This is a genomic window from Aliagarivorans taiwanensis DSM 22990, assembly GCF_000429505.1.
Taxonomy (GTDB): domain Bacteria; phylum Pseudomonadota; class Gammaproteobacteria; order Enterobacterales; family Celerinatantimonadaceae; genus Aliagarivorans; species Aliagarivorans taiwanensis.
This window is the reverse complement of record NZ_AUBZ01000024.1, coordinates 1-57195: the sequence shown is the minus strand read 5'-3', so window position 1 is coordinate 57195 and position 57195 is coordinate 1. Positions and strand designations below refer to the sequence as shown.

55 protein-coding genes and 1 other RNA gene (1 of these 56 only partly in view) are annotated in these 57195 nt (G+C 53.5%); 24 read left to right on the top strand and 32 right to left on the bottom strand.

The genetic code is table 11. From position 1 onward, the window contains the following. Together G462_RS0112665 and G462_RS0112660 are read right to left on the bottom strand one after the other, a co-directional pair. Window positions 1–195, bottom strand: partial view of an OmpA/MotB family protein gene (locus G462_RS0112665; protein WP_026959316.1) — the start only. It extends 513 nt beyond the left edge of the window; 195 of the gene's 708 nt are visible here — the first part of the coding sequence; the start codon lies at window positions 193–195; its stop codon lies beyond the left edge, outside the window. A 10-nt stretch (window positions 196–205) separates the two neighbouring features. Beyond that, window positions 206–1822 (bottom strand): hypothetical protein, encoded by a 1617-nt coding sequence (locus G462_RS0112660; protein WP_157378618.1) that lies wholly within the window; start codon window positions 1820–1822, stop codon window positions 206–208. A 384-nt stretch (window positions 1823–2206) separates the two neighbouring features. Between G462_RS0112660 and G462_RS0112655 the strand changes: the two genes are divergently transcribed. The 3 genes from G462_RS0112655 to G462_RS22735 are packed head-to-tail and all read left to right on the top strand — an operon-like array spanning window position 2207 to window position 5920. Continuing rightward, entirely contained in the window at window positions 2207–3778 is a 1572-nt protein-coding gene (locus tag G462_RS0112655; RefSeq protein ID WP_026959314.1) for a class I SAM-dependent DNA methyltransferase, read from the top strand. Next, complete coding sequence (locus G462_RS24785) at window positions 3768–5240, top strand: restriction endonuclease subunit S (protein ID WP_157378617.1); 1473 nt, start codon at window positions 3768–3770, stop codon at window positions 5238–5240. The genes G462_RS0112655 and G462_RS24785 overlap by 11 nt, the downstream gene beginning before the upstream one ends. Then, window positions 5237–5920, top strand: a complete 684-nt coding sequence (locus tag G462_RS22735) for a DUF6933 domain-containing protein (protein WP_051326726.1) — start codon at window positions 5237–5239, stop codon at window positions 5918–5920. The genes G462_RS24785 and G462_RS22735 overlap by 4 nt, the downstream gene beginning before the upstream one ends. 23 nt (window positions 5921–5943) lie before the next feature. On the opposite strand, the gene G462_RS0112640 is transcribed toward G462_RS22735, so the two are convergent. Both G462_RS0112640 and G462_RS22730 read right to left on the bottom strand, forming a co-directional pair. Beyond that, window positions 5944–6234 carry a hypothetical protein gene (locus G462_RS0112640; RefSeq protein WP_026959313.1) on the bottom strand — a complete coding sequence of 97 codons (291 nt, stop codon included), beginning with the start codon at window positions 6232–6234 and terminating at the stop codon, window positions 5944–5946. Between the two features lie 143 nt (window positions 6235–6377). Then, window positions 6378–6731, bottom strand: a complete 354-nt coding sequence (locus G462_RS22730; RefSeq protein WP_051326725.1) for a DUF4870 family protein — start codon at window positions 6729–6731, stop codon at window positions 6378–6380. 292 nt (window positions 6732–7023) lie between these two features. On the opposite strand from G462_RS22730, the gene G462_RS0112630 reads away from it, so the two are divergent. The 3 genes from G462_RS0112630 (at window position 7024) to G462_RS0112620 (ending at window position 13223) form a co-directional block, all read left to right on the top strand. Next, entirely contained in the window at window positions 7024–7968 is a 945-nt protein-coding gene (locus G462_RS0112630) for a COG2958 family protein (protein ID WP_026959312.1), read from the top strand. A gap of 240 nt (window positions 7969–8208) precedes the next feature. Next, complete coding sequence (locus G462_RS0112625) at window positions 8209–11427, top strand: type I restriction endonuclease subunit R (protein WP_026959311.1); 3219 nt, start codon at window positions 8209–8211, stop codon at window positions 11425–11427. Window positions 11428–11510: 83 nt separating this feature from the next. Then, a complete protein-coding gene (locus G462_RS0112620; protein ID WP_026959310.1) occupies window positions 11511–13223 on the top strand; it encodes a class I SAM-dependent methyltransferase in 1713 nt (570 codons plus the stop codon). 155 nt (window positions 13224–13378) lie between these two features. Here the strand turns inward: G462_RS0112620 and G462_RS0112615 are convergent, their stop codons facing one another. The 10 genes from G462_RS0112615 to smpB all read right to left on the bottom strand — a co-directional run bounded on the left by G462_RS0112615 (window position 13379) and on the right by smpB (window position 19987). Then, window positions 13379–13576: a hypothetical protein gene (locus tag G462_RS0112615; protein WP_026959309.1), complete on the bottom strand. Its 198-nt coding sequence runs from the start codon at window positions 13574–13576 to the stop codon at window positions 13379–13381. After that, complete coding sequence (locus tag G462_RS0112610; protein ID WP_026959308.1) at window positions 13569–13961, bottom strand: hypothetical protein; 393 nt, start codon at window positions 13959–13961, stop codon at window positions 13569–13571. The genes G462_RS0112615 and G462_RS0112610 overlap by 8 nt, the downstream gene beginning before the upstream one ends. 148 nt (window positions 13962–14109) lie before the next feature. Then, window positions 14110–14922 (bottom strand): YagK/YfjJ domain-containing protein, encoded by an 813-nt coding sequence (locus tag G462_RS24300; RefSeq protein WP_084405058.1) that lies wholly within the window; start codon window positions 14920–14922, stop codon window positions 14110–14112. Between the two features lie 64 nt (window positions 14923–14986). Beyond that, the gene (locus G462_RS0112600) at window positions 14987–15193 is read right to left on the bottom strand and encodes a hypothetical protein (RefSeq protein ID WP_026959306.1); all 207 of its coding nucleotides are present in this window, start codon (window positions 15191–15193) and stop codon (window positions 14987–14989) included. Between the two features lie 10 nt (window positions 15194–15203). Then, complete coding sequence (locus tag G462_RS0112595) at window positions 15204–15407, bottom strand: helix-turn-helix transcriptional regulator (protein ID WP_026959305.1); 204 nt, start codon at window positions 15405–15407, stop codon at window positions 15204–15206. After that, window positions 15397–16710: a tyrosine-type recombinase/integrase gene (locus tag G462_RS22725; protein ID WP_084405057.1), complete on the bottom strand. Its 1314-nt coding sequence runs from the start codon at window positions 16708–16710 to the stop codon at window positions 15397–15399. The genes G462_RS0112595 and G462_RS22725 overlap by 11 nt, the downstream gene beginning before the upstream one ends. Window positions 16711–16906: 196 nt before the next feature. Continuing rightward, window positions 16907–17641, bottom strand: a complete 735-nt coding sequence (locus G462_RS0112585) for a hypothetical protein (protein WP_026959304.1) — start codon at window positions 17639–17641, stop codon at window positions 16907–16909. Then, window positions 17634–18842 (bottom strand): integrase domain-containing protein, encoded by a 1209-nt coding sequence (locus G462_RS0112580; RefSeq protein WP_026959303.1) that lies wholly within the window; start codon window positions 18840–18842, stop codon window positions 17634–17636. Before G462_RS0112580 ends, G462_RS0112585 begins: the two co-directional genes overlap by 8 nt. Before the next feature lie 216 nt (window positions 18843–19058). Then, window positions 19059–19427, bottom strand: a transfer-messenger RNA (tmRNA) gene (gene ssrA, locus G462_RS24295). 80 nt (window positions 19428–19507) lie between these two features. Further along, window positions 19508–19987, bottom strand: coding sequence for an SsrA-binding protein SmpB (smpB, locus tag G462_RS0112575; RefSeq protein ID WP_026959302.1), 480 nt, complete (start codon window positions 19985–19987; stop codon window positions 19508–19510). Window positions 19988–20089: 102 nt separating this feature from the next. Here smpB and G462_RS0112570 point away from each other — a divergent pair, with 102 nt between their 5' ends. Both G462_RS0112570 and G462_RS0112565 read left to right on the top strand, forming a co-directional pair. Further along, window positions 20090–20518, top strand: a complete 429-nt coding sequence (locus tag G462_RS0112570) for a type II toxin-antitoxin system RatA family toxin (RefSeq protein ID WP_026959301.1) — start codon at window positions 20090–20092, stop codon at window positions 20516–20518. 2 nt (window positions 20519–20520) lie between these two features. Next, a complete protein-coding gene (locus G462_RS0112565; RefSeq protein WP_035477651.1) occupies window positions 20521–20865 on the top strand; it encodes an RnfH family protein in 345 nt (114 codons plus the stop codon). A gap of 52 nt (window positions 20866–20917) precedes the next feature. Here G462_RS0112565 and G462_RS0112560 read toward each other — a convergent pair whose 3' ends face one another. From G462_RS0112560 to recN, 3 genes are all read right to left on the bottom strand, one after another. After that, window positions 20918–21364, bottom strand: coding sequence for a hypothetical protein (locus G462_RS0112560; protein ID WP_026959299.1), 447 nt, complete (start codon window positions 21362–21364; stop codon window positions 20918–20920). Window positions 21365–21498: 134 nt separating this feature from the next. After that, window positions 21499–21858: an outer membrane protein assembly factor BamE gene (locus G462_RS0112555; RefSeq protein ID WP_026959298.1), complete on the bottom strand. Its 360-nt coding sequence runs from the start codon at window positions 21856–21858 to the stop codon at window positions 21499–21501. Between the two features lie 131 nt (window positions 21859–21989). Next, on the bottom strand, window positions 21990–23654 hold the full coding sequence (recN, locus tag G462_RS0112550) for a DNA repair protein RecN (protein WP_026959297.1): 1665 nt from the start codon (window positions 23652–23654) through the stop codon (window positions 21990–21992). Window positions 23655–23844: 190 nt separating this feature from the next. Here recN and G462_RS0112545 point away from each other — a divergent pair, with 190 nt between their 5' ends. Continuing rightward, a complete protein-coding gene (locus tag G462_RS0112545; RefSeq protein WP_026959296.1) occupies window positions 23845–25062 on the top strand; it encodes a multidrug effflux MFS transporter in 1218 nt (405 codons plus the stop codon). On the opposite strand, the gene G462_RS22720 is transcribed toward G462_RS0112545, so the two are convergent. Then, on the bottom strand, window positions 25059–26525 hold the full coding sequence (locus G462_RS22720) for a DUF2867 domain-containing protein (RefSeq protein WP_035477650.1): 1467 nt from the start codon (window positions 26523–26525) through the stop codon (window positions 25059–25061). The two genes, G462_RS0112545 and G462_RS22720, sit on opposite strands and share 4 nt — an antisense overlap. 382 nt (window positions 26526–26907) lie before the next feature. Between G462_RS22720 and G462_RS0112535 the strand changes: the two genes are divergently transcribed. Continuing rightward, the gene (locus G462_RS0112535; protein ID WP_035477649.1) at window positions 26908–27543 is read left to right on the top strand and encodes a 2OG-Fe dioxygenase family protein; all 636 of its coding nucleotides are present in this window, start codon (window positions 26908–26910) and stop codon (window positions 27541–27543) included. A gap of 14 nt (window positions 27544–27557) precedes the next feature. Then, window positions 27558–28793, top strand: a complete 1236-nt coding sequence (locus G462_RS0112530; protein ID WP_026959294.1) for a cysteine desulfurase-like protein — start codon at window positions 27558–27560, stop codon at window positions 28791–28793. Here G462_RS0112530 and G462_RS0112525 read toward each other — a convergent pair. Next, window positions 28770–29495: a flagellar brake domain-containing protein gene (locus G462_RS0112525; RefSeq protein WP_026959293.1), complete on the bottom strand. Its 726-nt coding sequence runs from the start codon at window positions 29493–29495 to the stop codon at window positions 28770–28772. The two genes, G462_RS0112530 and G462_RS0112525, sit on opposite strands and share 24 nt — an antisense overlap. A gap of 85 nt (window positions 29496–29580) precedes the next feature. After that, complete coding sequence (nadK, locus tag G462_RS0112520; RefSeq protein ID WP_026959292.1) at window positions 29581–30462, bottom strand: NAD(+) kinase; 882 nt, start codon at window positions 30460–30462, stop codon at window positions 29581–29583. A 155-nt stretch (window positions 30463–30617) separates the two neighbouring features. On the opposite strand from nadK, the gene grpE reads away from it, so the two are divergent. Beyond that, a complete protein-coding gene (gene grpE, locus G462_RS0112515; protein ID WP_026959291.1) occupies window positions 30618–31271 on the top strand; it encodes a nucleotide exchange factor GrpE in 654 nt (217 codons plus the stop codon). 64 nt (window positions 31272–31335) lie between these two features. Here grpE and G462_RS0112510 read toward each other — a convergent pair whose 3' ends face one another. Genes G462_RS0112510 through G462_RS24495 form a run of 6 tightly spaced genes read right to left on the bottom strand, consistent with a single transcriptional unit; the run spans window position 31336 to window position 35885 of the window. Further along, complete coding sequence (locus tag G462_RS0112510; RefSeq protein ID WP_026959290.1) at window positions 31336–32109, bottom strand: heme ABC transporter ATP-binding protein; 774 nt, start codon at window positions 32107–32109, stop codon at window positions 31336–31338. Continuing rightward, on the bottom strand, window positions 32106–33116 hold the full coding sequence (locus G462_RS0112505; RefSeq protein ID WP_425393731.1) for a FecCD family ABC transporter permease: 1011 nt from the start codon (window positions 33114–33116) through the stop codon (window positions 32106–32108). Before G462_RS0112505 ends, G462_RS0112510 begins: the two co-directional genes overlap by 4 nt. Before the next feature lie 49 nt (window positions 33117–33165). Beyond that, the gene (locus G462_RS0112500) at window positions 33166–34056 is read right to left on the bottom strand and encodes a heme/hemin ABC transporter substrate-binding protein (RefSeq protein WP_035477648.1); all 891 of its coding nucleotides are present in this window, start codon (window positions 34054–34056) and stop codon (window positions 33166–33168) included. Beyond that, window positions 34053–34469 carry an ExbD/TolR family protein gene (locus G462_RS0112495; protein WP_026959287.1) on the bottom strand — a complete coding sequence of 139 codons (417 nt, stop codon included), beginning with the start codon at window positions 34467–34469 and terminating at the stop codon, window positions 34053–34055. Before G462_RS0112495 ends, G462_RS0112500 begins: the two co-directional genes overlap by 4 nt. After that, window positions 34466–35206 carry a MotA/TolQ/ExbB proton channel family protein gene (locus tag G462_RS22715; protein ID WP_084405056.1) on the bottom strand — a complete coding sequence of 247 codons (741 nt, stop codon included), beginning with the start codon at window positions 35204–35206 and terminating at the stop codon, window positions 34466–34468. The genes G462_RS0112495 and G462_RS22715 overlap by 4 nt, the downstream gene beginning before the upstream one ends. Before the next feature lie 4 nt (window positions 35207–35210). Then, complete coding sequence (locus G462_RS24495) at window positions 35211–35885, bottom strand: energy transducer TonB (RefSeq protein WP_051326723.1); 675 nt, start codon at window positions 35883–35885, stop codon at window positions 35211–35213. Window positions 35886–36028: 143 nt separating this feature from the next. Between G462_RS24495 and hutW the strand changes: the two genes are divergently transcribed. From hutW to can, 7 genes are all read left to right on the top strand, one after another. Continuing rightward, window positions 36029–37390: a heme anaerobic degradation radical SAM methyltransferase ChuW/HutW gene (gene hutW, locus G462_RS0112480; protein WP_035477647.1), complete on the top strand. Its 1362-nt coding sequence runs from the start codon at window positions 36029–36031 to the stop codon at window positions 37388–37390. 11 nt (window positions 37391–37401) lie between these two features. After that, window positions 37402–37920 (top strand): heme utilization cystosolic carrier protein HutX, encoded by a 519-nt coding sequence (gene hutX, locus G462_RS0112475; RefSeq protein WP_026959285.1) that lies wholly within the window; start codon window positions 37402–37404, stop codon window positions 37918–37920. After that, window positions 37921–38463: a heme utilization protein HutZ gene (gene hutZ / locus G462_RS0112470; protein ID WP_026959284.1), complete on the top strand. Its 543-nt coding sequence runs from the start codon at window positions 37921–37923 to the stop codon at window positions 38461–38463. It abuts the gene before it with no gap. 107 nt (window positions 38464–38570) lie between these two features. Further along, the gene (locus G462_RS0112465) at window positions 38571–40718 is read left to right on the top strand and encodes a TonB-dependent hemoglobin/transferrin/lactoferrin family receptor (protein WP_425393730.1); all 2148 of its coding nucleotides are present in this window, start codon (window positions 38571–38573) and stop codon (window positions 40716–40718) included. A 92-nt stretch (window positions 40719–40810) separates the two neighbouring features. Further along, entirely contained in the window at window positions 40811–42604 is a 1794-nt protein-coding gene (locus G462_RS0112460; protein WP_026959282.1) for an ABC transporter ATP-binding protein, read from the top strand. Between the two features lie 73 nt (window positions 42605–42677). After that, complete coding sequence (locus G462_RS0112455; RefSeq protein WP_026959281.1) at window positions 42678–42950, top strand: DUF1289 domain-containing protein; 273 nt, start codon at window positions 42678–42680, stop codon at window positions 42948–42950. Window positions 42951–42978: 28 nt separating this feature from the next. Then, window positions 42979–43581 (top strand): carbonate dehydratase, encoded by a 603-nt coding sequence (gene can / locus G462_RS0112450; RefSeq protein ID WP_026959280.1) that lies wholly within the window; start codon window positions 42979–42981, stop codon window positions 43579–43581. A gap of 66 nt (window positions 43582–43647) precedes the next feature. Here can and G462_RS23965 read toward each other — a convergent pair whose 3' ends face one another. Both G462_RS23965 and G462_RS0112440 read right to left on the bottom strand, forming a co-directional pair. Further along, window positions 43648–47403 carry a PKD domain-containing protein gene (locus tag G462_RS23965; protein WP_051326722.1) on the bottom strand — a complete coding sequence of 1252 codons (3756 nt, stop codon included), beginning with the start codon at window positions 47401–47403 and terminating at the stop codon, window positions 43648–43650. Between the two features lie 649 nt (window positions 47404–48052). Continuing rightward, window positions 48053–49360, bottom strand: coding sequence for a dicarboxylate/amino acid:cation symporter (locus tag G462_RS0112440; protein WP_026959279.1), 1308 nt, complete (start codon window positions 49358–49360; stop codon window positions 48053–48055). Window positions 49361–49657: 297 nt separating this feature from the next. On the opposite strand from G462_RS0112440, the gene dnaK reads away from it, so the two are divergent. Both dnaK and dnaJ read left to right on the top strand, forming a co-directional pair. Continuing rightward, a complete protein-coding gene (dnaK, locus tag G462_RS0112435) occupies window positions 49658–51580 on the top strand; it encodes a molecular chaperone DnaK (protein WP_026959278.1) in 1923 nt (640 codons plus the stop codon). An 80-nt stretch (window positions 51581–51660) separates the two neighbouring features. Beyond that, window positions 51661–52803, top strand: a complete 1143-nt coding sequence (gene dnaJ / locus G462_RS0112430) for a molecular chaperone DnaJ (RefSeq protein ID WP_026959277.1) — start codon at window positions 51661–51663, stop codon at window positions 52801–52803. A 28-nt stretch (window positions 52804–52831) separates the two neighbouring features. Here the strand turns inward: dnaJ and G462_RS0112425 are convergent, their stop codons facing one another. Together G462_RS0112425 and G462_RS25115 are read right to left on the bottom strand one after the other, a co-directional pair. Then, window positions 52832–53233, bottom strand: coding sequence for a hypothetical protein (locus G462_RS0112425; protein ID WP_157378616.1), 402 nt, complete (start codon window positions 53231–53233; stop codon window positions 52832–52834). 273 nt (window positions 53234–53506) lie between these two features. Beyond that, window positions 53507–53659: a prepilin-type N-terminal cleavage/methylation domain-containing protein gene (locus G462_RS25115; RefSeq protein ID WP_084405053.1), complete on the bottom strand. Its 153-nt coding sequence runs from the start codon at window positions 53657–53659 to the stop codon at window positions 53507–53509. Between the two features lie 155 nt (window positions 53660–53814). On the opposite strand from G462_RS25115, the gene G462_RS0112415 reads away from it, so the two are divergent. From G462_RS0112415 to bamJ, 3 genes are read left to right on the top strand one after another with little or no spacing between them, the layout of a single operon-like run. Next, window positions 53815–54630 (top strand): M48 family metallopeptidase, encoded by an 816-nt coding sequence (locus G462_RS0112415; RefSeq protein WP_026959275.1) that lies wholly within the window; start codon window positions 53815–53817, stop codon window positions 54628–54630. Between the two features lie 18 nt (window positions 54631–54648). Then, window positions 54649–55173 carry a GNAT family N-acetyltransferase gene (locus G462_RS23960; protein ID WP_051326721.1) on the top strand — a complete coding sequence of 175 codons (525 nt, stop codon included), beginning with the start codon at window positions 54649–54651 and terminating at the stop codon, window positions 55171–55173. A gap of 37 nt (window positions 55174–55210) precedes the next feature. Then, a complete protein-coding gene (bamJ, locus tag G462_RS0112405) occupies window positions 55211–55828 on the top strand; it encodes a BamJ family beta-barrel-assembly machinery protein (protein WP_026959274.1) in 618 nt (205 codons plus the stop codon). A 63-nt stretch (window positions 55829–55891) separates the two neighbouring features. On the opposite strand, the gene G462_RS0112400 is transcribed toward bamJ, so the two are convergent. Continuing rightward, a complete protein-coding gene (locus G462_RS0112400) occupies window positions 55892–56845 on the bottom strand; it encodes a hypothetical protein (RefSeq protein ID WP_026959273.1) in 954 nt (317 codons plus the stop codon). A gap of 108 nt (window positions 56846–56953) precedes the next feature. Then, window positions 56954–57195 (bottom strand): IS3 family transposase (locus G462_RS22695; protein ID WP_035477644.1); only part of this gene is annotated, 242 nt, incomplete at its 5' end.

Genomic DNA, 57195 nt, shown 5'->3' with positions numbered 1-57195 from the left:
ATCGTAGATAGCGACTTGTTTTTCTTGATAAGCGACTGCGATATTTTTGATTTGGTCACGCTCGATGAACGCGCTCCTCATTAGGGCAATAGCGATAAAAAGAAACACCATCATCAGTCCTGCCATAAGGTCAGACACCGACAACCAGTGGGATTCTTCCTGCTCACTTTGTTTTTGGGTGAAAATTGCACTCATTGCTTAAGCCCTACACCTGTTGTCTTACAACATCAGACATACGGTTTACTAGGCGGCTGTAATCCTCAGTGAACTTGCCGCTTATCGAAGCCAATGCACTGCCCATCGACTGCATGACTTTCTGAATCTCCTCGCCCATAGTCTGATCAATCATGGTGACTTGTTTCTGTACCGACTCACCGGTTTGAGACAAGGCTTCTTCGATACTGCGCTCTAGGCCCGCAAACACGCGATCAGCCTGCTTGCGATGTTCACTGGCTTGCTCTTCGATGGTAGAAGCCAATGAGCGCTTCATATCGTCTACGCTGCGCGTGAAGGCCGCTTTGACTTCACTTGTTTCAGATATAAGGGCGGAACTGGCTTCTCTATAGTTGTCATTAAGCGACTTGCTACCTTGCTGCAGCTCAGTGACAAGGTCACGCATATGGGCGTTGATGTCCTCAAGTGCGTCAGAGAACTGTTTCTTGATTTCCTCACTGGAGTTCGCGGTTGCCTGAGCAGACTCAGTTAGCGCTGCTCTTGTTTGGTCGACTGTTGAACGGTAGTTGTCGGCACTTTCGGTAATAACGGTCTTGATATGATCGCTGCTTTCCACGATACCTGAAGCTAACAGGTCGTTAGCTTGCTTAGCGCCAGCTATGGCCAGCTCAATTTGGTCTTTGATTTCCGGCACCGCTTCAACAGCTTTATCACGTACCGCTTGGAAGGCATCTAAATGCCGGTCAAGCTCAGTAATCTGGTGTTGGTTCACTTCCATTACCGCTTTCAGATTACTCATCGCCTCAGGTATTACCTTAGCTTCATTGCTTATGCTTGCGACTGACTCACCTGTCTGAGTGATTGCCTGCACGCCATGGTCATACTGGTGCTTCATCTCTTGAAGCTGGTCTTTGTAGTTGGCTTGCCAAGTTACGAGTTCGTGCACGGCCTCATTCAGTGCTTTGAAGTTGTCACCAAATTGTTCAATTAAGTTGTTGTTAAAGTCTTGAATCACCTGCTTCAAGGCTTCAATGACCTGTTCGGTGGCGGATTTCGAGAGCATATCGGCGAAGTCTTGCAGCTTAATCCAAAGTCGTTCTTCAAACTCCTTGAACTCACTTCTCTGGGTTTGCGCGACTTGTAACAGAAGCTCAATATGCGAAGCCATTTCGGCAGTAAGCTTGTTGTTAGTTTTGTGGCTTTCGTTGGTATCTGCGCGCAACAATTTGAACTGCCCAAGCAGGCTACCCTCATCGTTATCACTAATCGATGCCTTTAGTTCTTCGATGCCGGTTACTTGCTGCTTCATAACGGCATACAAGTCCTTAATATCAATATCTTCATCGTTAACTTGATTACTGTCTGTCGCACTCAATACGCCCGTTGCAAGAATGGACTTATAAAGAATTGAGAACAACATACCAGCAAGGCTAGTTGTGAAGGCTGTTTTCAACCCGCCAAGCAGTGGCCCGATGCTTTCGTCAATCAAGTTGGTATCGAAGTCTAATAACCCGGTGATGATCCCGGTAAATGTACCCAGAATACCTAACGAGGTTAGTAAGGTCGGAGTGTAAGCCGTAAAAGCTGCGTGTTTGTCCTGCTTTTTCCAATACAGCGACACCACAAAGCAAGCAATAATAATGTACAAAAATAGCTCGGTGATATGGCTGGCATTGGCATTTTTAAGCGTTGATTCGACTAACGATGAGATCATTGCGTATCCGTATTGTTCTAGAGGTGGTTAGTAATTAGTAATGTGACGCCGAGGTTTAGTTTTCTTTCGACAGTAATCTTACAGATTATTGATTTAACTGTTAACGTTCATGGTTGAATAGCTTGAACTACAACGCGAACATTGGCGAAAGGCGGTTGCCATGGGCAATGCGCCAAGTTTGATCTCTTGCCATAGAGCGATACCTCTCCCCCCTGTTACAATGCCCAAAACCAGATTAAATCAATAACATAGCTGGGTGTTTTTTGTACGGGTTGGCAAGATCAGGCCAGCTGCGAAAGCGCCCTGGAGGCAATGTCGATGGCCAAAGCAGCCAAAACAGTTAAAGCCAGCAAGGGCTTTGAAGAAACCCTATGGGAAAGTGCCAACAAGCTGCGCGGTAGCGTGGAGTCGGCCGAGTACAAGCATGTGGTGCTCAGCCTGATTTTCTTGAAGTTTATTTCCGATAAGTTCGAGCAGCGCAAGCTGGCGGTTATCGAGCAGTACGGCGGTGATTTTGTCGATATGGTCGACTTCTACACCATGGAGAACGTGTTCTACCTGCCAGAAGAAGCTCGTTGGAGCCATGTGCTGAAACATGCCAAGCAAGACGGACTAGCGCTGATTATCGACACCGCTATGAGCACGGTAGAGAAGAACAACGCCTCCTTGGTGGGCGCACTGCCCGATAACTACTTCTCGCGCCTCGACCTCGACGCCAGCAAGCTGGCATCGCTTATCGACACCATCAACAACATCGACACCATCGCCAACGAATGCCATATGTCGGAAGAAGACGTGGTAGGGCGGGTGTATGAGTACTTCTTGGGTAAGTTTGCCGCTAGTGAAGGTCAGCGCGGCGGCGAGTTCTACACGCCCAAGTGTGTGGTATCGCTGATTGCCGAAATGCTAGAGCCCTACAAGGGCAAAATCTACGACCCTTGCTGTGGCTCGGGCGGTATGTTTGTGCAATCGCTTCAGTTTATCGAGGCCCACCAAGGCAGCCAGAAAGACGTATCCATCTACGGGCAGGAATACGCTAACACCACCCGCAAACTAGCCAAGATGAACCTGGCCATTCGCGGTATGGCGGGCAACCTTGGCGATGTAGCTGGCGATACCTTCTTTAAAGACCAACACCCCGATCTTAAAGCCGACTTTATTATGGCTAACCCGCCGTTTAACCAAAGCAAATGGCGGCAAGACAGCGAGCTGACCGACGACCCGCGCTGGGCAGCCTACAGCGTACCGCCGGTGGGTAACGCCAACTACGGCTGGATTATGCATATGGTATCCAAGCTGAGTGAGCAGGGCACCGCAGGCTTTGTACTGGCCAATGGCTCGATGAGTTCAAATACCAACTCCGAGGGCACCATACGCCAGCAGATCATCGAAGACGACCTAGTGGAATGTATGATTGCCCTGCCGGGCCAGCTGTTCTACACCACTCAAATCCCGGTCTGTCTGTGGTTCCTCACCAAAGACAAGGGCGAGAACACTGATAAGGGCTACCGCAAGCGTAATGGTGAAACCCTGTTTATCGACGCCCGCAATATGGGCAGTATGATCTCGCGTAAACAAAAAGAACTGACCCTTGATGATATCGCTGAGATCGCCCGCACTTACCACGCTTGGCGGGGTGAAGCGAAGGACGGGGTTTATGAGGATGTTGCGGGTTACAGCAAATCCGCCAGCTTCGATGAGATCAAAGCTAACGACTTTGTTCTCACCCCTGGCCGTTATGTGGGGGCGGCTGAGTTGGAAGACGATGGGATTCCGTTTGAGGTTAAGATGGCGGAGCTGACTAGCAAGCTGGGTGAGCAGTTTGCTGAATCGGCTAAGCTGGAGGGGCAGATCAAGGTCAATTTGAAGGGGCTGGGTTATGAGTTTTGAGACTCCTTTGGGGTTGCCTAGCCTGCCTCTCGGTTGGTCTTGGGAGCGCTTAGAGCATCTATGTGAGCGGGTTTCAGTAGGCCACGTTGGGGAAACAAGTTCTCACTTCACGGATGAAAATGGCATTCCTTTTTTGAGGTCACAGAATGTGCGCCCTGGACGGATCGAGTTTGGCGATGTTAAATACATCACTAAGGCGTTCCATGATAAATCTACGAAGAGTCAGCTCAAGCCGGGAGATATTGCTATTGTCCGTGTTGGGCAAAATAGGGGTGACTGCGCTGTTATTCCTGAGGGGGGCGGTGAAGTAAACTGTGCAAATATTGTTTTCGCTAGATTGAACGATAATAGATATTCTCAGTTTGTTGGGGCTTTTTTTAATACAGAGCTAGGGCGAAGTGCTTTGATGTCTGTAAGCACAGGGAGTGCTCAAGGAGTCTTGAACACTAAGTCTATTGCCAAGGTGCTCGTCCCTGTGCCTCCCGCTGATGTTGCTTTTATGATTGGTAACATGAGAAAGGTGATGGATAGCAAAATCACCCTCAACACCCAAACCAACCAAACCCTAGAGCAAATGGCGCAGGCGCTATTTAAAAGCTGGTTTGTCGACTTTGACCCGGTAATTGATAACGCCTTAGCAGCAAACGGTGGCGACCTAAACGCCATCCCCGAGCCACTACGCGCGCGTGCCAGCGCCCGTCAGGCCCTGTTTGCCACCAGCACCACCGATAACAATAGCACAGAGAGCAGGGCGGCAACCGCGAGCCCAGCAACGCATAGCTTAGCAACGAAAAACAGCGCGCCAAGCGCCGCCCCCGCATCCTTGCCAGCACTAAGCCCTGCTCTTAGCTCCGAGCTGTGCGCCCTATTCCCCGCCAGCTTTGAACAGCACGACGAGCTGGGTTGGATACCAGAGGGTTGGGCGGCCTCTAGGTTAGATAGTGTGCTTGAACTTGCATATGGTAAGGCACTAAAAAAAACAGATCGCATTGAAGGTCAAGTCCCTGTTTATGGCTCTGGTGGAGTAGGTGGTTTTCACAATCAACGGCTGGTTGAGGGGCCTGGTGTAATTGTTGGTCGTAAAGGTACGGTCGGCTCTTTGTTTTGGGAAGATCGTGATTTCTTTCCGATTGATACCGTGTTTTATGTGAAGCCTTTTGAAGGCATTCCTCTGGGTTACTGCTTCGAGTTGCTAAAAACATTTGGTTTGGAGCATATGAACACTGACGCGGCAGTGCCCGGTTTGAACCGAAACAACGCCTATCGATTGCTATTCCCTAAGCCAAGCGGTGACGTTATGGATGCTTTTGCTCGCACTATTAATGTAATAAAAGCGCTGCAGAATGCTAAGAGTGACGAGTCTAGTAGTTTGATGCAGCTCCGCGACACCCTCCTACCCAAGCTCCTATCCGGCGAACTCACCCTATCCGAGGCTGCCGCCGGCACCGAGACACAGCCGTGATCTCGGTGCATGTCACCAAAAAGCTGTTGGCCAAGCTGCCTGCGGGCTGTGCGCACTCAGCTAAGCAAAAGCCAGCCAAACCACAGCCGCTTGAGCGGGTTGCCCCAGGCCTGCCAAGCGACGCTGCGCAGAGCGCCCCAACGCGGCCTGAACAGGATGAGCGCTTAGGTGAGGGGCAAGGACTCTCGCTGGTAGCGGCTAATGCCCCTGAGGCGGCCCCTTCTGCGGGCTACAACCCACTGGATAACTGGCATGCCAACCTGCTCACCATCCAGCGGCGCAACTGTGTTTTGCTGGTGCACGACGCCACCCGCTTTCCGTTGTTTATCCCGGCGCTCACCAAGCCCGACTTCGCCAAGCTGGAGTGGCATTTTCAAGACTGCCTGATCAACACCCTGCTCAAAAGTGGCTTTAGCGCTGAGCAAATCAACCGCGCCACCGAGCTGCTTGCTCCGCTGCGCATCGACAGCGATTGCAACCGCTCGGTACAAGGCACCTTAAACCAGATGAAAGGCGATATTGAACACCTGATTTGGCATGACCAGGTCAACGTGGCCGACTGCGCTCATTACCGCCTCAGCGCCTGGCTGGCTAATCGCCCCTGCAAGGTACAAGGCCACAAAGATTACATTAAGCCGCAACAGGCCATGGCCGAGTTGTTGACCAAAGAGATAGGTTGAGCTGAACTTTTAAAGCTATGGCGTTAACTCTGGCAACTGAGCATACTCTTCGTTGCAACGATAGTTCCTTTACGGCAATACTTTTGAGCCAAAGCGTGGGCAGGTAGCTCGTTAATAGATAACTTGAATGCCATTGCATCGCTTTTGCAGTCGTCCATGTTGGTGCGATACTCGGCATCAATACCTTTCTCGGCAGCCTGCTTGGTGAAATGTTCAATTCGATGGCTTTCACTCTCTTCAACATAAACACAGATCTCGCTGGCTATTGCGGTGTTAGCTAGAGCGAGAGTCAAAGCGATACAGAGCTTTTTCATGGCTATTGCTTCCTAATAAAAAGTAAATGTTTGCTCTATAAATGAGCCCAAGGCCTTCTCAGTATGATTAGGCCCTTAGGCGAGGGCACAATTGGAGCTGTTCGGCTTGGTGCGCAGAGATGGTGGCGCACCACATCAGATAGTCAGTCGTTAAATGGTTTGCCATCTAATGCTCTGGTTATTCCTTTTACATAGCGATAGAGACACCAAAAAAACGTGCCTAAGAAGACCAAGTAGCCAACAGCTACAAACAAAAGAACAAAGCCGATAATCACTAGCATTAGGCTTGTCCAAAATGTCGTAATCACATTTTGAAAGTGGCTTTCATAGATCGTGCCTTCAGCATCACTTCGGCGAATGTAGGCCCACACCAACGCTACCAAACAGGTAATGATGGATACAAAGCCGACTAGGCATAACACATAGGCAATGATGGCATCTCGGCGATTAGCTGTAGTGGGGGTGGCTTGGAGTGTTACAGGGGCAGTGTCAGGCATCGTTGTAAGTCCTTTTATCAATACGCAAATGACATGTGTATTGTTAATTGAATAGTCATTAGCAGGCAATGGACGACACTTAACAGATTGAGTAAATCTGATTTATGTCAAATATTTACCGGTGATTCGTGGGGCGGGGGGATAGGTAAGTGCGTTGCCTTTTGATCTAGGTGCGCCACAAAAACAAGCTACAAGCCTATTCACTTTTCTATCATCGCGGTAGCATAGTGCTGTTACCCAAAATCGCCATATCAATCAGTACGATATAGTACTGGGTCGAGCAAGGATGTTTATGCGCAGTACCACCCGAGTTCAAATGATTATTGAAACGCTGCGGGCGCACCCCGAGCAGCGCTTTACCGCCCGTGAGTTAGCAAAACTGTTTATTGAGCGCTACCCGCAGGAGATCGCCGAAAAGCGCCTAAATCCGCGCTACGATACCGAAGAGAAGTTGATCGCGCAGCTGGCGGCTGAAATTGGCGGAGGACGAACCGCTTCAGCAAAAATCACATGTCGAAATATAGCGACTAAAGACAAACCTCGGCCACGTTTGTACTACTGGGAGCCCAACCCTGAACAGGCCAGTGATGCCGACCCAGCGGTTATGCAGCTAACTGAAGTGGCCAGTAATACAGCTGCGAGTAGCGAGGCCGCTGCATTAAGCGAGCATGAGCTTTACCCCCTGCTGATTGAATACCTCAGTGAAGATCAAGGCTTGCAGTGCCTGCGCATCGACGAGCGCAAATCCCGAAACAGCAAAGGTAAGGGCGGTAACCACTGGCTACACCCCGACATTGTCGCCATGCAGCCGCTAGACCAAGGCTGGAACAGCGCAGTGCGCACCAGCGCCCAATACAGCAACCAAAGCTCAGTTCGCCTATGGTCGTTCGAGGTTAAGAAGACGCTAAGCAAAAGCAATGTGCGTGAGTGCTTCTTCCAAGCGGTATCCAACTCCAGCTGGGCCAACTTTGGCTACTTGGTCGCCACCGATATCGGTAACGACGTAGAGGGCGAGCTACAGATGCTCTGCGGCCTGCACGGCATAGGCGTATTGCTACTCAACACCGACTCGCTGTTCGACAGTCAGATAATGATACCCGCGCAAGAAAAGCCCTCGGTAGACTGGCAATCGGTGAACCGTATTGTTCAAGAAAACAGTGACTTCCATGATTTTGTAGAGCAGGTAGGGCACTATCAGCAAACGGGAAGATTGATTGCCGTTGAATGGAACAAGTAAAGAAAGTGTCTCGAACAGAAAAGAAGCTAGAAAAAATAATGCGCAGAGAACCTCATTTGACCAGAGCTGAGGCCATCCGAGCATTGTCTGCTTACTCAACTAAGCCTAAGCATGCTGCGCAAAAAAACAAACCGTCTAAAAAACGGAAAGCCCAAGTGTATACCGTATCAGGTGGTGCTGTGTCTCCACGTTAAGTAGATAGTGCTTGGTTTAACTGATATTGATTGGAAGTGTAGTTTAGTGAAATTTACTGAAGCCCAACTTGAAGCCGCCATCATTCAACTGTTAGGCAAGCAAGGCTACCCCCACGTCGGCGGCAGTGCGATTGAGCGCCGCTCAGAGCAAGTGCTGATTCACGATGACCTGCGGGCTTATCTCGCCAAGCGCTATGGCGACAGTGGCATTACCGAGGCTGAGATTGAGCGTATTGTGCGCCAGCTGGAATCCTTGCCTGCCAGTGACCTGTACGACAGCAATAAGCAGTTTTGCCAATGGCTATCCGACGGCTTTGTGTTTAAACGCGATGACCCCAAGCATAAAGACCTATACATCCAACTGCTCGACTACGCTGGGGTTCAGCAGCTGGGTATGCCTGCACCTGAGCAAGATGCGCCGTTGGCCGCTGAGCGGTCGGCGGGCTTTGATACCAACATCTACAAGCTGGTGAATCAGCTTGAGATTGAGGGCAAGGAGACTAAGCGCATCCCCGATGGCATTTTGTATATCAATGGTCTGCCGCTGGTGGTGTTCGAGTTTAAGAGCGCGATTGAAGAGAACGCCACTATTCACAAGGCTTATGAGCAGCTTAACGTTCGCTATCAGCGCGATATTCCTCAGTTGTTTGTGTTTAACGCCTTTTGCGTGATTAGCGATGGGGTGAACAACAAGATGGGCAGTTTGTTTGCCCCTTATGAGTTTTATTACGCCTGGCGCAAGGTGACCGGCGATGAGTCGGTGGAAAAAGACGGCATCGATAGCCTGTTTACCATGCTTAGCGGCCTGTTCGATAAAACGCGACTGCGCTTGGTGATGCGCGATTTTATCTTCTTCCCCGATACCTCCAAGCGCGAGGATAAGATTGTGTGCCGTTACCCGCAGTTCTATGCGGTGAATAAGCTCTACCACAGCATTAAGGCGGCACTGCGCCCTGAAGGTGATGGTAAGGGCGGCACCTACTTTGGGGCCACCGGCTGCGGCAAGAGCTTTACCATGCAGTTTTTGGCGCGGCGGCTGATGAAAAGTCTGGCCTTTGAAAGCCCGACCATCATTTTGATTACCGACCGTACCGACTTAGACGACCAGCTTTCTAAACAGCTGACCAACGCCAAGCAGTATGTGGGTGACCAAACTATTCAAACGGTGCAAAGCCGAGATGACCTGCGTGCCCAGCTTAAAGGGCGGCAAAGTGGTGGAGTGTTCCTGACCACTATTCACAAGTTTACCGAAGACACCGAGCTGCTGACCGAGCGCAGCAACGTGATCTGTATTTCTGATGAAGCGCACCGCAGCCAAGTTAACCTTGACCAAAAGGTGGTGGTTACCGAGAAGGGCGTGCGCAAGACCTACGGCTTTGCCCATTACCTGCATCGCTCGCTGCCGAACGCAACGTTTGTTGGCTTTACTGGCACGCCGATTGACGCCACCTTGGATGTATTCGGCCAAGTCGTCGACAGCTACACCATGAGCGAGTCGGTGAACGATGAGATCACTGTGCGTATCGTTTACGAAGGGCGCGCTGCTAAGGTGTTGCTCGATGACGCCAAGCTGCAAGAGATTGAAAAGTACTACCAAGACTGCGCCGAGGCGGGGGCCAACGAGCACCAGATCGAGCAGAGCAAAAAGACCATGGCCTCGATGAATTCGATTCTGGGCGATCCAGACCGCATTCGTATTCTGGCTAAGGATTTTGTTCAGCACTACGAACAGCGCCTGACTGAGGGTTCCACCGTTAAGGGCAAGGCGATGTTTGTGTCTAGCTCGCGTGAGATTGCGTGGCAGCTGTATCAGGAGTTGCGTGAGCTGCGCCCCGACTGGTTTGTGGTCAAAGAATGTGAAGACGGCGCAGTGCTCGATGAGAGCGACACCAAGGAAGATGGCGTGAAGCCGATGGAGCGGGTCAAGATGGTGATGACCCGTGGCAAGGATGACGACAAGGCGCTGTACGAGTTGCTTGGCACCAAGGAGTACCGCAAAGAGCTAGACCGGCAGTTTAAGAACGACAAGTCGAACTTTAAGATCGCCATCGTGGTGGACATGTGGCTGACCGGCTTCGACGTGCCCTTCCTCGATACCATCTACATCGATAAGCCGGTGCAGCGGCACAACCTGATCCAGACCATATCGCGGGTAAACCGTAAGTTTGAGGGTAAGGATAAGGGGCTGGTGGTCGACTATATCGGCATTAAGCGGCAGATGAATCAGGCTTTGGCGCAGTTCTCCAAGGCCGATGAGTCGAACTTTGAAGACATTCAGGCCTCGATTGTGGTGGTGAAAGACCACCTCAATCTGCTTAGCCAGTTAATGCATAAGTTTGATGCCCACGACTACTTCAGTGGTGACCCGGTCGCTCAGCTTAACTGCCTGAATCAGGCGGCTGAGTTTGTGTTGTCGGTCGGTAAGCTGGAAAAGCGCTACATGGCCTTGGTGAAGCGCCTGAAAGCCGCCTACGACGTGTGCTGTGGTAGTGAGCAGCTGTCGCAAGGTGAGCGTGACTGGGTGCACTTCTACCTGGCGGTGCGCGCCATTGTGCTCAAGCTAACCAAAGGCGAAGCGCCAGATGCCGCGCAAATGAACGCCAAGGTGCGCGATATGATTGCCGAGGCAATTCGCGCCGATGGGGTGGAGGAGATCTTCAGCCTGGGTGAGGATGGCGCAGACACCATCGATATCTTCGATGAGGACTACCTGGCCCGCTTGGATAAGATCAAACTGCCCAATACCAAGATTGAGCTGCTGAAGAAGATGCTGGCCAAGGCGCTGGGTGAGTTTAAGAAAACCAACCAGCTGAAGGCGATTGAGTTTGCCAAGAAATTCCGCTCCTTGGTGGATTTGTACAACGAACGCAAGGAAGACGATGCCTTCACCGTAGAGGTGCATCAGGAGGCCGTGGATAGCCTGCTAGCGCTGATGGCCGACATTAAGGGGGAGATAGGCTCATTCGTCGACCTTGGCATCACCGTTGAGGAGAAGGCGTTCTACGACATTCTCAAGCACGTTGCTACCAAGTACCAGTTCGCCTACGAAGAAGATCGCCTGTTAGAGCTGGCAGCCAAGGTGAAGGCGGTAGTGGATGATAAGGCCAAGTACCCCGATTGGAACAACCGCGACGATATCAAATCGGCTCTCAAGGTTGAGCTGATTATGTTGTTATCGAAAAATGGCTATCCGCCGGTGACTTATAACGAGGTCTACCAAGACGTGTTTGAGCAGGCGGAGAATTTTAAGGCGCATCGGGCTTAGGCTTATGGCCGGTGGTGCTAATTCAGTTGCAGGTTGCGCCGACCTCATTCGCAACAAGAGTAAGGTGTTATAGGTAGTATCGAATGAACACAACGGTGAAGTTCTATGACCAGCATGCAGAAAGTCTAGCCAGGCAATATCAGTCTGTTGACGCCGATGTTGTTCATCTTAGTTGGCTGCATTACTGGCCTCAGCAAGGGGGCAGAGTGCTTGATGTTGGCGCAGGCAGTGGGCGTGATTCGTTATGGATGGCTGAGCGCGGTTGTGACGTTTTCGCCGTTGAGCCTGCAACAGCCTTGCGCGAAAGCGGTAAGCAGCTAACCGGCGACAAGGTGATTTGGCTAGATGACCAGCTGCCTACAATCGGCAAAGTGTTCGCCCTAGGGATACGCTTTGACCTCATCTTGGTGAGCGCGGTCTGGATGCATGTACCAGAGAGCGACCGAGCCCGTGCCTTTCGCAAGTTGAGCAGTCTACTGGCACCTAATGGGCGTATTGTGCTGACATTACGGCACGGTGATTTCTCCGATGGGCGAACCAGCTATGGCGTATCGGCGGAAGACGTGCAGCAACTGGCCAAGAACCATGTTTTGCTAGAGCGCTTGGTTACCCCCCTTCATAAAGACGAACTCGCTAGGCAAGATGTTCTGTGGCAAACGCTGGTATTTGAGCTGCCAGATGATGGCAAGGGTGAGCTTACCCATATTCGGCGGATCATCGTTAACGACAGCAAGTCGGCCACCTATAAACTTGCGTTGCTACGCACTTTGTTGCGGATTGCCGATGCGCACCCCGGCGCGGTTAGTGATCGCAGTGATGGAAAGGTGGTAATACCCGCCGGGTTAGTGGCGCTGTATTGGATGCGCCAGTTTAAACGCTTGCTCGATATCAAGGTGAGCGGCGGGCAAGGGCTTCAGCAAAGTAGCAATACCAGCAAAGGACTTGGCTTTGTAAAAGCCGATGGCTGGGCGAAGCTTACCCACCTCACGGCAGAACACTACTCGATTGGCGCTTACTTTTTTGGTGATGAGGCTAAAGCGCTGCAACGGGCGCTAAGCCATGCCCTGAGCACCATCAAAGCTGGCCCTGTGACCTACATCTACCATCAACACAAAGACAATCGCTTGTTCGACATTGCGCCGCCTACACAGCGTCGAAAGAACCTTGAGTCGGTAGTATTGGACCATCAGTTCCTTAGTAGTTACGGTGATTTTGTGTTGGGGGAAAACCTATGGGAATGCTTGCGGATTTATGGTTCGTGGGTTGAACCGTTGGTAGTCAACCAGTGGATTATGGAGATGCAGCGCTTTGAGCTTAATCGTGACCGCAACATCATGTTGCAGGACTACCATGACCGCTTGGTGTGGATAGACCAAGAGCATAACACCCGCGAGGTGCGCCAGAGGGTGGAGCAACTGCGAAGTGAGCAGCAGGCCATCAAATCTGTTTGGAGTGGGAGCGTGCTAAAGAATGAATATCACGTCGACCACTGTATGCCATTTGCGTATTGGCCAAACAACGACCGCTGGAACCTATTGCCGACCAGTAAGACCGAGAACCAAAACAAGCGCGACCGGCTGCCAAGTATTCAGCGTTTCCTGAGCGCCAAAGGTTTAATCCTTGAGTGGTGGCAGCAAGCCTGGCCAGACGAGTCTCTACAGCAATGCTTCTTCAATCAGGCGGCGCTGTCACTGCCGAATGTGCCTGAGCAGTGCCGCGATTTTGAAGAAGTGTTTGAAGCGATGGGGCTGCAAATGCGCGGGGTAAAAGCGCGGCTGCAGGTTGGGGAGTGGTAAGCTCAGGTCTACATGCCTTGTCCGGACAACATCAGGAGAAAGTTCGTACACTGTTCTCACTTTGTTCGCACAATGTGTGCACATTGTGCGAAGTTGCCAGTTGGTATAGGCACAGGCAATAACAGTTAACTCGTCGTGTCTGCAAGCAAATCTCGCTATTTGAAGTACTCCAAAGGCTTGTTGCTTAGATTCAGTATTAACCCGCCATAGCGCCGATACTCAGCAAACTGTCTTTGAGCATCTGCTTTGGTCGTTTCCGGCCTTAGTATTACGCAAAACGGCAGGTTGCGGTTAGGGTCAACGCTGCCTTTCAGTCGTTTCAAGCGGTTTGCCAATCCATCGACGCTAGCCATAGCGGGCCTCCAGTTGGTTCATCTGCTGCTTAATATCGGCAATGTCGGTTAGCTCTACCAGTCCTCTAATGGTGGCTAACATCGCTTGCGCGTGGTCAGCGGGAATTGTCCCCTGAGCTGCCGCCTCAACCGTTTTCTTGGCCATATCTTGGGGTGAATCACCCGACTTGAGATTGGGTATGCTGTACTGCAAGGTGCTGGGCTTGAGCGGCGCGCACATGCGTTCACCAATGAACTTGAGTGCCCACGGCGCTCCATCGGTAAGCCCTTGGTTCAGAGCGTCGACAAACAACCCTTCGTTGTCGCGTAATGCTTGCTGAAGCTTGGGGTAAGGACTGGCTGGTTTCCGCCCTGCACCCGGCCGTTTTCCACCGTGACCTGCCATCGTTTATACCTTTCCGTTAGCTGCCTAATTTGATTGAACTTGATTATTTTGATTAATTCAAGTTATTGATAAATATTGGATTTATGGAGACGTGTAGAGACACCAAACCTATCTTACTTCGTTATTTCATCGGTGATTAGCAGCTGGCTTACCTCTGCTTTGAAGTGTTGTTGTACTCAGGCTTTATTCGGCTTGTATTGTAGTTTTTGGCCTGGGCTGCGCCGCTGCCTTTACCACGAGCTTTGGCAAAATAGCTGATCCGCTGCACCAGTTTGGTCAGCTTTCTTGCATCGTCGAAGCGCAGCCGTAGATGGTTGTTTTGGGGGAAGTGTGGGCGCAACCCAGTAAGCCCTAGCCAGGTTTTGGTCACCAGTTCACTTATCTTGTCCCAGCGAGTAATCCGGTCTCCGTCGACCATTACGACTACGTGGTAGTGGTGTCTGTCGCTATCTTCCATCTCGCGAACCCACTGGTAGCCCAAGCGAAGCTCTTGATAGCGATTCTTGAGTGCTTTATTGAGGCGGTGGAAAAAGCGACTGATCAATCTGTTGTCATCCGATGGCCCAGTAGTACTCAGCACAAATGAGGTTGCCAGGATACGCCTGTGATGACTGAGCATCGCTTCGACTTGCTCGACAAAGGAAAACAGAATACTTGGATAGTAACCAAGATGCGCATTGGGAATGGCTATAGGCGGTATACCGAACGCGTCGATATAAGCGGCTGTTGTTACACGGCGAGACTGGCGACGGCCACTATAAACAGTGGATTTGGAACGTTGATCCGTATTGATCTTACTTAACCGGGTTGAAAAATGACCATTGGCTTGGCCTGAACTCCCAGTATTGCTGGGATGGGGCGCGTCACTTTGGTTATTTTGGGGAGACAAACCGATCATCAGATTCTCTTCCCTGTTCTTGCTAATGGATCGCTTGGATGTCGGAACGCGGGGTGCTTTCATGGCATTAACCTCAATTGTATGGGGCAGGCTTGCTGCCCCGTTTTGCTGCCGATTTGCTGATGTGTTAGGTGATTGAGGTTCCCACCCAAAGGTCGTTCTCCTTCAGGTAGTGAACGCTATAGCTGTCGGACATCCGAACTGTCCATTGCGTGTCCTTGTCAAGGTGCATCGATGTGCAGAGGTGATCGACTATCGATTGTAGAACGGCGATGGTTTTCGCATCGTTGATGATGATTACTTCAGCACGTGGCTTTATTTGTGTCTTTTTCATTTGGCATCTCCTATGCGTTGGTGCCTAACTTGTCGATAAATGACATTACCTCTGCGGCTTTCCAGCGGCTGTTGCTACCGATCTTTAATGGCTGTGGCAACTGCCCCCGGTTGACCAGCTTGTAGACCTGTGAGCGACTGATTTTCAGCAATCCTTGAAGGTCTTCCAGCGTCAGTAGTGGCTCACTTGTATTTTCTTGAGGCTTAGTGGACATGGTGTGCTCCTTGCGGTGGGATGATTGGTTGGTACTTGGTTAAGTCAACGCCCATTGGGCTGTTGTTATGGGGGATTCGCCATGGCTGTGGTGGTTCATTGGCTTGTTGCTGAGCTTGCATAATGAACAGGCTCCACCAGCGCATTAGATCGCGTCGCTCTTCGAGGTAGTTACTTCGGTTGTATGCGGCTCTGATCTGATTTTTGTCCAAGTGGGCCAGCGCGCACTCGATGATGTCAGAGCGGAAAATACCTGCTTCATTGAGTGCGGTTGAGGCCATACTTCGCAGCCCGTGGGCAACTTGTACTCCGGCCAGCCCAGAGCGCTTAATTGCTGCATTAGCGGTTTGTGAGCTTGCGTGGGTGTGAGGGTTGCGTGAATTTGGGAAGAGGTACTCACGATGACCAGTCAGGAAATTGAGGTGCCTGAGTAGTGCGACCACTGCCTTACTCAGCGGTATTACATGCTCGCGCCTTTTCTTCATGTGGCCTGCGGGGATAACCCAGACGCCTTTGTTGAAGTCGAAATCTTGCCAGCGCGCTTTCGCCGCTTCGCTAGGGCGAACCATGGTGTGCAGCTGAAACTCAATCAACAGCTGAGTTATCGTCTTGATGTTCGTTCCTTGCAAAGACTCGAAGAGCTTGGGCAACTCAGCTGGAGGGAGGGTTGGCATATGTGTTTTCACTGGCGGGGTGAAGGCTGCCTTGATGTCAGCTAGCGGGTTGTTGTCGGCAAGCCCAACATTGACGGCGAATGTCATGACCTGATTCAAACGCTGGATGACCCGCCGAACCTGTTCCTTGGCTCCAGTCCTGTCCAACGATTTCAATGCATCAATGGTATCTGGTGCGTTGATGGTGTGTATGGGCACTGCACCCAGCTTTGGGAATGCATGCAGCTCTAGCGAGCGCCAGATATCATGGGCATGATCTTCCGTGACTGTTGCTCGCTTTACTTCAAACCACTGCTCAGCCACACGGCGCAAGGTGTTAGCTTGTTGCTTCTTGGCCATTCGCAGTGTTTCGGCCCGAAACACTTGAGGGTCGATGCCTTCATCTAGCTGTGCCAAGGCCAGTTTGCGTTGCTCGCGCGCTTGTTTTAGCGTCATGCGAGTGTAGCGGCCAAGTGTCATGCTGGTGCGCTTACCGGTGATTGGGTTGACGTAATCAAGCACCCAGGTTTTGCTGCCTGTAGGCATTACCACAAGCATCAGGCCTTCACCGTCGTAGAGCCGGTACACTTTGCCTGTGGCTTTCGCTTCGCGAACCGCTTTATCGCTTAAGGGTTTGATTATTTTGGCCATTTTTGCTCCTCATCAAGTCAATATCTGTTAGCATGGCGACAGTCCGTATCGATCCTTATGAGATCTCGGAGACGCGTTTCTTAAGATATGGACTTAGAGAGCCTGCTTTTAGGGGAGTTTTTCCACGAAAGATGGAAGGGTGTAACCGTAGTGGGGGATTTTCACGCTGCCCCAGCGGGACAGCGCAGAGCTTGTGTTAGCTTGGGTTCTCAGCCAGATGCTTTTCAAGAAAGTAATCTGGCGCAACTAGCTCAGGGTAAATGAATAGTATGTTGCCCCTCGTTCGCTTGTGAAACAGAGGTTTTTTTGGTTTTTCCGAGATGGTACTTAGTTCCACAAAGTACCGCTGAGCAGCTGCTATTGCGGGTGGCAGCCACAAGGCGTGATTTTCGATTAGGCTCAAGAGTGAAATAGGCTTGAGAAATTGCTCAGCGGTTTCACTTAATCCAAGTAACAGTGGCAGCGCCCCTCGGGCTTGATTCCATCCACTTGATTTCAAGATGTCACTGGCATCGGTTTGCGAGTAGATTTTAGGCCACTCTTGCCTGATCATTTCGTCAATAGCCAGACTGGGCTGGCCCTGTTTGACTAGCTCAAGTTTTGTGCGGGCTATCTGTGCTAAGCGTAGATTGTTCTCTAGCTTGGCCTCCGCACGAGTAAAAGATGCTAGCGCATCTCGCATCCTATGTTCTTTTACTGGCTTGCCTCGCGCCCCTGCCGCATTACCCCACTCTTCGATTGATACTCCCAAGGGCTCGCCATCACTTTTGTCTCGTAGGATGAAATCGATGGAGTCATGCAGCGTTGGCACTGCTTTGCTCTCGTCATCATAGATGGCGTAAGTTAAGTACCGCGTAGCCCCATCGAGGTCGTCGCACAGTTTAAGAATGCCATATTTATAATCTAGTTTTGGCTTCAGCTTGTCATCCATATGCCTTCCTTTTGGCTTCAACGATATAGTTGCTCCACCACTGCATCAGTTCGCGGCGCTCATTTAGGTAATCACTGCGGTTGTATGCTGCGCGAAGCTCATTCTTGTCGGCATGCGCTAGTGCATGTTCGACAACGTCATAACGAAATCCTTGTTCATTTAGGGCTGTGGAAGCGATGCTGCGCATTCCATGGGCAACGAGCTGACCAGCCAATCCAGCGCGCTTTAGCGCCATATTCGCCGTCTGCTCGTTCATGTGTGTTTTAGGATCGCGGTTACCAGGGAAGACAAAGGTTCGGTGGCCTGACAACGGCTTGAGATGGTGAAGGTAGCCGATAACCGGTTCGGTAAGTGGCACGCGATGCGGGCGCTTCTTCTTCATAAACTCGGCAGGGATAATCCAAAGCGCGTGTTCTATGTCGATATCTTGCCAGCGCGCTTTTACAGCTTCACCGGGGCGAACCATCGTGTGCAGCTGAAACTCAATGAGCAGTCGAGTGGTGGTCTTGATGTTGGCTAGCTGCAATGCTGCGAATATTCGCGGGAGTTCGGCTGGTGGCAAGGTTGCAAGGTGATTTTTCTTCGGAGGGGAGAACGCGGCTTTTATACCGGTGAGTGGGTTGCTCTCCAGCAGGCCGGTGTTAACCGCAAAGGTCATAATTTCGTTCAGCCGTTGAACAACTCGGCGTACCTGTTCTTTGGCACCGGTAGCGTCGAGCGCCTTCAGTACTTCAATTGTTTGTGGAGCGTCGATTTTGGTGATCGGGGTGCGGCCAAGCTTGGGAAATATGTGCAGTTCCAAAGAACGCCAGATGTCGGTAGCGTAGTCAGCCGTGACAGATGATTTTTTTACTTCCAACCATTGTTCAGCAATCCGCTGCAGGGTGTTGGTTTCTTCTTCATGCGCGGCCTTACGCAGGTCTGATTTGTGCTCCTTAGGATCAATCCCTTTGGCGATTAGACTCCAGATACCGTCGCGTTCGCAGCGGGCTTGCTTGAGGGATACATGCGGGTACTTGCCAATGGTGAAGCTGCTTCGTTTTTGGGTGAGGGGCTTCTTGTAGTCTTGCACCCAAGTTTTACTGCCAGAGGCCGACACCACAATCATCAGCCCGCCGCCATCATATAGCCGGTAGACTTTGCCAGTTGGCTTTGCTTCCTTCACCGCACGATCACTGAGTGGTTTGATCTTTCTTGCCATCGTAGCCTCCTATGCATGGAGCCAAACCAGAACAACGATGCATCTCGCGAAATAGCAGTAAGACAATTGGCAGTAAAATCGGTTTACTTCCATTTTTACTACTAAGTTTGATGGATTGAGGTGAATCCTTAGAGATGCATAGATACAAAAAAACCTTACATCACAATGGGATGTAAGGTTTGATATGTCAACCCATGGAGGGTTTATGCGGTAATGTGGTGGAGCTGGCGGGAGTTGAACCCGCGTCCAAAACCAGTCTAACCAATGGCGCTACATGCTTAGTCAGTCTTTACGTTCGCCGTTAAGCTGCGGACAGACACGCTACTTAAAAACTAGCTTGAATTATATTTAACGTTTCAGCTCTCAAGCGGGAGCATCCGCGCGATCCTGTTTGGGTTTGATCCCCCGTTGGTCCCCGTCTTACAGGCGGAAGCTAGGGCGGGAGAGCCCTTAGCAGGTTATTAAGCTGCTAGTGCGTAGTTTTCGTCGTTTGCGACTATTTTTTTGCGGCTTTTTTACGAGGCCAACCGCACCTCGGCATGCTCCACAAGCCTTCGTGATCCTGTCGAATCCTAAATCAGCCCCGGAATTGTGCGCAGTTTAGCACAGCAGCTTTGGCTTCACCTAGCCCTGTGTGTTTAACTGCGCTGAAAGTGAGCAATTGTCTAACGCAGGTTAGACTTCATTACCCGATCTTTCGAGCGTTGCCACTCTCTGTCTTTGATATCGGCGCGCTTGTCGTGGTCTTTCTTACCTTTGGCAAGGCCGACTTCGATCTTGGCCCAGCTGCGCTTCCAATAAAGCGACAGGGCGACCAAGGTCATACCTTGGCGCTCGGTGGCACCAATCAGTTTGTCGAGCTCACGGCGATTCAGCAGTAGCTTGCGTACCCGGGTTGGGTCGGCCACCACGTGGGTTGAGGCGGCTTGCAGAGGCAGCACGCTCATTCCCGAGATGAAGGCTTCGCCGTTGCGGACGAACACGTAGCTCTCGCTGATATTGGCCTTACCGGCGCGTAATGATTTTACTTCCCAGCCTTGTAACTCCAGGCCTGCTTCGAATTTGTCGCTGATGCTGTATTCGTGGCGGGCGCGCTTATTTTGCGCAATGGTACCCGGGCTGGGCTTTTTAGATTTCTTACTCATAGGGCGCTTATTATACTCATGCGCGGCCACTTGAAAACTGCTATTGCACCGCCTTGGGCGGCTAATGCTAAAATGATGCGGATTTTTGTTAAGAGGGCTGACATGCCGCAAGTCAATCGCAGTGCGCTGGTGATGTACAGCGCCGAGCAAATGTATAAGTTGGTCAACGACGTTGCTGCCTATCCTGAGTTTCTGCCCGGTTGTGTGGGCGCGACCATCAAGCAGCAAACTGGCGACCAGATGGTGGCCGAAGTGGCGGTTGCCAAGGCCGGGATCCGCAATAGCTTTACCACCGAGAATACCCTTGAAGATGGCCGTTCCATTTCGATGACTTTGGTCGATGGGCCGTTTAAAGCGTTGTCCGGGATTTGGCGTTTTACCGCCCTTGATGAGCAGGCTTGTAAGGTGGAGTTGGACCTGCAGTTTGAGTTCAGCAGCAGCTTGATTGCCGCGGCCTTTGGCCGGGTGTTTAATGAACTGGCCGGAAACATGGTGAACGCCTTTGTTGAGCGCGCCAAGCAGGTGTATTAGTGATGAGTAAACAGATTTCTATTGAAGTGGTGTATGCCTTGCCCCATGAGCAACAACTGCTGGCAGTGAGCGTGGATGAAGGCACCACCATTGAGCAGGCCATTGTGCAATCGGGGATTTGCGAGTACTTTCCTGAGATTGACCCAGCAAACGCCAGCGTAGGCATCTTTAGTCGCGCGGCGAAGCTGAATCAGCAGCTAAAAGACGGGGACCGCATCGAGATCTATCGCCCCTTGATTGCCGACCCGAAAGAGTTGCGTAAGCTGCGTGCGGAGCGAGCCAAAGAGGAAGGTCGCGCCAGTAAGGTGACTGGCGGCAGGCCCAAGAAAGGCAGCCAGAAGGTTTAACTGCAAGCGCTAGACGCTGTAGAAATGAAAAAGCCGGGTTAGCCCCGGCTTTTTAGTGGCTTGTTGGCTTAGCTTGGGCAATCTTCAAGGTTTTAACATTGCCGACAAAGCCATTTTGGCCCCTGAGATCGACGACTACACCGCCGCCTTGCTCCAAGAACGCTCTGGTATAGCTTTGGCTGCATACGTAATCCATAACCTCGGAGGTAACGCTTGCTCCTGCTTCTGGGAACCATTCCCAGCGGCGGTTTTTTAAGGTGTGGGTAACGACAAACAGGCTACCGACCACCTCACATTTGAAGTTGGTGTCGGCGCTGTAGGTTCCGTAGCGTCTTTCCGTGCACTCCTCCGCGATGTTGCGGGAGAAGCTTGCCAGGTAGTTGGCATCGAGTTGATTGGGATAGGCATCGACCGCTTCAGCGAGCTTGCTGTCGTTGGTGGTGGCGCATCCGGTAAGGCCTAGAGCGGTGGCTAATAGAGCGATTTTTACGAGATTCATTGCTACTACATCTTCCTTGATAAGGTAACTAATAAATCAAAACAGTGTCAGCTTATCAATTGTCGCGAAAAGAAAAAAGCTTGGATTAACCAAGCTTTTTTCATATTTAGCAATGTCTTAGGCGAAGGGGCTGACTAGCTATCCAGCGGAGTCATAAAGTCGGGGCTCAGTTCGTAGTCGCCTTCCACCAGTGCAAGATGGTTGCCGACAAACTGTACCATCAGGTCGCGGCGCTCGTATTTGCCGTTGCCTTCTTGATAGCTGTAGATGTAGTACCAACGCTCTTTGTCGAAGGTGTCGACCAGCATTGGGGTACCCAGTACGAAGCGCACTTGCTCTTTGGTCATGTTGATACGCAGTTGTTCAACTTTGGCGTTGTCGATGTAGTTGCCTTGGGGGATGTCGATTTTGTACACCATCCAGTCGAACGCTGAACAGCCAGCCAGGCCGCCTAGGCCTAACACGAGAATACAAAGTTTAGCGAAATTGCGCATAACGGTGAGTTGCTCCTTTACTTAGGTGGGCAATCATAACCAAGCGCGCCTAGAAAAAGAAGCCGGATCTTTGAGAACCCGGCTCCGATTCGCATTGTTGCAGGTAGAAATGCTTGCTTGGGTGAAAAGACTTAGTCCTGAACCAGCAGCTCGCGGGCATTTGCCAAGGCCGAATCGGTAATGGCGTCGCCGGCTAACAGGCGGGCCAGCTCGGTGATGCGTTGGTCCGGGTTGAGCGCCACCATACTGGTTTCGGTGTTGTTTCGGCCCTGTTGTTTTTGCACCAACATCTGTTGGTGGCCATGGCCGGCGACCTGCGGCAGGTGGGTTACACAGAGGATCTGGCTTTGTTGGCCGAGCTGGCGAAGCATACTGCCAACCACGGCGGCAGTTGGCCCGCTAATACCCACATCCACCTCATCGAAGATAAGGGTGGGGCTGAGCATCGACGACGAACAAATAACCTGAATCGCCAAGCCGATACGCGATAGCTCACCGCCTGAGGCGACCTTATCCATAGCCTGCAGTGGTTGGCCGGGGTTGGTGCTTACTTGCAGCTCAAGCTTGTCGATACCGTTGCTGTTTGCCTGCGTCTCATCGCTGACCACTGCAAACTGGCATTGGGCCTTGGGCATGCTGAGCTTGCGGATTTCCTGGCAGATGCGGTTGGCCAGCTCTTTGGCATTGCGTTGACGGCTTTTGGAGAGCTTTTGTGCCAGTTTGAGGTAGTGCTGCCAGGCCTGCTCGATCTCTTGGTCTAAGCCTTCGAGGCGCTCGCCTTGTTGGTTAAGCTGGGTGAGCTTGTCGGCTAGCTGGGCGTGGTGTTCGGGTAGCTGTTCGGGGCGAACCTGATGTTTGCGGGCGAGATCGAGCGCTTGAGACAGGCGCGCTTCAAGCTCGTTAAACGCTTCCGGGTCGTAGTCAAGATTTTCGCTGTAGTGGCTGAGCTGATGGCTGGCGTCGTCGAGCTGCAGTTGGGCTTCGTGCAATAGGTTGCTTAGCTCTTCCAGTTTTGGGTCGAGCTCGCAGAGCTGACTGATGCTGCGACAGGCCTGATTGAGCATGTCGTTCACGTTTAGCTGTTCGTCTTGGGCCAGCAGCTGCAACAGTTGTTGGCTCTGTTGCTGCAGCTCGGTGGTGTTAGACAGACGCTGGTGATCTTGCTCGATTTGCTGGTACTCGCCTTCGCCCAAAGCGAACTCGTCCAGTTCCTGTACTTGGTATTCCAACAGTTGGCGCTGGGCTTCCAGCTCTTGTTGCTGCTGTTTGGCTTGGGCCTGTTCGTTACGTAGCTGCTTCCAGTGTTGATAGCGCTGTTTTACCTGTTCTAACAGGCTTTGATGGCTGGCGTATTGGTCAACGATATGCAGCTGCTGCGCCGGTTTAAGTAGCTGATGATGGGCGTGTTGGCCGTGGATGCTGATAAGGTATTGGCCGAGGTTCTTTAGCTGGGCCAGCGGTACCGCGGTGCCGTTAACATAGGCTTTGGAGCGGCCTTCTTTAGTGACTACACGGCGTAGTATGCACTCACTGTCACTATCCAGTTCATTCTGTTGAAGCCACAGCTGGGCCTGTGGGTTTTGCTCGATATCGAACTGTACGCTGATCTCGGCTTTATCGGCACCCGGGCGAACCATGGCGGCCTCGGCGCGGCTGCCCAGGCACAAGCCGAGGGCGTCGATAGCGATGGATTTACCGGCGCCGGTTTCGCCGGTAATGGTGGTCATCCCACGGTGAAAATCGAGTTCAAGAAAACGTACGATGGCAAAATTTTGGACCGTCAGCTGCGTTAACATAACCATACCTGTGTAAAAATACAGTAGCTGTATAACCATACAGGTTGGTTGGAAACTGTGCAAGGTTAAATCAGCCGGGTTCGGGTATATCCGAGTTGGATAATCACTATTTAGCGGTGTTTCGCGCAAGCCATGCGAGCGCACACCGGAGTATGCTATAACACGCGCATTAAATTTAAAGGATCCTGTTGTGCCTAACCGAAGCTCCCCTCCTATCTCTTTGGTGGTCTTGATGGCCATGATGATGTCGATGGCTGCGCTGGCTATCGATATGATGCTGCCCGCGCTGCTAGATATTGCCGCTGAATATCAGCTGGAAAACAAAAACCAGTCCCAGTGGGTGGTCACGGCGGTGTTTATTGGCATGGCGGTGGGGCAGCTGTTCTATGGGCCAGTGTCAGACCGCTTTGGTCGTAAAGGGCCGATTGCGCTGGGCTATTTGCTGTTTTGTAGCGGGGCACTGCTGTGTTTTCTGGCGCCGAGCTTTGAGCTACTGATTGCCGGGCGACTGATCCAAGGCATGGGGGCGGCGGCGCCAAGGGTGCTCACGGTGGCGATTGTGCGCGATAAGCTGCAGGGCGAGGCGATGGCTAAGGTGATGTCGGTGATCTTCTCGGTGTTTATCTTGATTCCGATCTTCGCGCCTAGTTTGGGGCAGGTGGTGATGCATCTGGCGGGCTGGCGCTGGATCTTCGGTGTGCTGTTCTGTGCCGGGGCGATTGTGGCGCTGTGGTTTAGCTTTGGCCTTGAAGAGACACTGGACAAGGCGAAGCGCCGACCACTGTCGCTTGCCAGTATCGGCGAGGGCTTTCGCTTTTTCTTCACCCAGCCGCAGGCGGTCAGTTACACCGTGCTGTCGGGGCTGATCTTCGGTGTGTTTATGGCCTACCTCAACTCGGCATCGATCATCTATATCAAGCTCTACGATATGGGCGCGATGTTCGGTGTGCTGTTTGCGGTAGCGGCCTGCTCGGTGGGGGCTGCTTCGCTGGTCAATGGCCAGCTGGTGACCAAGCTGGGGATGCGGCCGTTGGTGCGCGGGGCGCTGATCGCGGTGATTGGTTTGAGTGCTCTGTTCCTGATTGTACTGTTGCTGCTGGCCGAACTGCCGCCGCTGTGGCTGCTGATGGGCTATATGGTGCTGGTGTTCTTCTCGGTGGGGATCTTGTTCGGCAACCTCAACTCACTGGCTATGGAGCCCTTGGGCGCGCTAGCGGGCTTGGGGTCGGCGATTGTTGCCAGCCTGTCGACCTTGATTGCGATCCCCATTGGCGCGCTGATTGGCGCCAATATCACCACTAACGTGACACCGCTGGTACTGGGCTTTTTGCTGTGTGGCTCGGCGGGCTTACTCGCCCAATTGTGGGGGCAGCGGGCGGTGCAGGCCTTGGCCTGTCATGATGGCTAAGGCTTAGGCGCCTTGGCCGCCTGCTTAAGGATGGTTTTAATCATCCCGTGAAACAGGATCAGGTGGGCGGGTTTGAACAAGATCCAATACAGTCGACCCCATAGCCCTTTGGGATGCCAGTAGGCGGTAATCGACAGGCGGCTATGGCCGTCTGGTTCCGGGTCGATGCTGAACTCCAAGCAGCCAGCGCCCGGTGAGCGCATCAAAAACTGCATAAACAGCCGCTTTTCGCGGCGCGCCTCTTTGATTAACCAGTTATCCAACACCTCGCCGCTAAATAGCTCGATGGGATTCTCCCGATAGCGGCGTAGGCCCTCACCGCCAAATAAGCGGTCGATCCAGCCGCGCATTTGCCAGAACAGATCAAGATAGTAGTAGCCGTGGTGGCCGCCAAGTTTGCGCAGTACCTGCCAGATCTGCGCGGGTGTTGCCTTGGCGCTGTGACAGACGTGGATCGCCTCGCCATAGTAGGCGTTTCGATTGTTGTGCAGTCGGTAGATCATATTGCCATGGTACCAGCTTAGGCTGTCTTGTTGCTGGGCTTCGTAGTTATCGGTTTGCTCGAAGGCTTGCTCCAACGACAACAGCTGTTGCGGGTAGAGCTTTTGTGCCAGCGAGGGCTCCGATTGAATGTCGTGATACAGGCCACCGAGCAGCGCGCGGATGATCCCTGGCGGCGCGCTGGTCAGCAGCGGCACAAACAGGCGCATCAACTGGATTGGAATATTGGGCAACACAATGCTGCGAAACGGCTTGTTCAGGTGGTCGGCGTAGGCCTGCATCAGCTCCACATAGCTGAGCTTCTGCGGCCCGGCGATATCCAAGGTTAGGCCCTGCATTGCCGGGGTATCGAGGGTGGCACTCATATAAGCCAGCAAGTTCTCCAGCGCAATCGGTGACGAACTAGAGTGCATCTGCTTGGGCAGGATGCCGAAGGGCAGGTGATTGACCACATCGCGGATCACCTCAAAGGGCGCAGAGCCGGGGCCGATAATGATCGGTGCGCGGATCTCGGTTACTTTGATGCCGGTGCTGTGCAGCGCCTCGCCGGTTTGCTCGCGCGAGCGCAGGTGGGTGGAGCGGGTAGCATCGGCGGTGAGTGAGCCCAAGTAGACGATATGTTCCACTCCGGCTTGGTGCGCCGCCAAGGCCAGGTTGCGCGCAGCTACCCGGTCACGCTCGGCATAGCCTTTGCCATCGCTCATGCTGTGGATCAGGTAGATCACCTGCTTCACCCCTTGCAGCGCGTTGCTCAGGCTTTGCGGGTCGAGGGCATTGCAGTGACAGCGCTCCAACGCGTGATGATCGGCCAGCGGCAGGTTCTCTGGGTGGCGACAGGCCGCTCGCAACTGATAGTTTTGTGCCAGCAAATAGGGCAGTAGGTGGCTGCCAATATAGCCACTGGCCCCTAAAACCAGAATTTTTCCCTGTAGGTAGTGCTCGCGCGCTTTGCTGGTTGGCATCGGCTATCTCTTCCAAAATCAATACCTTACTCATGCAAGGTTAGTTGAGTGTGGGATGAGCTCAAGCCTTAAAGCGTGAGATTGTCTTCAGCTTGGAGTTATCTGTGGCTAGGTAGTGAGTGAGTAGTGATAACTGTCGCGATGACAGCTAAATATGCTGTTATTTTTCCTCATGAAAACAAGCTGTTGCAAAGCTCTTAGTGAGAGTCGGAAAAGTCTGGCTGGCTAATTGTTACAATTTGGATGAACGGGCTGCAGATTAATATCTGCTCGGCGTAAAGTTCCAAATTGATTGGTTTATGCCACGTTTTGTGCGGTGGTGCGGTCAAACAATAGTATCGATTACTAATCTGAGGCTGAATGCCTTAGTAGGAGTGACCCTATGATTACTCATGCCAATAGCCTGTTACAGCTCAATCACTTAAGCGATAACGCCGTGGTTGAGCTGATCCCTTCGTTCTTTCATCTGCCCCATACCGACCATGCCGATGGCGCTTATCGGCTGCGCCGTTACTCAATGGTGCAACTGTGCGGCGAGCGCTTGCTGGCCTTGCCCGAGAGCGACTTTGTACAAAGCACCGATGTGAACCATTTCCAAGGTGATGTGGTGCGCCACTTCGAGCCACTCGAGCCAGAGACGGTGGCCAGTGATGGCCTAAAAGAGATGTGTGAGCTGTTTTTGGAGGCCCATGAGCTGGCCCGCGATCATGTGATTGAGGTGCACCAGATCCGCATTGTGGCGATCAATGAGCATACGCCGGTGGCGCCCGAGGGAGTGCACCAAGATGGCTTTGACCATATCGCGGTGATCGGCATCCATCGACACAACATCGAGGGTGGTGATTTTATGGTGTTTCGTGAGCGCAACGCCCAGCCGATTATGGCGCTGACCCTGCAAGATGGCGATGTGGCGATCCTCGATGATCATCAGCTGTGGCACTACGCCACGCCGATAACAGCCTGTGATGAGCGCGAACCGGCCTACATGGACGTATTCGTACTGACTGCAAAAGACTAAAGCGAGGACGGTACATGCCCTATAGTGCAGAAGCCTGCTGGCAACAGCTTGCTGTGGTGCAGGCGCACCGCGATAGAGGCGAGCTTTGCCCCTACTTCTTCGATGGCCCCGGGGGGGCGCAGATGCCGCAGTCGGTGCTGGCGGCCATGAGCGAGTACTGGCAGGGCGGCAATGCCAATTTAGGTGCCCCCTATGCCAGCAGCGAGCGGGTGGGGCAGATTGTCGAGCAGGGCCGAGTTAGTGCTGCGGCGCTGCTGAATGCGCCCCCGGCGCAGATTATCTTCGATCAGAATATGAGCTCGCTGGCGTTTAAGCTCAGCCGTGCGATCAGCCAGCGCTGGCGGCGCGGCGATCAGATCATCGTCACCCAGCTCGATCACTTTGCCAACGTCAGCTCCTGGCAGCGCGCCGCTCAGGACCGGGGCGTGGATGTAATAACCGTGGGGCTGGACAAACAGGGCTGGCAGCTCGACTACGCCAAGCTCGAAGCGTTGCTCAGCCCCAAGGTGAAACTGCTGGCGGTGAGCGGCGCATCCAATGTGTGTGGCTCTATTGTGAATCTGGCGCGGGTCGCCGAGATGGCCAACGCGGCAGGGGCGATGCTGGCCATCGATGCGGTTCACCTACTGCCCCACCAACTGATGGATGTACAAGCGCTGGACTGCGCCGTGGTGTTTGGATCGGCCTATAAGTTCTGCGGGCCGCATCTGGGCTTTGCCTACTTGGCCGAGCCTTGGCTCAGCGAGTTGGAGGCGTATCGGGTGAGTGCCGCTACTAATCTAGGCCCGGGGCGTTTTGAAACCGGCACCCAGAGCTTTGCAGCGATCGCGGGGATGAGCGCCGCGATTGACTATTTAGCACAGTGGGGAGAGCGCGATGCAGGACTGCGTGCCCGCTTAGTGGATAGCTATGCCCAGTTTAGTGCCCACGAACAGGGCTTAAGCGAGCGCTTTATCCGCTGGTTACAAGCGCGCCCACAGTGGCAGCTTTATGGCTTGCCGCTGGCCGATAGCGCCTTGCGCACTCCCACCTTTGCACTTAGCCACCCACAGTATTCCCCCTATCAGTTGGCCAAACAGTTGGGCGAGCAAGGTGTGTACTGCGGCGCCGGGCATTTCTATGCGCCGGCTCTGTTGGAGCAGTGGGGCCTTGCGCCGCAGCCAGGCGTGCTAAGGTTGGGCTTTATGCACTATACCTTGGCGCAGCAGGTTGATGAGCTGTGCCGCTTATTGGACGGCTGTATCGCTTAGTTCAACGTGGGGTGAGCCCTGCAAAGGAACTGTTTCCCCCTCTGCTAGTTTGCACCCGAGGAAGGTCAGGCCATGGCCGTCTATGGTTTGATTGATCACGCTGCAGACAAAGCTCTTTTCAGGCTTGTCGCTATCACCGGCTTGCTGGTTATCGAAGCTCACGATCAGTGAGTGATCTTTGAGGTTGCCAATCTCTTCGCTAGCGCCTTCCAGCTTGATGCGGCAGCCTTTCTCAGAGTAGTCGGTCAGTAAGCCTTGCAGCGTGGCTGGCGCGCGCTCACTCGACTTCTCATCGGCAAGGGTAGTGAGGGTACACGGTGCTTCGGTGATAAAACGCTGCTGATGACGGAGATCGATGATCTGTAGCTGCTTGGGATAGCTAATAAACAGGATCAGCGTGGGTTTGTAGATAAGATGAAGTACTACTGAGCGAAACGCCAGGCACTGGCCAGCGGTGCTCTCGGCAATGGTTCGTGCCACCATGCCAGTCCCTTCCACAAACAGGTCTTTAAAGCGTACCTTGGCCTGCTGCGGAACTTGTAGGATTACCATTTGGTTCACCCCATAGCCCAGCAACTTGCATCTGAGGCGGGATTTACTGGCGTTGGTAAACTGAAGATCAACCTGGGTATTTTGCGGAACTTTGCTGAATAAGCTGGCTATTTTTCCTGTTTCGGCAAGGGTAGTTGGTGCTCTCGTCATAGCTAAGCCTCCGTGCTCTTATTCGAAGAGTCAATAAGGCAAACTTAGCTTTAGCTGTTTTCTTAGTCAATAAACTTGGCGCGACTTAAAACAGCTTGCTACCCCAACCCAGTTTGCTACGCAGCACCTTAAAGTAGTCGTAATCTTTGGGGTGAACCAGGCGCAGGGCGTGGGTCTGCTTGCGGATCACCACCTCGTCGCCGGGGCGTACCGGTAGCGCCACGTGGCTGTCGCAGCTGACCTGAATAAAATCGGCATTTTCGCGCGAGATACGCAGGCGGATCTCACTGTGGCTGTCGATCACGATCGGCCGTGAAGTCAGGGTATGGGGGAACATCGGTACCAACGTCAGGGCGTCCAGCCTTGGGCTGATAATCGGGCCGCCTGCCGAGAGTGAGTAGGCGGTAGAGCCGGTGGGGGTTGAGATAATCAGGCCATCGGCACGTTGGCTGAGCATAAAGTGGCCATCGATGTAGACCTCGAACTCCAGCAAGCTGGCCACGCGTTCGTGGTGCAGCACCACCTCGTTCATGGCGCTGTTGCTGCTTTTGATCTCATTGTGGCGGATGACCTGGGTTTCCAGCAGATAGCGGTGCTCGGTGACGTATTCGCCCTTTAACACCTCTTCCAGTGGCGGCAGCAGGTTGTCGGGGTCGAGATCGGTCAGAAAACCAAGGTTGCCCCGGTTAACCCCGATTACCGCAATGTCGAAGCGCGACAACACCCGCGCAGCGCCGAGCATCCGACCATCACCGCCAACTACCACTGCGAGATCGGCCTGTTCGCCCAACTCGGTAATACTGGCGATGGCATCGGGGGTAAACGGCAGCTGGCGAGCGCTCTCGGTTTCCACCAGGATCGGGTAGCCCTTCTCTTTGAGAAATGCGTAAAGCGTGCTGAGGGTATCGCAGGTCTCGCGGTGATCCGGTTTGCCAATCAGGCCGATGGTTTTAAATGCGCTGCTCATAAGGTGTTGATTTTACTTCTTGATAACAGGGAGTATAACCCTTGCTGACGGGCCGCAGCCAGATTTATCGCCAGCCTCCCTTGAAAGCCGGAGGTTGATCCCCATAATAAGCACAAGTTCCAAGAAATTAACCAGATTTATTACGGAGATCCTGCATGAGCAGTGAGCAGAACAAGCCACAGGTTGAAGAAGAGCAAGTAGTCGAGCAAGCCACCCCGGACGTAGAGGCTGCCGAGGAACAAGCCCAAGCGGCTGCTGCAGACCTTGACGCTCAAGAGTCAGTTGAAACCGAGCAAACTGAAGAAGCGCAAGAGATCAGCATCGCCGAACTCATTGAGCAACTGGCTGCCGCTCAAGCCAAAGTTGAAGAGCAAAAAGACAGCGTAGTGCGCGCTAAAGCTGAGATGGAAAACGTCCGTCGCCGCGCCGCCCAAGACGTAGAGAAAGCCCATAAGTTCGCGCTGGAGAAGTTCGCCAACGAGCTGCTGCCAGTTATCGACAACATGGAGCTGGCGCTGCAACACGCTGACCACGACAACCAAGACCTTAAGCCGATGATCGAAGGCGTTGAGCTGACCCTGAAAACCCTAATTTCCGCGGTTGAGAAGTTCGGTGTTGAAGTGGTTGACCCGAAAGATGAAACCTTCGACCCTGCCAAGCACCAAGCCATGGGCATGCAAGAAGTTGAAGGTGTAGCTGCCAACACCGAGATTGCGGTTATGCAGAAAGGCTACCAGCTAAATGGCCGTTTGATTCGCCCTGCGATGGTGATGATCTCGAAAGCGCCTTCGGTAGACACCACTGCTTAAGTTCGCTCTCGCGACACGTTTTAAAAAGCCAGCCCTGGGGCTGGCTTTTTGTGTTTTAGGGCATTTACGCGCTGACCAGCAAGGGGTAATCGGCGCGGGGGTGGGGCATCACGGTGATCGGATAGCCATAAACAGCCTCAATACGCCGTTCGCTGAGTACCTCCCAGGGCGAGCCGTCGGCGACCAAGTTGCCTCGTTCTAACAGCAGAATACGGTCGGCATATTGGGCGGCCAGGTTCAGGTCATGGATCACCGCCACCACACAAGCGCCTTGCTCGGCTTGCAGTTTTGCCAGCTTGAGGGTGTTGTGCTGGTGGGCTAAGTCGAGCGCTGAGGTGGGCTCATCGAGTAGCAAGATGGCCTGCTCACCGGCTTGGGCTAGCTGGGTAAGCACCCGGGCAAAGTGAACCCGCTGCTTTTCGCCGCCGGAGAGCATTGGATAAGGGCGGAGTTGCAGGTGACTGACATCGGTCAGTGCTAAGTTTTTGTCTACTATGTCATCGAGCTGTAGCTTGCTGACACTCAGTGGTAGTGCGCCTAGCTCCACCACTTCGCGCACACTAAACGGGAAGGTCAGCTCACTGCTTTGCGGCAGCACCGCTAGGTGGCGCGCAAGCCTCTCGCTGCGCCAGCTCTTCTGGGTTTGGCCAAATACTTCCACCTTACCGCTGGCGCGCAGCTCTCCAATCATCGCTTTTAGCAAGGTACTTTTCCCCGCGCCATTGGGGCCAAGTAGCACCGTTAGCTGACCGGATTGCAGGGCCACCGAGGTGGGCTTAAGCAACTGCTTGCTGCCAATACTTACGCTGAGTTGGTGGGTTTGAATGGCGATACTCATGAGATCCTGCCCCGTTGTTTAATCAGCAGCACGATAAAGAAGGGGGCCCCGAGGATGGCGGTGACAATACCCACTGGCATATCCAATGGGGCAATAAGGGTGCGTGCGCCCATATCGGCTAACAGCAGTAACAGCGCACCCAACAGTGCCGCCAGAGGCAGTAAGCGCTGGTGGTTGGGGCCACAGAGCATTCGCCCAAGGTGGGGAACGATTAGGCCAACAAAGCCAATCATGCCGGAGAGGGCGACACAGATCCCCACGCCAGCGGCGGTCAGTAGGATGCAAAAGCGTTTTAGACTCTGCACATTAACGCCCAAGTGACGGGCTTCAGCCTCTCCCAATAGCAGGGCATTGAGCGATTTCGCATGGCGGTAGAACAGTACTCCGAGAACCAGCAAGGAGGCGTAAGCCAGCGCCAAGCCCGGCCAGCTGGCTCCCGCCAATGAGCCCATGGTCCATAGCGATAGGTCGCGCAGTGCTTGGTCGTCGGCATAGTAGTTGAGCAGGCCCAATCCGGCTCCGGCAAGCGCACTTAGCGCCACCCCCGCCAATAGCATCATGGTGACCGAGGTGCCGTTGGGGCCACTGCCCAAGCGGTACACCAGTACCGTGGTAAGGGCGCCCCCGATAAAGGCGCACACCGGCACGGTGGCAAATAACAGCACCTCGGGATAGTGCTGCGCCAACGAGCCAAACAGCACGATGGACAAGGCGGCTCCTAGCGAGGCACCGGCCGACACGCCGATGATGCCGGGATCGGCCAAGGGGTTGCGAAACAGACTCTGCATCACCGTGCCACACAAGGCCAGAATCGCGCCTATGGCAATGGCCAGCAGGGTGCGCGGCAGGCGCACTTGGCGGATGATTACCTCGATATGCGGCGCCAGCTCGCTGGGCAAAAAGGACTGCTTGGGCAGCAGGGCACGCATGCTGTCGCTAAAGCTGATATCCATCGGCCCCAGACTTATCGAGGCAACCAGCGCGAGATATAAACCCAAGGCACACATCAGCAATAGGCTGCCGAGGCCGCGCGGCGAGTGAGCTTGCAGTAGCATCTTAGTAGGCGTCCTTGTGGAAGCGCTGGCTGAGCGTGCTGGCTAGCGCAAGACTGGCGGGCCCTACATCGCCGATCAGCGCGTGGCTTGGCACCGAGATAATCTGACCGCGTGCGCCGGCTGGGGTCGCCGCCAGCAGTGGGTGTTTGGCAAGGATCTGTTCGACTCCGCCGTAGCTATTGACGGTGCGCTCGGCGACCAGCAGATACTGTGGCTGCTGCTCAACAATGGCTTCGATTGACAGGGCTTTGTAAGAGCTAAAGTGTTGGCGTGCCGGGTTGTGGCCTCCGGCCAGCGCAATAATGGTATCCACCGGGGTGTTGCTGCCCGCAACGTTGGGGCTGCGCCCTTCACTTAGCATTAGGAATAGCACGGCGGGTTGGCTGTGCAGGCTGTCGCGTTGCTGCGCCAGTTCAGTGATCTGCCGCGCTAGCTGCTGTTTAAGCTGCTCTGCTTGTGGCTGCCGCTGAGTGAGTGTGGCGAGCTGGTCGATGCGGGCAAACAGCTGCGCCTGCTTATCGCCCTTGACCAGCTGTACCACCTCAACGCCACTGGCTTTAAGCTGACGTAGGGTAGTATCGGGCCCCATTTCGTCGCTGCCAATAAGGTGGCTGGGGGCGAGTGCGAGCAGGCCTTCGCTGGAGAGTTGGCGGTGGTAGCCGACTTGAGGAACACTGCCCTGAGGATCGTAGTGGCGACTGGTGCTGTCGATGGCCACCACACTCTCGTCTGCCTGTAAGGCGAACAGTAGCTCTGTCACATTGGCGCCCACGCTAATTAGCCGCAGTGGCTCAGCGTTTATGCTGGTGAGCTCAGTGTTGTCGGCGCTGGCTAAAGCGGGAAGGGTCAGGCTGGCCAGCAGCGCCAGCGCGGAAAAGGTTCGCTTGGTCATGGGTGTTGTTCCATTACTATCTGAGTGGCACTGACTTGCTGGGTTTGCAGCAGTGCCAGCAGTTGCATCATTTGTTCGACTTGGGTGCGTTTATCGGCGGCGATGACCACCGGTAGGCTGCTATCGACTTGGAGTTGCGCTAGCAGCGCGTTTTGAAAGCTGTCCCAGCTGGCGTAGCTGTCTGCGTTGATTGCCCAATAGGGCGGCTCGGCGGCCAGGCTTAGGGTTAGCGTCTCGGGCGGTGGGGTGTCCAGTGCTGAGCTGTTGTCGGTACTGGGTACCTCGATCTCAAGGGTTTGCAGGTGCACGCCAACGCTCATCAGCAGGAACACCATCACGATAAAGATGATATCGAGCAGAGGGGTGAGGTCGGGCTGCATGCTCGGAGCCACCGCATTGCTGGCGCGGATCATGCGGTTTCCTCGCTGAGTGGGTTATGAGCGGTTCCCGACGTGTGCTTCTCTGCGCTGTCGCTACAGCAGCTCTGCTGCTGGGGGCACTCCTGTTCACAAGACAGGCGATTAAGATCGATGCCTTCCAGATAGAGGTTAGCGTGGTTAAGCGCGTGCTCTAGCTTGGCGCTGCAGCTCTCTGCCCACAGGTTGCAAGCTTGAGCACCAACAATTGCTGGCAGGGCGATCATCAAACCGGCGGCGGTGGTGCCCATCGCCAGACCCAGGCCGTCGGCCAAGCTGGCTGCGTCGACGTTGCCGCCTTGCTCCGCCAAGCCATTAAACATGGCAATCAAGCCAAGTACTGTACCGAGTAGGCCAATCAACGGGCTGATCACGCCAATAATCCCCAGCACCCGCACCCCGGCACCGAGCTGTCGGCGCTTCTCGGCCAGCCAAATCTGCGCGGTTTCTTCGCGCAGACTTTTACAAAGGTAGCGATGGTTTAGCAGCATGCCCAAGGCTTGCTTGAGCATATTGCGCTGCTGATACCACTGCTCGGCCAGTTGGCTGAGATCGTGTTGGCGAGAAGGAGCCAGCTGGTAGAGCTGACGAATCGTGCTGGCGCAGCGCAGCCGACTATTGAGCAGGATATATAGACTTCGCTCCAGCAATAGCATCACGGTGAGTAGTGACAGCAGGCTAAGTGGCCAGGTCATCAGACCGAGTTGGCTATGCAGGGTTTCGAGGCTTGGCATGGTGTTAATCCAAATTAAAACGAACGGGGATACGAACGCGGTGAGCCCAGGGCTGACCGTCGATCTGATGTTGGGCAAAACGCCACTTGGCGATGGCCTTTAGCGCGGCCTGATCCAAGATGTCGTGGCCAGAGGATTGCAGCAGCTCGCGCTTAAGTTGTTTGCCATGCTTGTCGAGCCAAACCTCTACCAACACTTCGCCCTGCAGGGCCTGACGGCGGGCTAAGCGTGGATAAGCGATAGGGCTGGGTTTAACCCGAAACTGGGGCTGGGCGACCAAGGCTGGTAGCTGTTGGGCACTATCACTGGCTTGTTTGGGCGCAGGCGCGGTTGGCGGCTCTGCAGGTTCAGGCGTCGGCTCTGGCTCAGGTTCCGGCGTTGGCTCAGGCATTGGCATTGGCTCTGGCTCAGGCGTTGGCTCTGGTTCAGGCATTGGCTCAGGTTCAGGCATTGGCTCTGGTTCAGGCATTGGCTCTGGTTCAGGCATTGGCTCTGGTTCAGGCGTCGGCTCTGGCATTGGTGCTGGAGTGGGCGCACTGGCCATCAACTGAACGCTAACGCTTGCTGACTGGCCCTGCTCACCCACTGCCAGCTCGAGGGCTTCGGGGTGTTGTGAGTAGAGCAGGCTGTGCAGGCTTAAAGACAGCAGCCCACAGGCGAAATAACGTCGCGAGTCCAAAAGGTATTCTCAAGCAATCAAAGTAAAACAACTGCTTACATTATTCATGAGAATGGGAATGAGAACAATTATCATTTGCAAATGAGTTTTATTGGTATAGGATCTGTCGCGAGTTTTGAACAAGAGTGATGTTCCACTAGGTTATGGAATTACAGATAGATATCGGTGATGAGGCCCTGGTTGGGCGTAGTACGCCCGATCCCCTGCGCTATGCCTTTAGCAAAAAGAGAGCTGCCCATGCCGGAGGCCGCAGTGCCATGGTTGCTGCGGACAAGGTGCAATCTAGCTTAACAAACGCGCTAAACGGTGCGGCCAGTGGCCGGCCGCGCTGCTTATACGTGCATATCCCGTTTTGCCGGGTGCGCTGCAGCTACTGCAACTTCTTCCAATATGCCTCCAGCAAGGCATTGATGGCGCGCTATTTTGACGCCTTGATGAGCGAGCTGCGCTGGAAGGCGGCCATGCCCTGGACACAGGCGGCCCCGTTTCAGGCGGTCTATATCGGTGGGGGAACGCCTACCGACTTAAGCGCCGAACAACTCACCCAGTTAGGTAAAACTCTCCGTGAGCTATTCCCACTGACACCGGATTGTGAAATCACCCTTGAAGGCCGGGTTAACCGCTTTGGCGCCGACAAGTTCGAGGCGGCGCTGGAGGGAGGCTTTAACCGCTTCTCCTTTGGGGTACAGAGCTTTAACACCCAGGTGCGGCGCAGTGCCAAGCGCTTGGACGATCGCGAGGTCGTTCTAGAGCGCTTACAGAGCTATCGCGCCTATCAGGCTGCACCGATTGTGGTGGATTTGCTTTATGGGCTACCTCACCAAGATGAGCAGGTATGGCTGCAAGATCTGCAGGACTACCTTGATGTGGGCGTCGATGGGGTGGACCTGTATCAGCTAATAGAGATGCAGGGCCTACCGATGCAAACCCTGGTCGAGCAAGGCAAGCTGCCCGAACCGGCCGACACCGCCACCAAGGCGGGCATGTTCGCCATGGGGGTTGAGTTTATGGCGCGTCATTTTCAGCGCCGTTTGAGCTGCAACCATTGGGCCTCGGGCAATCGCGAGCGCAGTATCTATAACTCGCTGGCGAAGACCAGCGCAGAGATCCTGCCCTTCGGCGCCGGTGGTGGCGGCAACGTGGCGGGTTTGCAGATGATGCAAAGTCGCGATATTGACTGCTATATCGAGGCCGTCGAGCAGCAACAGTTTGCGGTTCCCATGCTAAGCCGCGCATCCCACGATGCAGCGCTATTTGGAGCAATCAAGGCGGGCTTCGATCGGGGCGTACTCAGCCAGCGCGCGCTTGACCAACAGGCTGGCTATCGCTTGTTTGAGCAGCTCTCGCCGCTATTTAGCGCCTGGCAAGGCAATGGCTTGGTCAGCCTTAGCGAGGGCTATTTGTCACTGACCACGGCCGGTCAGTTCTGGAATGTAACGTTAAGTCAGAATCTTATTGGCCTGCTGCAAGCGCAACCCGCAGCAACCTTGCAGCAAGCTGGATAACAGGAGTAACGATGTACCAACAACACAGTATTGAACAGACCCGAGTAAGGGTTGCCGAGCAACTGGCCAGTGAGCCGTTTAGCGCCGTAAGTAGCTTGTGCGAGCAGCTCGAGCAAAGCGAAGCTGAAGTCACGCTAGCGCTGCCAAGTGAGATGGTCACCGAGGTGGCGGGCGAGCACGCTGAGGCCATTTTGCAGCAGCTACCTAGCTGGGGAAAGGTCACCACCATCGTGCACTCGGGGGCGTCTATCTTTGAATTTAAAGCGCCCTTTCCCAAAGGGAAACTGGCCCGAGGTTACTACAATCTAATGGGTAAGGAAGGCGAGCTGCATGGCCACCTGCGCCTGGACTTGGTGACGCATATCGCCTTGGTCAGCAAGCCCTTTATGAAGATGGAAAGCCACTATATGGGCTTTTTTGATGGCAGCGGTCACTGTGTGTTTAAGGTCTATCTGGGGCGTGATAAGCAGCGCAAATTATTCCCGGAACAGATAGCGTTATTCCAACAACTAAAACAGGAACTGAGTTAAATGGACGACAAGCAAGCGCGTTTGCAATCGCGCCTGGGGCCGGAAATTCGCGAGTTTCGCGATGCCCAACAAACCTTGCAGCTAGCCTCGGTGGATAAGCAAGGCAACCCTTGCGTGAGCTACAGCCCCTTTGCTTACTCGGAGCAGGGTTACTTTATCTTGATCAGCGACTTGGCCCAGCATGGCCAGAATCTCAAGGTCGACCCGCGGGTGTCGCTGATGATGATTGAAGATGAGTCGGCCGCCAAGCATATCTTTGCCCGGCGCCGCTTGAGCTTCGAATGCCAAGCGAAAGCAGTGGGCCGCGATCAGGCCTTGTGGCAAAACGGCGTAGATGCGTTGCGCGCCCGGTTTGGCGAGATGATTGAGCAACTCAGTCAGTTGGGCGATTTCAATCTCTACCACTTGTTACCGCAAAAAGGACGTTACGTGAAAGGCTTTGGCCAAGCCTTCGATGTAAGCGGCCAAGAGATGCTCGATATCGTGCATCTGCGCGAAGGACACGTTAAGCAGCTTAAACAGCAGCTGAGCGAATCGTCCTAACCGCCTAACTCGCCCGGCAGGCCCGGGCTAGCTACTCCATCTCTCCAATTGCGAGCCTCCAATTAGGCATGCAGGGATGCGTTTGTCTTAAAAACAGGAAAATGACCGTGAAACAGAACAACCTAACCCCTTTGAGCTTGGCGATTGCCGCCGTTTTTTGTGCCAGCGCACAGGCAGAGCAAACCGCCGAGACCTTTACCTTCGATGAAGTGGTGGTGTCGGCGACCCGCAGCGAGCAGGCCTTGCGCGATGTTGCCTCGGCGGTAGCCACCATCAACAGCGATGACATCGATAGCAGCCTGTCACAAGACCTACAACAGGCGCTTAAATCTGAGCCCGGTGTGGCCATGGAGGGCCAAGGGCGTTTTGGTCTGAGTGGCTTTAATATTCGCGGACGCGATGAGAACTACGTGAAGGTCATCGTCGATGGGGTGCAGCAATCGGGGATCTACAACCCGGGGGCCGACCAGATGCGCAAGTTCCAAGGCAACATCGAGATCGATACCCTGCAAAGCATTGAGATTAACAAGGGGCCGGTCTCCAGCCTGTACGGCAGCGATGCCTTGGGTGGCGCGGTATTGATGCGCACCAAGAATCCTGCCGATTTACTGGATGAAGGCGACGATACTCACCTCGGGGTGAAGGCCGGTTACGCCAGCGCTGATGATAGCTACAAAACCACGCTGAGTTTTGCCAACCGCTCGGGGGATTGGGAAAGCCTGATGATCTTCACCCACCGTGACGGCAATGAGCAACAAACCCATGGCAGCGGCGCAGATATTAGCGGGCGCGATCGCGGCGCGGCTGACCCGTTTTCGATTCGCTCCAACAACCTGTTAGCCAAGCTGTTCTATCAAGCCTCTGACGCCCACCGCTTTGGTGTGACCGCCGAGTACTTTGAGCGCGACAGTGAAGGGCAGATCCTCAGCAACGATGGCTACGAGATCATGCCGGGCTTTGTTTACACCCGTAATAGCGCCGAAGACCAAGACCGCCGTCAGCGCTATAGCGTTGAGCACCAATGGCAGGCTGACTTGAGCGCCTTTGATAGCATGGATTGGCAGCTGAGCTACCAGCAGAGCCACAGCAAGCACAACAACTTCGACCACACGCCGTTCTATGACTATCGAAACCGCCAGCGTAACGGTGAAGACCAGAGCTGGCAGTTTGAAAGCCAGTTCGACAAGGCCTTTGCGTTGGGCTCCAGCTATCAAGAGCTGGTGTATGGCCTGAGCTACCAGAACAACCGTTTCGAGCTGGACTACAACAATATCTATATCGACCGGGGATATAGCGAAGACGCCACCCCGGAGGTGCCGAATGCTGACTCCGATACGTGGGGCCTGTATGTGCAAAACCAAGGCTTTTATATGGATGAGCGCTTGGTGCTTAGCCTTGGCCTGCGTTACGACAACTTCAGCTCCGACCCGAAAGGGCATAACGATTACCAAAAATCGAGCAATGACAAACTGACCGGCCGCGCCGGGGTGGTGTATCACTGGGACGATGCCATCAGCACCTTTGCTCAGGTGAGTCAGGGCTTTAAGGCGCCGACCCTGTACGACTTGTACTACGCCTACGACATGGGGGCGGTGATTGAGTCTAACCCGGATCTTAAGCCAGAAGAGAGCATTGCCTATGAGGCGGGCCTGCGCTTTAACAACCACTTTAGCCGTCTGGAGCTGGTGGGTTTCTACAACGACTACAAGAACTTTATCGAGCAGCGCTACTTGGGCGAGAGTGAAGATGGCCGCGAGATCTACCGCAACGAGAACGTCGCCAGCGCCGAGATCTATGGTGTCGAGCTGAGCTACGACTTGGCCTGGGACCAGCTATTGGGCGCGCCGCGCGGGCTCTACTCCAGCTTTAACCTGGCCTACGCCAAGGGTGAAGACAAAGAGCAGGGCGATGCCCTCGACAGCGTCGCGCCGCTAAGCGCTTACGCCGCGCTGGGCTATGACGCCTCCGACGAGCGCTACGGCGGTAAACTGGCGGTGACCATGGCCGCCAGCAAAGAGGGCAGCGACTGGAGCGATCCTGACAATATCAAAGCGCCGGGCTATGCCGTGGTCGACCTGACTGCTTACTACCGGGTGCAGCCAGAGCTGGTGGTACGTGCCGGTCTGTTTAATGCCTTCGACAAGAAGTACTGGTTGTACAACAACTTGGAAGGCAAGGCTGCCAATGACCAAGGGTTGGATCGTCGCACTGAGACAGGCCGCAACTGGGGGGTTGAACTCGACTACGTCTTCTAGGCCCTGCAAGTTCTGGGGCTTAAGGGCCCTAGCCCTATAACTAAGCTCTCAGCGTCGCTGAGAGCTTTGCTGTTTATCTTCAGGTTAATTTCGTGACTACCCATACTGCTTCACTTATCTCTCCCCGTTCGCTGTTTCGGCAGGTCTTACAACATCGCAGGCGCTTGGTTCTCGCCAATGTGATTGCACTACTGGCAACGCTTATCAGCGTACCGCTACCGATGCTGATGCCCATGCTGGTGGACGAGGTGCTTTTAGACCAACCCGCTGCCGGGCTGGCGGCATTGCAAGGGCTACTGCCTGCGTCATGGCAGCAACCCACCGGCTACATCGTTAGCGTCTTTGTGATAGTGGTGGTGCTGCGCTGCATCAGTCAGGCGCTCAATATCTGGCAGAGCCGTCAGTTTACCTTGGTGGCAAAAACCTTAACTTGCGACCTACGCAAGCAGCTGTTGGAAAAGCTCACCCGCATTACCATGCAGGACTACCAGCACAGCGGCAGTGGCGGGCTGTCTTCTAAGTTGGTGACAGATGTGGAGACCATCGACCGCTTTATTGGTGATAGCTTGAGCCGTTTGCTGGTGGCCTTGCTGACGGTGGTGGGCACTGCGCTGATCCTGCTGTATATCGATACTTTTCTGGGCATGTTTATCTTGCTGGTCAACCCACTGGTCATCTATGCCTCGCGCAAAGTTGGCAGCCGGGTACAGGGCCTTAAGCAGCGCGAAAACCAAAGCTTTGAGCGTTTTCAGCAGAGCTTGGTGGAGGTGTTAGATGGCCTCTATCAACTGCGTATTGCCAACCGCGAACGGCACTTTCTAAGCCAGCTAAAAGCACATGCAGAGGGGGTCCGACAAGATGCCGATCGTTTTGCGTGGCAGTCTGAAGCAGCCAGCCGCTTATCGTTTTTGGTGTTTTTGCTCGGCTTTGAGCTGTTCCGCATGGTGGCGATGTTGATGGTATTGCTCAGCGACCTGAGTATTGGCGAGATCTTCGCGGTGTTTGGCTACCTGTGGTTTATGTTGACGCCGGTACAGGAGCTGCTGAACATGCAATACGGTTGGTTTGGCGCCAAGGCGGCGATTGCTCGCATCAACCAGCTGCTGCAGATGCCCGAGCTTGAAGAAGATGCAGTGCCAGATTCTGCAGTGGTAGACAACGGCCCAGCTTGCGAGGCCATCGCTATTCGCTGCCGCGACCTGCACTTTGGCTACGATGATGAGCGCGCTATCCTCAATGGTTTAGATATCGATATTCAGGCGGGCAAGCGGATCGCGTTGGTGGGTACTTCTGGCGGCGGCAAGTCCACCCTGCTTCAGGTGTTGCTGGGGCTGTATCGCAAGCAGCGGGGCGAGCTGGCTGTCAATGGCCAGCCCATCGAGCAATATGGTTACCGACGTTTACGCGACCAGGTTGCGGTGGTGCTGCAGCATCCGAGCATCTTCAACACCAGCCTGCGCGAGAACTTGTGCCTAGGTGAGTACTACAGTGACCAACAGCTGTGGGAGGTGCTCAATACCGCCCAGCTGGCGGATGTGGTTGCGCAGTGGGAGCAGGGCCTGGATACCCCACTGGGGCGCTCTGGCCTGCGCTTATCCGGCGGGCAACGCCAGCGCTTGGCGATAGCGCGCATGCTACTGGGCGCCCCCAAGCTGGTGATTATGGACGAAGCCACCTCGGCGCTGGATATGGCCACCGAACAGGCGGTGCATCAAGCGATGCAGCCCTTCTTGGCTGGGCGCACGGTGATCATTGTGGCGCATCGCCAATCGGCCATTCTGCAAGCCGATGAGGTGTATGTGCTGGATGACGGTAAAGTTGCCCAGCGTGGCACTCACAAAGCCCTGCTCGAACAACACGGCCTCTACCAAAGCCTTTACGCCTAAGGGGCTTACAGGCTACAGCGGTTGAGCGCAGCCGCAGCTTGCACCTCGAGCCCGTCACCACTATGGTGAAAGCATGGAGCAGCTCGAATTCTTTGCCATTCCCAACCCTTGTCGCGGTATTTGCCAGTCAAATAACCGGGGGCTGTGTTTGGGCTGCTTTCGTACAAGAGATGAGCGATTCCACTGGCAAAACTTGTCTATTGTTCAACAACAAAATATATTGCGTCTCACAAAACAGCGTAAACTGCGATTTATTCGTCAGCAGAGGGCAGCGCTGGCAGCACAACAAAATTCTATAATTGCGGAGCAAGTAGCTCTGCCTTTTGACGCGGAGGAGCTCGATTAGTCCTCTTCGTCGTATCAAAAGGAGACGTATGCCTGAACTTACCCAACTTCTCAAAAATAACCGGCAGTGGGCAGCAAAGATTAAGGAGCAATCCCCCGATTTTTTCCATGAGCTTTCCCAGCAACAGGCCCCTGAATATCTTTGGATTGGCTGCTCCGACAGCCGTGTTCCCGCAAACCAGATTGCAGGCCTAGCCCCGGGCGAAGTCTTCGTACACCGTAATATCGCCAACGTAGTGGTACACAGCGACCTGAACTGCTTGTCAGTGATTCAGTACGCGGTAGAGGTACTTAAGGTTAAACATATTATGGTGACTGGCCACTACGGCTGTGGCGGTGTCATTGCCGCACTGGAAGGCGCTGAGTATGGCTTGATTGATAACTGGCTTCGCCATATAAAAGATGTCATTCGGATGAACAAGAGTGAGCTGGATGGCATTGAAGACAAAGCTAAACGGATTGATCGCTTAGTTGAGCTGAATGTGATTGAGCAAGTACACAACGTAGCCAATACCACTATCGTGAAAAATGCCTGGAAGGCCGGACAGCAGCTTTCGGTGCATGGTTTCGTTTACTCGCTGGAAGATGGCATTCTTAACGACTTAGAAGTCAGCATTCGCGGGCTTAAGTAACTCCTCTTCAATTAAAAAAACGCTGCCAAATGGCAGCGTTTTTTTATGCTTACTCCTAGCTGTCGCTTATCTGGGTTGTGAAAAGACGGTCACAGCAGTGCCTTCAACCTGCACCGAGCCAGACAGGCCGCCTTGGTTGGTTGCGCCGCTGGCATCCACCACCTTGGTCCAGGAGCCTGCTGGCAAGTTAACACTGAAGTTGTTGCTGTTATTAAACACCACAAACAGCTGGTGGCTATCCCGTGGGTCGGTGATATGACCGGTGATGACGTGGCCGTTATTCAGCAGCTGCTGGCTTAGGTAGCGCTCGATATCGCTGTTGCTGGTCATACGCAGCCCGGCATGTTGATTACGCAGGGCAATCAGCGCTTTGGAGTAATCCAGCGTGGCCTTGTTATCGACCTTCCACTGCCAGTTGATGGCGTTAAAGCTATCCGGCGAGTTGTAGGTGTTGTGGGTACCTGCGTACTGGCCATGGCGCCAAGCACTGGCATTACTGATATTGCCGTTCTCGGTCTTGGTGCGCAGGAACTCGTCGCCGGCGTGTAAGAACGGGATACCTTGGCTGGTGAGTACCATGCCGGTGGCAAAATCGACGATGCGTTTGGCGTAGCTCAGGTTCGATGGCGGGGTAAAGCCCATCACCTGATGGCTACTCGCCTGGCTTACGTTCGACGCTTGGCTGATATAGGCCTTGTCCCACAGACCAAAGTTATCGTGGGCCGAGATGTAGTTGATGCTCTGCTCTGGGGCCACGGTGAACAAGCGTCCCCATTCGCCTTCATGTACCCCCGGGGTCTTCGGCGAGCCCTTCATACCATCGAAGATGGCCCAGCCGCCGTCGACCTTCCAGGCGTCCATGTTGTTACACATCCAGCCGCAATCGGGCTTGTCGTTTTGGTCCTTCATCGCTTCGCGGTAGGCGCCGTTAAACACACCAACATGGGCATTGGCCAGGTGGTGGGTGGTGCCATAGCGTACCCGTTGGTTGACCTTAGGATCGGTGGCGTAACCATTCCAGGGCTCACCGTAGAGCAGCAGATTGCGATCGGGGAAGCGCTGGTTGAGGTGCTCGCCCCACTTGGCCACTTCGCTGTAAGAGAAGATACCAATCAGGTCGAAGCGGAAGCCGTCGATACCGTACTCGTCTACCCAGTACTCCAGCGAGTCTTGGATCAGTCGGCTCACCATCGGTACGTCGGCATCGATGGAGTTGCCGGTGCCACTCAAGTCGGTGGGGGTGAAGTAACGGTTAGAGATATTCTCGAACATCTCGTTGTCGTAGGTGTGGTTGTAGACCACATCCATAATCACCCGAATGCCCGCTTTGTGGAACTCGTTGACCATGGTCTTGAACTCGATCACCCGCTGCTCGTAGTCGTACATATCTTGGGCGTAGCGCTCTTCCGGCACGTTGTAGTTGCGCGGATCGTAGCCCCAGTTATAGCAAGGGTCGCTATCGGGCAGGCCATCACAGGTGGCGAAGTCGTACACCGGCAGTAGCTGAACGTGGGTGACACCCAGATCGATGAGGTGGTCGATGCCGGTAGCTACGCCATTGTGACGGGTGCCAGACTCAACCATACCTAAGTACTTACCACGGTTTTGCGGACTCACCCCTGAGCTTTGATGAATGGTGAAGTCGCGGACATGTACCTCGTAAATAATCGCATCGGTGCGGTTGATAAGCGCTGGGCGAGTGGTCCAGCCGCCTTCCGGTTGCAGCCGTGACATATCCATCACGATGTTGGTCGCTTCATAGATACCGGTGCCGGGGCGGACCATCTTGCCGTACGGGTCGCGCACTGGCACGCCGTTAATCTTGAAGGTGTACTCGGCAAGGTGCAGATCGCCAGACACCACGGTTTGATAGACATCGCTGTAGCCGGCGAAGTTGTTGACCTTGGCCATCGAGTAGTCTTGGCCGTCGACGGTGACCGTTACGTTGCTGTGATCCGGCGACCAAATTGAGAAGGTGGTGGCATCTTGGCTGTATACCGCGCCCAGCGTTTCGCTGGTGCCGCCCACTGGTGGAGGCTCGACGGGGTTTTCGCCCTCGGTGCAGACGCTTTTTTGGTGCCAGCCGTTGTTGCTGTAACACGGGGTGGCGGGGTTAAAGCTCAGGTCATCGGTTTGGGCGCTGTCGCCTTGGTTAAAGATGACCATCAGGCTGCCATCGATCAGCTGACCGAAGTCATATTGCTTGTAGCTGCCCATGTTCTGCATCGCATCGCCGGGCCAGCCTTTGGTGTAAGGGCTAAGGCTCGCTCCATCCCATGCGTAGATGTTCGGGAATGAACCTTGGTAGTAAACCACGGTGCTGGTAACCGGCTTGGCTTTAACCACCACTGTTACACACTGTTCTGCGCTGGAGAGCGCGCCATCATTGACCACCAGACAGACCTGCTCGGTACCGATTGTATCGAACGACAGAGTCACCGAGGCGGTGGTGGCGCCATTGCTCCACAGATAGCTGAGGCTGTCGCCGTCTGGGTCATAGGAGCTGCTGCCATCAAAGCTCAGCTGCTCGCCTTGCTCGACCTGTTGCTCGCCCGTAGGGGAGATCTGGGCAACCGGTGCTTGGTTGACTGGCGGCGCGGCAGTGACCTCGATGGCGACAAAGGCCTCGTCGGTGTTGCCTTGGTAGTCTTCAACCTGCAGGCGCAGGCTAAAGCTGCCCTGAGTACTGAAGCGGTGGGTTACTTGTTGACCGGTGCCGAGCTGCTGGACGCCACCATTGGCGGTTAACAGGCTCCAGCGGTAGCTGACAATTACGCTGGCATCGCTACTAGAACCTGCTGCGCTAAAGCTAAGCTGGGTTCCTTGGCTTACTTGCTGAGTGCCGTCGGGGCTTATCTTGGCGGTGACTGTGCCGCCCTCGACCGGATTGATGGTGATCAACACCGAATCATGGGCACTCTCGCCTGCGCTGTCGGTAATGGTAAGGCTAAGCTCGAACACCCCTTCGCTGATAAAGCTGTGGGCCAGTGTGGCCGATTCGCCCACCAAGGTGGGGCCTACCGGTGGACAGGCTTCTTCGAAGCAAGCGGGTAGGGTAAACCACTGGTATTTGATGATATCACCGTTTGGCGAGCTGGAGGCACTGGCGTTGAAGTTGAGGGTTTGCCCTGCGAGCGCTTCGCGCACAGGCGCGTCGATAACCGCGGTTGGTGGTAGTGGCTGGTTTTCATCGAGTACTTGGACTACCACTTGGGCACGCCCTTCCAGCCCTTCATTGTCGGTGACGGTGAGCTCAATGGTTTTGCTGCCAGTCGTTGTGAAGCTGAAGCTGGCTTCTACGCCTTGCTTGGTGGCTTGCTCATCGTTGAGTACTTCCCAGCGGTAGCTGGCAATCTCACCATCGGGGTCAAATGACTGCTCTGCGTTGAGGGTCAGTACTTGATTGACTAAGACGGTGCTTGCACTGGCGGTGATGCTGGCGGTGGGCGGCAGGTTTTGCTGGCTGCCATCAAGCACATGGAAGGTAATCGAGGTGCTGGCCTTCTCGCCGCTGCGATCTTCTACCTGCAGGTTTATGGTGTAGCTGCCTGCGGTTGCAAAGGTGTAGTCGAGGGTGGGGGAGCGGAACTGCTTTCCATCGAGGGTCCACAGGTAGCCGACTATGGAGCCGTTTTCCGACGACGAGTTAGCGGCCGAAAAGCTCGCGGTCTCACCGACATAGACATAGTTGTTACCGACCACGGTAATGACTGGGGTCGGTTTGACTTGCTCGCGTGGGTCGGTGGTGGAGGTACCGCCACACCCCGCTAAGATGCTAGCGAGCAAGAAGTACAGCGCATAGCAATATAGGTTTTTTAACATGGTGGCCATCCTTGATATGAACAATTAAACAGCACTATCGTTGTTATTGGTTAAATTAATCGCAGTGGTTGCTGTTTTATCCTGCCACGTAGTCGGTCTTTATAACTCCTATAATATTTCGCTTTGCTTTATTAATGTGATGATGGATTTACTAATGGCCTTGCGTAAATATTGTTCGCTGACCTTGTTGTAAATATAATCGAGTGACTATCCTACCTGCTTATTCTATAAGCACTGTTTATCTCTTTCGTAATTTCAATTTACCGACATTATTTTTTGTTATGTAGGCTGTCGCCTATGCGCGGTAGCCGCTATGACTGCGAGTGGACTGCTGGTTGGTTACCAAGGTGTGGAACCTGGCTCAAGAGAGTGCAAAGAAGAGTGTTGAGGACAGTGGTGAATAAGCGGTGACGATATAAATCAAACGATTTGTAAAACGGTTATGTTTATAGGTCGTTTTTTTGCGAAGTAATAGCTTCTTTGCTTTGCCATAAACCTCGCTGCTACTTCATATAGCCAAGTTAAATGAGAGCTCTTTAATTTATATGTTTATTTATATTAAGGATGACGTATAAAAGAAAAAGCCAGCACCCAAGGTGCTGGCTTTTATATCTCTACAAGCGAGTTAATTAAGCAAGCTGAGAGCCGCCTACACGGGCTCGCCATGGGGCAGATGAACTTCTTCATCTTTAAGGCCCGCTTCTGGGTCGTTGTAGGTGGCGATGTTCAGGTCACCCTCTGATTTAGCTACCGCTACTGTCACCATGCTGTCGCCGGTGATGTTTACCGCGGTGCGCACCATATCCAGCAGACGGTCTACACCGATAATCAGGGCGATACCTTCAACTGGCAGGCCAACCTGAGTCAGTACCATCGCCAAGGTAATCAGGCCCACACCCGGTACACCTGCAGTGCCCACTGACGCCAGGGTGGCAGTCAGGATAACGGTGAGCAGTTGACCGGCGCTTAGGTCGAAGCCATAAACGGTGGCGATAAAGATGGTTGCTACACCCTGCATAATCGAGGTGCCGTCCATATTAATGGTAGCGCCCAGCGGTACCGTGAACGATGCAGTCGAGTTACGCACACCCAGCTTGTGGGTCGCGGTTTCCAGCGTTACAGGGATAGTGGCGTTGGACGACGCAGTACTGAAGGCAAATACAAAGGCTTCACGCATCTTCTTAACGAAGATAAGTGGGTTTAGGCCAGATAGTAGCTTCAGCAGTACTGGGTACACCACGGCAGCTTGGATAATCAATACCGCCAGGACCACCATAAAGTAGCCGAACAGGCTGTAGATAGCGTCAAAGCCAATCTCGTAGAACAGCTTGCTTAGCAGTGCGAATACACCGTAAGGGGCGATATTCATCAGCAAGGTAACCAGCTTCATGATGACTACGTTGAAGTCTTCAAACATGCTGGCAATGCGTTGGCCCGGTTCGCCGGCAATGGCGATAGACAGACCAAACAGCTGAGCAAATACGATGATCTGCAACATGTTACCGCTCGCCATTGAGGCAATTGGGTTGGTGGGGAACATGTCGATGATCACCTGTGCCAATGAAGGTGCTTCGTTGGCAACGAACTCGGCGTCGCTCACCAGCTCCATACCGGCGCCTGGCTTGATCAGCAGGGCAACGGCCATGGCGATGGAGATAGCGATCGCGGTGGTGGCTAAGTATAGCGCTACGGTCTTACCGCCCAGGCGTCCCAAGCGTGCGGTGTCTTGCATAGAGGCAACACCACATACCAAGGAGACAAATACCAATGGCACTACCAGCATGCGTAAGCTGGATACAAACACTGTACCTACAATGTTGAACAGACCATTGATGATGTAGTCTTGGACGAACTGTGAATCTGCCGCAAAGGTTTGTAGTAGTACACCCATTGCGATACCAGCGACCATGCTGATCAAGATTCGATGAGTAAGACTCATTTTGTTAGTAGAATTCATACTTCCCTTCTTCTTTCTTTTTGATTGTTTTTTAGGCAAAAATGCCGCAATCGTTATAAGAAGCGGATTAGTATACCGATAGGTAATAATAAATCCAGTCGGAAACACTGATTTATTGATCTAAAGGGGTAATTGTCATCGAACTGTAATCCGCTTGTTGAGCCTTGGTAGCTGGGCCGAGCCCAGTGATTTCGGGCTTTCGCGAATTTTTTTTGAATTTTCCCTTGAAAAGCATTTTGCTGGCCCCACTTTAGAATCAACGCAGATTTTTACTAGAACGTAATCGGAGAAATTCCCATGGGTAAGATTATTGGTATCGACCTTGGAACCACTAACTCTAGTGTGGCCATCCTAGACGGCGACACCCCTAAAGTGATTGAAAATGCCGAGGGTGATCGCACCACTCCTTCTATTATTGCTTTCACCGACGACGGCGAAACCTTGGTAGGTCAACCGGCGAAACGTCAGGCTGTTACCAACCCAACTAACACTCTGTTCGCGATTAAGCGTCTGATCGGTCGTCGTTTCACCGACGAAGAAGTTCAGCGTGACATCGAGATCATGCCATTCAACATCGTTAACGCTGACAACGGTGATGCTTGGGTAGAAGCGAAAGGTGAGAAGAAAGCGCCACCGCAAATCTCTGCCGAAGTACTGAAGAAAATGAAGAAAACCGCCGAGGACTACCTGGGCGAAGCAGTGACTGAAGCGGTAATTACCGTTCCTGCTTACTTCAACGACTCTCAGCGTCAAGCAACCAAAGATGCTGGCCGTATCGCCGGTCTGGACGTAAAACGTATCATCAACGAGCCAACTGCTGCGGCATTCGCTTACGGTGTTAACCAGTCTAAAGGCGACAACGTTGTTGCCGTATACGACTTGGGTGGTGGTACCTTCGATATCTCTATCATCGAAATCGATGAAGTAGATGGCGAGAAGACCTTCGAAGTACTGGCAACCAACGGTGATACTCACCTGGGTGGTGAAGACTTCGATAACCGCGTAATCAACTACTTGGTAGAAGAGTTCAAGAAAGAGCAAGGTTTCGACCTTAAGAACGATCCACTGGCCATGCAGCGTCTGAAAGAAGCTGCTGAGAAAGCCAAGATCGAGCTGTCTTCTGCTCAGCAGACCGACGTGAACCTGCCGTACATCACTGCAGATGCCACCGGTCCTAAGCACCTTAACATCAAGCTGACTCGCGCTAAGCTGGAGTCGCTGGTTGAAGATCTGGTTCAGAAGTCGCTAGAGCCAATGCGCATTGCTCTGCAAGACGCTGACCTGTCGGTAAACGACGTAAACGACGTGATTCTGGTGGGCGGTCAAACCCGTATGCCACTGGTTCAGAAGACCGTTGCTGACTTCTTCGGTAAAGAAGCCCGTAAAGACGTAAACCCTGATGAAGCGGTAGCTGTAGGTGCTGCGATTCAAGGTGGCGTGCTGTCTGGTGATAAGACCGACGTACTGCTGTTGGACGTAACCCCGCTGTCGCTGGGTATCGAAACCATGGGCGGTGTAATGACTCGCGTAGTTGAGAAGAACACCACCATCCCAACTAAGAGCTCGCAGGTATTCTCGACCGCTGACGACAACCAGAGCGCAGTAACCGTACACGTACTGCAAGGTGAGCGTAAGCGCGCTGGCGATAACAAGTCGCTGGGTCAGTTCAACCTTGAGGGTATTCGTCCTGCTCAACGTGGTGTGCCACAAATCGAAGTAACCTTCGATCTGGACGCCGACGGCATCCTGCACGTGTCTGCTAAAGATAAAGACACTGGCAAAGAGCAGAAGATCACCATTCAAGCTTCTTCAGGCCTGTCTGAGGACGAGATCAACAAGATGGTGAACGAAGCCGAAGCCAACGCTGAAGCTGACAAGCAATTCGAAGAGCTGGCGCAAGCCCGTAACCAAGCAGACGCGCTGGTTCACGGTACTCGCAAGCAAATCGAAGAAGCTGGCGAAGCACTGCCTGCAGAAGACAAAGAGAAGATCGAAGCGGCAGCCAGCGAGCTGGAAGCAGCCTCTAAAGGCGAAGACAAAGCTGAAATCGAAGCCAAGACTCAGGCGCTGATTGAAGCTTCGCAAAAGCTGATGGAAGTAGCCCAGCAGCAAGCGCAAGCAGCACAAGGTGCTGAAGGCGCAGCGCAAGATGCTGGCCAAGCGCAACAAGACGACGTTGTTGACGCTGAGTTCGAAGAAGTTAAAGACGACAAAAAATAAGTCGTAACGCTTCTTAGATGATCTAAAACGGGCGTTGCGTAAGCTGCGCCCGTGTGTCTTTCAATAAACACTTAAAGAATATGTCGAAACGAGATTTTTACGAAGTACTGGGCCTTAGCAAAGGCGCTAGCGAACGCGACATCAAGAAGGCGTACAAACGCCTGGCGATGAAGTATCACCCAGACCGCACCAAGGGTGACAAAACGCTGGAAGAGCGCTTTAAAGAGGTGAAAGAAGCCTACGAAGTGCTAAGCGATCCCCAGAAGAAAGAAGCCTACGACCACTACGGCCATGCCGGCGTGGATCCGAACCGTGGCGGCTTTGGTGGCGGCGGTGCTCAAGACTTTGGTGACATCTTCGGCGATGTATTCGGCGATATCTTCGGTGGTGGCCGCGCCGGTGGTGGCGGTGGTCGTCGTCAGCCACAACGTGGTAGCGACCTGCGCTACAACATGGAGCTGACCCTCGAGCAAGCAGTAAAAGGCGTTAAGCGCGAGATTAAGGTACCGACCTTGGTGCACTGTGAACAGTGTAACGGCACCGGTGCCAAGAAGGGCTCCAAGCCGAAAACCTGTGGCACCTGTCATGGCCAAGGCCAAGTGCAGATGCGCCAGGGCTTCTTTGCGGTTCAGCAAACCTGTCCAACCTGTAAAGGTCGCGGCACTATCATCAGCGACCCTTGCCACAAGTGTCATGGTGAAGGCCGTTACGAGCGCTCGAAGACCCTGTCTGTCAGCATTCCTGCAGGTGTGGATACCGGTGACCGTATCCGCCTAAGCGGTGAAGGCGAAGCGGGCGAGCACGGCGCGCCAGCGGGCGATCTGTACGTGCAGGTGCACGTAAAAGAGCACCCCATCTTCCAACGTGATGGCAACAACCTGTACTGTGAAGTGCCAATCAGCTTCACCCTGGCTGCGCTAGGTGGCGAAATTGAAGTGCCAACCCTTGATGGTCGCGTCAACCTGAAGGTTCCGACTGAGACCCAAACCGGCCGGATGTTCCGGATGCGTGGTAAGGGTGTGAAATCGGTACGTAGCGGCGCAACCGGTGATCTGATCTGTAAAGTGATTGTGGAAACCCCGGTTAACCTCAACGAAACCCAGAAGCAGTTGCTGCGTGAGTTCGAAGAGAGCTGCGGTGGTAGCGCCAGCAAGAAGCACAAGCCCAAGGCGGAAGGCTTCTTTGACGGTGTGAAGAAGTTCTTCGACGACCTAACCAGCTAAGTGTTTATCGCAAGACATCTGAAGCGGCCTATTGGCCGCTTTTTTTACGCCTGCGGTTTATCAGACGCACTCCGGTAAGCGTGATTAGCAACCAGCCCCCGAAGGCGCCAGCAGCGCCATCGGGGGGCAAAATATCGCCATTGGTGGTGTCGTAGATAAAGGCCAGTGTTAAGTCGGGGTTGCGGCTACTGTATTCATAGATACAGCGCCTGAGGTTGCCCGATACCACTGCAGCGGCGTAGCCGCCGGAAGGGGGCTCGGTGCCGGGTACCACCTCAATCCCTTCTTGCATCACCATGTTCCACACATCGCGGCAGCGGCCCGAGGTCATTATCGTATACCCGGGCCAGCCATTATTGTTCAGACTCACCGTGACATTGCCGTTGGTAAAATCCTGGCCGCCGTTGATATGGCCTTTGGTAGCGGCCAATTTTACGCCGTCCGAGAACGCAGCCGCAGTGCCCCTAACCACTGCGATTTCACCATCTTGGGCCAAGCTGATATAGCGCGGAGCTACGGTTGAACGTATACCCGAATAACCTCAAGATGCAGGACTCAGAGGAGCTCACTGACCATAGGGCGAGACGAAAATGCGAAGGAATGATGACCCATTTCGAGTGTTTTCAACGAAGAACTATGGACAGTGAGCTCCTCCCAAAGGGCGAGTTTTCCAGTCCCTCATACTGCGTTACTGCTCCTTGATTTAGACCACTAGATCGGCGAAGCAGTGCCTTGCCTGAGGGACTGGAAAAGCTCGCTGAACAAGCATCTTGAGGTTGTTCGGGTATAACATCGCGAGAATGGCGATAACGCTAACTAACTCAATTAGAGTAAACCCCTGAATCCTGCCCTGCATGCTACGTCCTGTAAGCAATTAATTAATATATTAATTTAATTAAAAGGGCCTAGTTAATAAATACTTACTCTGTATTTATGTGCGCGTAGCACGGTTCAAAAGCCGCCCTTGGGGCACTATACTGCGGGATACTAGCTTTGATTTGAGGGAAAGGTATGCGTTCGCTATGGCTTAAGGCGGTCAGCTTGATTTGTGTGCTTACTTTGGCGGGTTGTAGTGCCTCGCCGACCGGCAGAAACCGGGTGTTGCTCTACGATAACTCGCAAATGAGCGCCTTGGGTGCCCAGTCGTTCGAAGAGATCAAAAAGAGCGAGGAGGTGGTGACCGACAAAGCGATTGTCGTTTACGTGCAGTGTGTCACCGATGCGGTCACCGCCGAGATCCCCGGCCACTACGGTGAAGAGCATTGGGAGGTGGCGGTGTTCAAATCCGAACAAGTGAATGCCTTTGCACTACCCGGCGGCCATATCGGTGTTTACACCGGCCTTATCGAAGTCGCAGAAACCCCTGACCAATTGGCCACGGTAATCGGCCATGAAATCGCCCACGTGCTGGCTGAGCACAGCAACGAGCGACTGTCGCGTAATCAGATTGTCGGTGTCGGTACCTTGGCCGCTGCGGTTGCCATTGGTGCCAGCGATATTGAACACAAGGGCGCGACCATGGCCGCACTGGGCTTGGGCGTGCAATACGGCATCGTGTTGCCCTACGGCCGCGCGCAGGAAAGTGAAGCCGACGTGATGGGACTCGATTTGATGGCCAGTGCCGGTTTTGAGCCGCAAGAGAGTGTCAGCCTGTGGCAAAACATGGCCAAGGCCAGCGGCGGCTCGCCACCGCAGTTCTTGTCGACTCATCCATCGCACAACACCCGGATTAATCAGCTGGAGTCACAAATGCCAAAAGCCTCTGGCCTGCGCCAGCAAGCGCTAGCCAATAACAAACAGCCAGACTGTGAACGTCCCAACTTATGATTATTCGAGCCTTACGCGATGACCTGTAAAGCGGCCATTCGACCGGCCAGAGAAGCGGATGCGGTCGCGATTGTGGACGTGCAACGCAGAAGTTGGGCGGCGACTTACCCGCCCGCCTTGGTGGATAAAATGCTGGCTCAGCTTAATCAGTCACAGCATCGCTTGCTTTGGCATAAGCGGCTAACCGATCGCGCCATGTCGGCATGGGTGGTAGGGGAGCGCCCCTTAAAAGGTTTTGCCTGTGTGGAGTTTACCCCGGACGGGCCGGAGCTGTTGGCCTGTTATCTGGACCCGACAGTGACCGGGCAAGGTCTGGGAGCTCGTCTGCTAAGCAAAGTAGAACAGCACTTGAGCGTGAATGGTGAATCGCGTTTGGGTCTGTGGGTGATGATGGAAAACGAGCGGGCCATCAACTTCTATTTGCGCCAGGGTTATCAGCTAACCGGTCAGGCGCGGCAAAACAGTTTCGACGGTGAGCGCTTCGGCCAATTACGCGCAGAAAAAGGGCTGATTGCTAGCAAAGCCGCGGGTGTATTGTGTTAGACTGCGCCTTCGATTAATAAACCAAATTGAGTTAACAATGAGCGAAAAGTATCAAGGCGCAGCAGCGCAGGCCAGCTATGGCTACGGTATGCAGATCGGTGAGCAAATCGAACGTGCTGCTTTTGAAGGACTAGTGATTGATGCCATGCTGGATGGTATCCGTGATGTTATGACCAAGCAACCTGCTCAGGTTGACGAAGCGACCATCGGCGCGGCTTTCCAGGAAATCACCGCTCAAATCGAAGCGAAAAAAGCTGAGCAACACGCCGAAGTACGTGAAGCTGGCGAGAAGTTCCTGAGCGATAACCGTCAACGCCCTGAAATCAACGTAACCGAAACTGGCCTGCAGTACGAAGTACTGAGCGAAGGCGAAGGCGAAAGCCCAGAAGCGACCAGCAAGGTACAAGTTCACTATGAAGGCACCCTGATCTCTGGCGAAGTATTCGACAGCTCAGTGAAGCGCGGCCAACCTGCAGAGTTCCCAGTAAACGGCGTAATCAAAGGCTGGACTGAAGCCCTGCAACGCATGAAAGTGGGCGACAAGTGGAAGCTGTACATCCCACAAGAGCTGGCGTACGGCTCACAAGGTGCGGGTGCGGCGATCCCTCCATTCGCTACCCTGGTATTCGAAGTAGAGCTGCTGGCTATTCTGTAAGCCTGATTGCCGATTCGATATCGAGAAGCCGATGCATTGCATCGGCTTTTTTGTACTTAGCTATTATCGCTCTGATTGCTCGTCACTCATTGGAATGTTTTTGAATAAGTAAACAGCATTAAAGTCATGATTTAGCTTTGAGGGGATGGTCGATACATGGCGCCTTCTTGGCGATACCGCTAGTTGGCTATTTCTTACGCCCAAGTTTAGAGAGTAGTTAGAAGTCTCTAATACCTCAATTTGAACGAAGTCAAGCTTAAGATTCGTCAAGTCTGGGGCTATTTTAGGGAAGGTGATGACACCATTGCTGGTATCGACTCTTACGTATTGGTCGTAATGGCCTATTTCACCCTTGCTGTTAGTTGCACTGAAGCTTAGTCCCGCCCATACGGATTTTGGCTCAAATCCACTAAACTGATAGTTAATCACTTCGGGGCTTACATTCAGCAACTGTAATTCAGATGAGCTCAGATCTGGAATCTCTATGTTGTCCTTTGAGCTAACTAAAACCCTCATATAATTAACCCATTGCTCTTCATATTGCTCAGACTGTGCCGCTAGAAGGTGATTTTCTAATGGCTCTGCAAATGAGGTAAGTTGGTGCGTACCAGGCTCCAAGGTTTCTGAATACTGAACTGAGAATTGATAGTCTCTAGTGAAAGGGCTTTGATTAACTCTTGTCTGGTCAGACTCAATAGAAATATCAAACATCTCAGTTGGTTCTAGTGGAATATCTGAAAGCACTAATACTTCATTTGGGCTGAGCTGTTCTCGATAAATGAAGCCGCTAGCGGAGACAAAACTACTGTGATAACTGTCTTCAAATACAACAATGCCCGGAGTGTCAGGACCTAGTTGGATGCTACCGTTTTTAATTGGCGGATCAGTACGAAGGTTGTCTGGGTTCTCAACATTAACAATCAGTTGCTGGTAGTCAAAGCAACTCCCGATCTCTCCGGGGTAGCCTTCAAAATAACGGAGCAAGTAATCATTGCCGTAAGCGGCATAGTTTACCAACGCTTCTTTTTGCTCTGAAATTATGCGATTGCCAGCCTGGCTGGAAAAGAGTGGTGCTACAGTTGCCAGATGAAGGTTTGATCCGCACCGCTAATACTGGACACGCTACTAAGCTACATTCTTTAGTTCGTAGTTTTCTGGACTGAGATAGCCCAGAGCACTGTGCCTTCTTGTTCGATTGTAATCAACCTCGATGTATTCAAACACAGCCTGGCGCATAGCTTCTCGATTCATAATGGGCTCGTATTGCACTGCTTCAACCTTTAGTGAGTGGAAGAAGCTTTCGGCGCAAGCATTATCCCAACAATTCCCTTTGCGGCTCATGCTTATCTTTAAGCCATGCGCCGAAG

Coding starts and splice junctions, on each gene's coding strand:
- G462_RS0112655 (WP_026959314.1), top strand. CDS start 2,207: ATGGCCAAAGCAGCCAAAACAGTTAAAGCCAGCAAGGGCTTTGAAGAA.
- G462_RS24785 (WP_157378617.1), top strand. CDS start 3,768: ATGAGTTTTGAGACTCCTTTGGGGTTGCCTAGCCTGCCTCTCGGTTGG.
- G462_RS0112640 (WP_026959313.1), bottom strand. CDS start 6,234: ATGAAAAAGCTCTGTATCGCTTTGACTCTCGCTCTAGCTAACACCGCA.
- G462_RS22730 (WP_051326725.1), bottom strand. CDS start 6,731: ATGCCTGACACTGCCCCTGTAACACTCCAAGCCACCCCCACTACAGCT.
- G462_RS0112630 (WP_026959312.1), top strand. CDS start 7,024: ATGCGCAGTACCACCCGAGTTCAAATGATTATTGAAACGCTGCGGGCG.
- G462_RS0112620 (WP_026959310.1), top strand. CDS start 11,511: ATGAACACAACGGTGAAGTTCTATGACCAGCATGCAGAAAGTCTAGCC.
- G462_RS0112615 (WP_026959309.1), bottom strand. CDS start 13,576: ATGGCTAGCGTCGATGGATTGGCAAACCGCTTGAAACGACTGAAAGGC.
- G462_RS0112610 (WP_026959308.1), bottom strand. CDS start 13,961: ATGGCAGGTCACGGTGGAAAACGGCCGGGTGCAGGGCGGAAACCAGCC.
- G462_RS24300 (WP_084405058.1), bottom strand. CDS start 14,922: ATGAAAGCACCCCGCGTTCCGACATCCAAGCGATCCATTAGCAAGAAC.
- G462_RS0112600 (WP_026959306.1), bottom strand. CDS start 15,193: ATGAAAAAGACACAAATAAAGCCACGTGCTGAAGTAATCATCATCAAC.
- G462_RS0112595 (WP_026959305.1), bottom strand. CDS start 15,407: ATGTCCACTAAGCCTCAAGAAAATACAAGTGAGCCACTACTGACGCTG.
- G462_RS22725 (WP_084405057.1), bottom strand. CDS start 16,710: ATGGCCAAAATAATCAAACCCTTAAGCGATAAAGCGGTTCGCGAAGCG.
- G462_RS0112585 (WP_026959304.1), bottom strand. CDS start 17,641: ATGGATGACAAGCTGAAGCCAAAACTAGATTATAAATATGGCATTCTT.
- G462_RS0112580 (WP_026959303.1), bottom strand. CDS start 18,842: ATGGCAAGAAAGATCAAACCACTCAGTGATCGTGCGGTGAAGGAAGCA.
- smpB (WP_026959302.1), bottom strand. CDS start 19,987: ATGAGTAAGAAATCTAAAAAGCCCAGCCCGGGTACCATTGCGCAAAAT.
- G462_RS0112570 (WP_026959301.1), top strand. CDS start 20,090: ATGCCGCAAGTCAATCGCAGTGCGCTGGTGATGTACAGCGCCGAGCAA.
- G462_RS0112565 (WP_035477651.1), top strand. CDS start 20,521: ATGAGTAAACAGATTTCTATTGAAGTGGTGTATGCCTTGCCCCATGAG.
- G462_RS0112560 (WP_026959299.1), bottom strand. CDS start 21,364: ATGAATCTCGTAAAAATCGCTCTATTAGCCACCGCTCTAGGCCTTACC.
- G462_RS0112555 (WP_026959298.1), bottom strand. CDS start 21,858: ATGCGCAATTTCGCTAAACTTTGTATTCTCGTGTTAGGCCTAGGCGGC.
- recN (WP_026959297.1), bottom strand. CDS start 23,654: ATGTTAACGCAGCTGACGGTCCAAAATTTTGCCATCGTACGTTTTCTT.
- G462_RS22720 (WP_035477650.1), bottom strand. CDS start 26,525: ATGCCAACCAGCAAAGCGCGCGAGCACTACCTACAGGGAAAAATTCTG.
- G462_RS0112535 (WP_035477649.1), top strand. CDS start 26,908: ATGATTACTCATGCCAATAGCCTGTTACAGCTCAATCACTTAAGCGAT.
- G462_RS0112530 (WP_026959294.1), top strand. CDS start 27,558: ATGCCCTATAGTGCAGAAGCCTGCTGGCAACAGCTTGCTGTGGTGCAG.
- G462_RS0112525 (WP_026959293.1), bottom strand. CDS start 29,495: ATGACGAGAGCACCAACTACCCTTGCCGAAACAGGAAAAATAGCCAGC.
- nadK (WP_026959292.1), bottom strand. CDS start 30,462: ATGAGCAGCGCATTTAAAACCATCGGCCTGATTGGCAAACCGGATCAC.
- grpE (WP_026959291.1), top strand. CDS start 30,618: ATGAGCAGTGAGCAGAACAAGCCACAGGTTGAAGAAGAGCAAGTAGTC.
- G462_RS0112510 (WP_026959290.1), bottom strand. CDS start 32,109: ATGAGTATCGCCATTCAAACCCACCAACTCAGCGTAAGTATTGGCAGC.
- G462_RS0112505 (WP_425393731.1), bottom strand. CDS start 33,116: ATGTGTGCCTTGGGTTTATATCTCGCGCTGGTTGCCTCGATAAGTCTG.
- G462_RS0112500 (WP_035477648.1), bottom strand. CDS start 34,056: ATGACCAAGCGAACCTTTTCCGCGCTGGCGCTGCTGGCCAGCCTGACC.
- G462_RS0112495 (WP_026959287.1), bottom strand. CDS start 34,469: ATGATCCGCGCCAGCAATGCGGTGGCTCCGAGCATGCAGCCCGACCTC.
- G462_RS22715 (WP_084405056.1), bottom strand. CDS start 35,206: ATGCCAAGCCTCGAAACCCTGCATAGCCAACTCGGTCTGATGACCTGG.
- hutW (WP_035477647.1), top strand. CDS start 36,029: ATGGAATTACAGATAGATATCGGTGATGAGGCCCTGGTTGGGCGTAGT.
- hutX (WP_026959285.1), top strand. CDS start 37,402: ATGTACCAACAACACAGTATTGAACAGACCCGAGTAAGGGTTGCCGAG.
- hutZ (WP_026959284.1), top strand. CDS start 37,921: ATGGACGACAAGCAAGCGCGTTTGCAATCGCGCCTGGGGCCGGAAATT.
- G462_RS0112455 (WP_026959281.1), top strand. CDS start 42,678: ATGGAGCAGCTCGAATTCTTTGCCATTCCCAACCCTTGTCGCGGTATT.
- can (WP_026959280.1), top strand. CDS start 42,979: ATGCCTGAACTTACCCAACTTCTCAAAAATAACCGGCAGTGGGCAGCA.
- G462_RS23965 (WP_051326722.1), bottom strand. CDS start 47,403: ATGTTAAAAAACCTATATTGCTATGCGCTGTACTTCTTGCTCGCTAGC.
- G462_RS0112440 (WP_026959279.1), bottom strand. CDS start 49,360: ATGAATTCTACTAACAAAATGAGTCTTACTCATCGAATCTTGATCAGC.
- dnaK (WP_026959278.1), top strand. CDS start 49,658: ATGGGTAAGATTATTGGTATCGACCTTGGAACCACTAACTCTAGTGTG.
- dnaJ (WP_026959277.1), top strand. CDS start 51,661: ATGTCGAAACGAGATTTTTACGAAGTACTGGGCCTTAGCAAAGGCGCT.
- G462_RS25115 (WP_084405053.1), bottom strand. CDS start 53,659: ATGCAGGGCAGGATTCAGGGGTTTACTCTAATTGAGTTAGTTAGCGTT.
- G462_RS0112415 (WP_026959275.1), top strand. CDS start 53,815: ATGCGTTCGCTATGGCTTAAGGCGGTCAGCTTGATTTGTGTGCTTACT.
- G462_RS23960 (WP_051326721.1), top strand. CDS start 54,649: ATGACCTGTAAAGCGGCCATTCGACCGGCCAGAGAAGCGGATGCGGTC.
- bamJ (WP_026959274.1), top strand. CDS start 55,211: ATGAGCGAAAAGTATCAAGGCGCAGCAGCGCAGGCCAGCTATGGCTAC.